General features: G+C 71.1%; 51 protein-coding genes and 1 pseudogene (2 of these 52 running past the window's edge). 23 read left to right on the top strand and 29 right to left on the bottom strand.

The window, feature by feature from the left end; genetic code table 11:
- Positions 1 to 638, bottom strand: the 5' portion of a protein-coding gene (locus AB0B57_RS20100; RefSeq protein WP_357071585.1) for a fumarylacetoacetate hydrolase family protein. 166 nt of this gene lie to the left of the window's left edge; the window shows 638 of its 804 coding nt (coding positions 1–638); the start codon lies at positions 636 to 638; the stop codon falls past the left edge of the window.
- A 414-nt stretch (positions 639 to 1052) separates the two neighbouring features.
- On the opposite strand from AB0B57_RS20100, the gene AB0B57_RS20095 reads away from it, so the two are divergent.
- Positions 1053 to 2483 (top strand): hypothetical protein, encoded by a 1431-nt coding sequence (locus AB0B57_RS20095; RefSeq protein WP_357071582.1) that lies wholly within the window; start codon positions 1053 to 1055, stop codon positions 2481 to 2483.
- A gap of 35 nt (positions 2484 to 2518) precedes the next feature.
- On the top strand, positions 2519 to 3385 hold the full coding sequence (locus tag AB0B57_RS20090; protein WP_357071579.1) for a 3-methyladenine DNA glycosylase: 867 nt from the start codon (positions 2519 to 2521) through the stop codon (positions 3383 to 3385).
- Between the two features lie 8 nt (positions 3386 to 3393).
- Here AB0B57_RS20090 and AB0B57_RS20085 read toward each other — a convergent pair whose 3' ends face one another.
- Positions 3394 to 3990, bottom strand: a complete 597-nt coding sequence (locus tag AB0B57_RS20085) for a TetR family transcriptional regulator (RefSeq protein WP_357071575.1) — start codon at positions 3988 to 3990, stop codon at positions 3394 to 3396.
- 73 nt (positions 3991 to 4063) lie between these two features.
- Positions 4064 to 5062 carry an aldo/keto reductase gene (locus AB0B57_RS20080; RefSeq protein ID WP_357071572.1) on the bottom strand — a complete coding sequence of 333 codons (999 nt, stop codon included), beginning with the start codon at positions 5060 to 5062 and terminating at the stop codon, positions 4064 to 4066.
- A 142-nt stretch (positions 5063 to 5204) separates the two neighbouring features.
- Between AB0B57_RS20080 and AB0B57_RS20075 the strand changes: the two genes are divergently transcribed.
- Positions 5205 to 6110 carry an RICIN domain-containing protein gene (locus AB0B57_RS20075; RefSeq protein ID WP_357071609.1) on the top strand — a complete coding sequence of 302 codons (906 nt, stop codon included), beginning with the start codon at positions 5205 to 5207 and terminating at the stop codon, positions 6108 to 6110.
- A 37-nt stretch (positions 6111 to 6147) separates the two neighbouring features.
- Here the strand turns inward: AB0B57_RS20075 and arfB are convergent, their stop codons facing one another.
- The 7 genes from arfB to AB0B57_RS20040 all read right to left on the bottom strand — a co-directional run bounded on the left by arfB (position 6148) and on the right by AB0B57_RS20040 (position 11981).
- Positions 6148 to 6573: an alternative ribosome rescue aminoacyl-tRNA hydrolase ArfB gene (gene arfB / locus AB0B57_RS20070; protein WP_099851126.1), complete on the bottom strand. Its 426-nt coding sequence runs from the start codon at positions 6571 to 6573 to the stop codon at positions 6148 to 6150.
- Between the two features lie 34 nt (positions 6574 to 6607).
- Positions 6608 to 6904, bottom strand: a complete 297-nt coding sequence (locus AB0B57_RS20065; RefSeq protein ID WP_357071569.1) for a hypothetical protein — start codon at positions 6902 to 6904, stop codon at positions 6608 to 6610.
- A gap of 99 nt (positions 6905 to 7003) precedes the next feature.
- Entirely contained in the window at positions 7004 to 7858 is an 855-nt protein-coding gene (locus tag AB0B57_RS20060; RefSeq protein WP_357071566.1) for a trypsin-like peptidase domain-containing protein, read from the bottom strand.
- A 38-nt stretch (positions 7859 to 7896) separates the two neighbouring features.
- Positions 7897 to 8856: a VWA domain-containing protein gene (locus AB0B57_RS20055; RefSeq protein ID WP_357071563.1), complete on the bottom strand. Its 960-nt coding sequence runs from the start codon at positions 8854 to 8856 to the stop codon at positions 7897 to 7899.
- Positions 8853 to 9863, bottom strand: coding sequence for a DUF58 domain-containing protein (locus AB0B57_RS20050; RefSeq protein ID WP_357071560.1), 1011 nt, complete (start codon positions 9861 to 9863; stop codon positions 8853 to 8855). Before AB0B57_RS20050 ends, AB0B57_RS20055 begins: the two co-directional genes overlap by 4 nt.
- A complete protein-coding gene (locus tag AB0B57_RS20045) occupies positions 9860 to 10909 on the bottom strand; it encodes a MoxR family ATPase (RefSeq protein WP_357071557.1) in 1050 nt (349 codons plus the stop codon). Before AB0B57_RS20045 ends, AB0B57_RS20050 begins: the two co-directional genes overlap by 4 nt.
- Positions 10910 to 11471: 562 nt before the next feature.
- Entirely contained in the window at positions 11472 to 11981 is a 510-nt protein-coding gene (locus AB0B57_RS20040; protein ID WP_357071554.1) for a hypothetical protein, read from the bottom strand.
- A 407-nt stretch (positions 11982 to 12388) separates the two neighbouring features.
- Here AB0B57_RS20040 and AB0B57_RS20035 point away from each other — a divergent pair, with 407 nt between their 5' ends.
- A complete protein-coding gene (locus AB0B57_RS20035) occupies positions 12389 to 13330 on the top strand; it encodes an endonuclease/exonuclease/phosphatase family protein (RefSeq protein ID WP_357071606.1) in 942 nt (313 codons plus the stop codon).
- Positions 13331 to 13421: 91 nt separating this feature from the next.
- Here AB0B57_RS20035 and cimA read toward each other — a convergent pair whose 3' ends face one another.
- Positions 13422 to 15005 carry a citramalate synthase gene (cimA, locus tag AB0B57_RS20030; protein ID WP_357071551.1) on the bottom strand — a complete coding sequence of 528 codons (1584 nt, stop codon included), beginning with the start codon at positions 15003 to 15005 and terminating at the stop codon, positions 13422 to 13424.
- Between the two features lie 403 nt (positions 15006 to 15408).
- Between cimA and AB0B57_RS20025 the strand changes: the two are divergent.
- The 4 genes and pseudogenes from AB0B57_RS20025 to AB0B57_RS20010 all read left to right on the top strand — a co-directional run.
- Positions 15409 to 15531 (top strand): annotated as a pseudogene (locus AB0B57_RS20025) (peroxiredoxin); the annotation flags it as partial.
- A gap of 2 nt (positions 15532 to 15533) precedes the next feature.
- Positions 15534 to 16064, top strand: coding sequence for a carboxymuconolactone decarboxylase family protein (locus AB0B57_RS20020; protein ID WP_357071548.1), 531 nt, complete (start codon positions 15534 to 15536; stop codon positions 16062 to 16064).
- Between the two features lie 233 nt (positions 16065 to 16297).
- A complete protein-coding gene (locus AB0B57_RS20015; RefSeq protein ID WP_357071545.1) occupies positions 16298 to 16756 on the top strand; it encodes a PRC-barrel domain containing protein in 459 nt (152 codons plus the stop codon).
- Between the two features lie 55 nt (positions 16757 to 16811).
- Complete coding sequence (locus tag AB0B57_RS20010) at positions 16812 to 17567, top strand: tyrosine-protein phosphatase (protein ID WP_357071542.1); 756 nt, start codon at positions 16812 to 16814, stop codon at positions 17565 to 17567.
- Positions 17568 to 17647: 80 nt separating this feature from the next.
- On the opposite strand, the gene AB0B57_RS20005 is transcribed toward AB0B57_RS20010, so the two are convergent.
- Complete coding sequence (locus tag AB0B57_RS20005) at positions 17648 to 18745, bottom strand: branched-chain amino acid aminotransferase (RefSeq protein WP_357071539.1); 1098 nt, start codon at positions 18743 to 18745, stop codon at positions 17648 to 17650.
- A gap of 141 nt (positions 18746 to 18886) precedes the next feature.
- Complete coding sequence (locus tag AB0B57_RS20000; protein ID WP_357071536.1) at positions 18887 to 19918, bottom strand: 3-isopropylmalate dehydrogenase; 1032 nt, start codon at positions 19916 to 19918, stop codon at positions 18887 to 18889.
- Between the two features lie 226 nt (positions 19919 to 20144).
- On the opposite strand from AB0B57_RS20000, the gene AB0B57_RS19995 reads away from it, so the two are divergent.
- Both AB0B57_RS19995 and AB0B57_RS19990 read left to right on the top strand, forming a co-directional pair.
- Positions 20145 to 20987 (top strand): FAD:protein FMN transferase, encoded by an 843-nt coding sequence (locus tag AB0B57_RS19995; RefSeq protein ID WP_357071533.1) that lies wholly within the window; start codon positions 20145 to 20147, stop codon positions 20985 to 20987.
- A gap of 443 nt (positions 20988 to 21430) precedes the next feature.
- A complete protein-coding gene (locus AB0B57_RS19990; protein WP_357071530.1) occupies positions 21431 to 21787 on the top strand; it encodes a hypothetical protein in 357 nt (118 codons plus the stop codon).
- Between the two features lie 148 nt (positions 21788 to 21935).
- On the opposite strand, the gene serA is transcribed toward AB0B57_RS19990, so the two are convergent.
- The 5 genes from serA to AB0B57_RS19965 form a co-directional block, all read right to left on the bottom strand.
- Positions 21936 to 23534: a phosphoglycerate dehydrogenase gene (serA, locus tag AB0B57_RS19985; RefSeq protein WP_357071527.1), complete on the bottom strand. Its 1599-nt coding sequence runs from the start codon at positions 23532 to 23534 to the stop codon at positions 21936 to 21938.
- A gap of 493 nt (positions 23535 to 24027) precedes the next feature.
- The gene (gene ilvC / locus AB0B57_RS19980) at positions 24028 to 25041 is read right to left on the bottom strand and encodes a ketol-acid reductoisomerase (protein ID WP_357071524.1); all 1014 of its coding nucleotides are present in this window, start codon (positions 25039 to 25041) and stop codon (positions 24028 to 24030) included.
- 92 nt (positions 25042 to 25133) lie between these two features.
- Entirely contained in the window at positions 25134 to 25649 is a 516-nt protein-coding gene (ilvN, locus tag AB0B57_RS19975; RefSeq protein ID WP_088946549.1) for an acetolactate synthase small subunit, read from the bottom strand.
- 69 nt (positions 25650 to 25718) lie between these two features.
- Entirely contained in the window at positions 25719 to 27602 is a 1884-nt protein-coding gene (locus AB0B57_RS19970; RefSeq protein WP_357071521.1) for an acetolactate synthase large subunit, read from the bottom strand.
- A gap of 188 nt (positions 27603 to 27790) precedes the next feature.
- Complete coding sequence (locus AB0B57_RS19965) at positions 27791 to 30160, bottom strand: bifunctional diguanylate cyclase/phosphodiesterase (RefSeq protein ID WP_357071518.1); 2370 nt, start codon at positions 30158 to 30160, stop codon at positions 27791 to 27793.
- 111 nt (positions 30161 to 30271) lie between these two features.
- On the opposite strand from AB0B57_RS19965, the gene ilvD reads away from it, so the two are divergent.
- On the top strand, positions 30272 to 32119 hold the full coding sequence (gene ilvD / locus AB0B57_RS19960; RefSeq protein WP_357071515.1) for a dihydroxy-acid dehydratase: 1848 nt from the start codon (positions 30272 to 30274) through the stop codon (positions 32117 to 32119).
- Between the two features lie 184 nt (positions 32120 to 32303).
- Positions 32304 to 33137: a hypothetical protein gene (locus AB0B57_RS19955; RefSeq protein WP_357071512.1), complete on the top strand. Its 834-nt coding sequence runs from the start codon at positions 32304 to 32306 to the stop codon at positions 33135 to 33137.
- 117 nt (positions 33138 to 33254) lie between these two features.
- On the opposite strand, the gene AB0B57_RS19950 is transcribed toward AB0B57_RS19955, so the two are convergent.
- From AB0B57_RS19950 to AB0B57_RS19925, 6 genes are all read right to left on the bottom strand, one after another.
- Positions 33255 to 35255: a DUF2075 domain-containing protein gene (locus tag AB0B57_RS19950; protein WP_357071509.1), complete on the bottom strand. Its 2001-nt coding sequence runs from the start codon at positions 35253 to 35255 to the stop codon at positions 33255 to 33257.
- 111 nt (positions 35256 to 35366) lie between these two features.
- On the bottom strand, positions 35367 to 37271 hold the full coding sequence (locus AB0B57_RS19945; RefSeq protein ID WP_357071506.1) for a DUF2075 domain-containing protein: 1905 nt from the start codon (positions 37269 to 37271) through the stop codon (positions 35367 to 35369).
- 116 nt (positions 37272 to 37387) lie between these two features.
- Positions 37388 to 37768, bottom strand: coding sequence for a nucleotide pyrophosphohydrolase (locus tag AB0B57_RS19940; RefSeq protein WP_357071503.1), 381 nt, complete (start codon positions 37766 to 37768; stop codon positions 37388 to 37390).
- A gap of 94 nt (positions 37769 to 37862) precedes the next feature.
- Positions 37863 to 38681 carry a DUF3152 domain-containing protein gene (locus AB0B57_RS19935; RefSeq protein WP_357071500.1) on the bottom strand — a complete coding sequence of 273 codons (819 nt, stop codon included), beginning with the start codon at positions 38679 to 38681 and terminating at the stop codon, positions 37863 to 37865.
- Between the two features lie 569 nt (positions 38682 to 39250).
- Positions 39251 to 41230 carry a hypothetical protein gene (locus AB0B57_RS19930; RefSeq protein ID WP_357071498.1) on the bottom strand — a complete coding sequence of 660 codons (1980 nt, stop codon included), beginning with the start codon at positions 41228 to 41230 and terminating at the stop codon, positions 39251 to 39253.
- A 38-nt stretch (positions 41231 to 41268) separates the two neighbouring features.
- On the bottom strand, positions 41269 to 41520 hold the full coding sequence (locus AB0B57_RS19925) for a hypothetical protein (protein WP_357071495.1): 252 nt from the start codon (positions 41518 to 41520) through the stop codon (positions 41269 to 41271).
- A 193-nt stretch (positions 41521 to 41713) separates the two neighbouring features.
- Here AB0B57_RS19925 and AB0B57_RS19920 point away from each other — a divergent pair, with 193 nt between their 5' ends.
- The 8 genes from AB0B57_RS19920 (at position 41714) to AB0B57_RS19885 (ending at position 46672) form a co-directional block, all read left to right on the top strand.
- On the top strand, positions 41714 to 42649 hold the full coding sequence (locus AB0B57_RS19920) for a helix-turn-helix transcriptional regulator (RefSeq protein ID WP_357071493.1): 936 nt from the start codon (positions 41714 to 41716) through the stop codon (positions 42647 to 42649).
- A complete protein-coding gene (locus tag AB0B57_RS19915; protein ID WP_357071490.1) occupies positions 42642 to 42836 on the top strand; it encodes a DUF397 domain-containing protein in 195 nt (64 codons plus the stop codon). The genes AB0B57_RS19920 and AB0B57_RS19915 overlap by 8 nt, the downstream gene beginning before the upstream one ends.
- An 87-nt stretch (positions 42837 to 42923) precedes the next feature.
- A complete protein-coding gene (locus AB0B57_RS19910) occupies positions 42924 to 43184 on the top strand; it encodes a hypothetical protein (RefSeq protein WP_357071487.1) in 261 nt (86 codons plus the stop codon).
- A complete protein-coding gene (locus tag AB0B57_RS19905) occupies positions 43181 to 43891 on the top strand; it encodes a hypothetical protein (RefSeq protein WP_357071484.1) in 711 nt (236 codons plus the stop codon). The genes AB0B57_RS19910 and AB0B57_RS19905 overlap by 4 nt, the downstream gene beginning before the upstream one ends.
- A complete protein-coding gene (locus AB0B57_RS19900; RefSeq protein WP_357071481.1) occupies positions 43839 to 44270 on the top strand; it encodes a hypothetical protein in 432 nt (143 codons plus the stop codon). The genes AB0B57_RS19905 and AB0B57_RS19900 overlap by 53 nt, the downstream gene beginning before the upstream one ends.
- A gap of 93 nt (positions 44271 to 44363) precedes the next feature.
- Complete coding sequence (locus tag AB0B57_RS19895) at positions 44364 to 44627, top strand: hypothetical protein (protein WP_357071478.1); 264 nt, start codon at positions 44364 to 44366, stop codon at positions 44625 to 44627.
- A 15-nt stretch (positions 44628 to 44642) separates the two neighbouring features.
- A complete protein-coding gene (locus AB0B57_RS19890; RefSeq protein ID WP_357071475.1) occupies positions 44643 to 44903 on the top strand; it encodes a hypothetical protein in 261 nt (86 codons plus the stop codon).
- Positions 44904 to 45274: 371 nt separating this feature from the next.
- Positions 45275 to 46672 carry a stress response protein gene (locus AB0B57_RS19885; RefSeq protein WP_357071472.1) on the top strand — a complete coding sequence of 466 codons (1398 nt, stop codon included), beginning with the start codon at positions 45275 to 45277 and terminating at the stop codon, positions 46670 to 46672.
- A gap of 169 nt (positions 46673 to 46841) precedes the next feature.
- Here AB0B57_RS19885 and AB0B57_RS19880 read toward each other — a convergent pair whose 3' ends face one another.
- The 3 genes from AB0B57_RS19880 to AB0B57_RS19870 form a co-directional block, all read right to left on the bottom strand.
- Positions 46842 to 48521, bottom strand: a complete 1680-nt coding sequence (locus AB0B57_RS19880; RefSeq protein WP_357071603.1) for a SulP family inorganic anion transporter — start codon at positions 48519 to 48521, stop codon at positions 46842 to 46844.
- Between the two features lie 8 nt (positions 48522 to 48529).
- Positions 48530 to 48868 (bottom strand): metalloregulator ArsR/SmtB family transcription factor, encoded by a 339-nt coding sequence (locus tag AB0B57_RS19875; RefSeq protein ID WP_357071469.1) that lies wholly within the window; start codon positions 48866 to 48868, stop codon positions 48530 to 48532.
- 94 nt (positions 48869 to 48962) lie between these two features.
- Positions 48963 to 51401, bottom strand: a complete 2439-nt coding sequence (locus AB0B57_RS19870; protein ID WP_357071466.1) for a glycoside hydrolase family 2 protein — start codon at positions 51399 to 51401, stop codon at positions 48963 to 48965.
- A 111-nt stretch (positions 51402 to 51512) separates the two neighbouring features.
- Here AB0B57_RS19870 and AB0B57_RS19865 point away from each other — a divergent pair, with 111 nt between their 5' ends.
- Positions 51513 to 52532: a LacI family DNA-binding transcriptional regulator gene (locus tag AB0B57_RS19865; protein WP_357071463.1), complete on the top strand. Its 1020-nt coding sequence runs from the start codon at positions 51513 to 51515 to the stop codon at positions 52530 to 52532.
- Positions 52533 to 52538: 6 nt separating this feature from the next.
- Here the strand turns inward: AB0B57_RS19865 and AB0B57_RS19860 are convergent, their stop codons facing one another.
- Positions 52539 to 54929: a GGDEF domain-containing phosphodiesterase gene (locus AB0B57_RS19860; protein ID WP_357071459.1), complete on the bottom strand. Its 2391-nt coding sequence runs from the start codon at positions 54927 to 54929 to the stop codon at positions 52539 to 52541.
- Between the two features lie 210 nt (positions 54930 to 55139).
- On the opposite strand from AB0B57_RS19860, the gene AB0B57_RS19855 reads away from it, so the two are divergent.
- Positions 55140 to 55514 carry a PH domain-containing protein gene (locus AB0B57_RS19855; protein WP_357071456.1) on the top strand — a complete coding sequence of 125 codons (375 nt, stop codon included), beginning with the start codon at positions 55140 to 55142 and terminating at the stop codon, positions 55512 to 55514.
- A 19-nt stretch (positions 55515 to 55533) separates the two neighbouring features.
- Here the strand turns inward: AB0B57_RS19855 and AB0B57_RS19850 are convergent, their stop codons facing one another.
- Complete coding sequence (locus AB0B57_RS19850; RefSeq protein WP_357071453.1) at positions 55534 to 56460, bottom strand: 2-hydroxyacid dehydrogenase; 927 nt, start codon at positions 56458 to 56460, stop codon at positions 55534 to 55536.
- Positions 56461 to 56646: 186 nt separating this feature from the next.
- On the opposite strand from AB0B57_RS19850, the gene AB0B57_RS19845 reads away from it, so the two are divergent.
- A protein-coding gene (locus AB0B57_RS19845) for a SpoIIE family protein phosphatase (RefSeq protein ID WP_357071450.1) crosses the window boundary here: on the top strand, positions 56647 to 57671 show its 5' portion. 793 nt of this gene lie beyond the right edge of the window; 1025 of the gene's 1818 nt are visible here — the first part of the coding sequence; its start codon is at positions 56647 to 56649; its stop codon lies beyond the right edge, outside the window.

Below are 57671 nucleotides of genomic sequence, written 5' to 3'. Positions count from 1 at the left end.
ACGTCGAAGACCATGTCCTTCGTGCGGCCGAGCTGGCGTACCTCCATCTCCTCCGGGTTGCGACCCACCTCACAGCGGATCTCCAGGTCGGAGACGTCCAGACCGGTGGTGATCCACGGGCCGATCGGGCAGAACGAGTCGAAGCCCTTGGCCCGGGTCCACTGCCCGTCGGAGCGCTGGAGGTCCCGAGCGGTGACGTCGTTGGCGCAGGTGTAGCCGAAGATGGCGCGTTCGGCGGCGGCCCGGTCGGCGCGGCGCGCGCCCGGCGCCCCGATCACGACCGCCAGCTCCGCCTCGTGTTCGACCTGCTTGGAGAAGATCGGCAGGCGGATGGCGTCCCGGGGGCCGATCACCGAGGTGGACGGCTTGAGGAAGAGCAGCGGCTCCTTGGGCACATCGTTGCCGAGCTCGGCGGCGTGGTCGGCGTAGTTGCGACCGACACAGACCACCTTGCTGGGCAGGATCGGCGAGAGCAGCCGAACGTCGGAGAGGGCCCACCGGGCCCCGCTGAAGGAGAGTTTGCCGAACGGGTGGCCCTCGATCTCGGCGATGGTCAGGCCCTCCGGCCCGGCCCCCGCTTCACCTTCGACGGCACCGAACGACATTCCCTTGGCATGGGCGAAACGAGCGATACGCACCCGGCCAATCTAGCCCCGCCGACACCTCCACCGGCCAGGACCGGCCGTGGGGTGTGCTCAACCCGTCAGCGGGCGGCAGCCTACCGGCGCGGGAGGTGACCCGGGCGGGCTTCCCGACTTCGTACCCGCACGGAGGCGACTCGCCCCTAGCGTCGGCTCCGGAGGTTCGTTCGTATGCCTGCATCGACACGACACCACAGAGCCCTCGCAGTGTTCGTCCACTGCCTCGGCATCCTCGCCGCCGTGCCGGCCCTGCCGGCGGTGGCCCCGGAGGCGCCGCCCGCGCACGCACCACCGGCCGCGCCGAGACCACCGGCCGCGCCACCACCATCTGCCTCGCCAATACCATCCGCCTCGCCAATACCAGTGGCCGCGCGAGCACCATCCGCCGCGCAGGCGCCACTCGCCGCGCAAATGCCAGCGGCCACGCAGGTGCCACCGGCCACGCAGGTGCCACCGGCCACGCAGGTGCCACCGGCCACGCAGGTGCCACCGGCCACGCAGGTGCCACCGGCCACGCAGGTGCCACCACCGGGCGTCGCGACCCGACCGAGCGCCGTGCCGACCGGGGTGCCGACCGCCGTGGCGACCGGGGCGACGGCCACGCCGGTGACGACCACGCGGCCACCGGTCGCGGTGCTCGCGCGGTTGGCCGTCGAGCCCACCCCGCCGTCGGCGCCACCGGCGATGGGGCCGCCGTCGCGGGCACCGGCGTCGGCGCCCCCGCAGCAGGTCACGGTGGCGGTCGCGCCGGAGACCAGCCCCGCACCGAGGTACCGGATCCAGGTGCGCAACGTGGGCAACGCACCGGTGGACACCACGGTGCGCCAGGAGTTGCCGGCCGGGTCGTCGCCGACCGCGATCAGCGCCGGCGGCCGGTCCACCCGGGCCGGCGGGTCGACCACCGAGGTGACCTGGCGGTTGAGGCTGCCGGCGCACAGCAGCACCACGCTGGGCACCGCGCTCGCCGCGACCGCGCCCGGCCAGCCGCTGACCGCGCCGGCCTGCGCGTTCACCAGTGACGGCACCCGGCCGTACGACTGCGCCACGGCCACCTGGCAGGCGGCGGCGGCACCGGCGGCCGAGGTCACCGAGGCACCGCCCTGGCGTCGGTACCCGGTGTTGCTCGCCGGCCTGGCGGTCCTGCTGCTGATCAGCGCCGCCCTGGCCTGGGTGTGGCGACGTCGGCGCGCGGGCCGGGTCACGGCTGCCGCACTGGCCAGCGGGGGCGGGCCCGACGGTGGTCGCGGGACGATCTATCCGCGCCCGGCGGCCCCGAGTGCGCCGCGGCGTCGGCGTACCCCGCCGGTCTGGTTGGTGGTGGGTGCGGCCGTGGTGGTCCTCGCTGGCGTCGTCGGCACCGCGGGTTGGACGGCGACCCGGCGGGTCTCGGCGATCGACACGCAGAAGCAGCCCACCAGCGGCGCGTGGATGGGCAGCGGGGTCACCGGGCCGGTGGGTGTGCCACTTCGCGAGTCGGCGTTCGAGTTCACCGTCTACCGGATGTCCTGCGGCTCACCCGGGAAGGCCGACGGCGGCGGTGCCGCGCCGGCCAACGGCCGACGCTGTCAGGCCACCGTGGGGGTGCGTAACGTCACCGGTGACCACCAGCCCTGGCACGGCCAGCTGCAACGGGCGTACCTGCCCGGTGGACGCTGGGTGAGCACCGACGAGTCGGCCACCCGGGCGGCCAACCTGGGTCGGGACATCTTCGCCGACCCGATGGCCGCGGGCAGCCGGATGGTGCTGCCGCTGGTGTTCACGGTCGACGGACGGGACCCGCCCCAGCAGCTGGAGCTGCGCAGCGGGGTGTTCTCCGCCGGCGTGCGGGTGCACATGCCCTGACCGGGTGCGCGGGCGGCGGTCGTACCCTGGGGTGCGTGACCGCCGCCCTCGCCCCCGCCGTGCTCGACGCGGCGGCGTGGCAGGCCCGCCGGCGTGCCCACGAGGAGCGGGTGGACGTCTGGCTGACCCCGCACCTGGCCCGCCGGCGGCGCGGTGAGCGGCATCCGGTGGCCGACTTCCTGTTCACCTACTACTCGCACCGCCCGGCCCAGCTCCGTCGCTGGCATCCGGGCGCCGGGGTCGAGCTGCGCGATGCCGATCCGGCCGAGTTCGGCCGGGACTACCGCGCCACCACCGCCGGGGTCACCCTCGACACCGATGGGGTACGCGCGCGGCGCGGCGAGTCGATCGCCTGGATCCGATCCCTGCTGGCGGCCACCGCCGGGCGGGCGCCGCACTTCGGCTGCTTCGGGATGCACGAGTGGGCGATGGTCTACCGGCAGACCCACGAGGAGGTGCGGCACAACGCCTGGCCGTTGCGGCTGACCCCGGAACGGACCGCCGTGGTGGTGGAGGAGCGGGGCGTGCGGTGCAGCCACTTCGACGCGTTCCGGTTCTTCACGCCGCCGGCCCGTTCGTTGAATCTGCTCACCCCGACCCGGGAGACGCAGCACGCACTCGACCAGCCGGGCTGCCTGCACGCCAACATGGATCTGTACAAGTGGGCGTACAAGTTGTCGCCGCTGGTGCCGTCCGAGCTGGTCGCGGACTGCTTCGAGCTGGCTCGGGAGATCCGTACCCTGGACATGCGGGCCAGCCCGTACGACCTGGCGGCGCTGGGTTATCCCGCGGTGCGGGTGGAGACCGCCGACGGGCGGGCGGAGTACGCCGCCGCGCAGCGCGGGTTCGCCGAGCGGGCCGCCGTGCTGCGCGACCGACTGCTCACCGCCGTCCCGCTCTGATCGATAGCTCAGCCGACCGTGCGGGTACGCAGGCCGTCGACAAGCAGGTCGACCACTGCGGTCAGGTCGTCGTCGAGCCCGGGCTCGGTCCACTCGGTGCGGTGTGCCGGGTGGTGGAAACGGGCGGTGGCCTGCAGCAGCGCCCGGCCGGCCACCGCCGCGTCGGGCACGCTGAACTCTCCGGCCGCCACCCCGTCCGCGACGATCAGGCTGAGCTGACCGGCGAGCACCTCCAGGTGGTTGGCGACGGCACCCTCGGAGAGCGTGGCGAGCTGGTGGAAGTTGTCGAACAGCTCCGGGTCCTCCCGGGCCATCCGGCGTTTGGTGCCGCTCAGCTCGGCCAGCCACCGACGCAGCCGTTGCGCGGCCGGCTCGGGGCCGGTGCCCACCTCGATCAGGGGGGTGGAGACCCGGGCCAGCCAGCGTTCGGCGACCGCCTCGCGCAGGGCGGCCTTGCTGGCGAAGTGCCGGTAGACGCTGCCGTGGCTGACGCCCAGCGCACGTGCGACGTCCAGCACTGTCGCCTTCGCCGGCCCGTACCGGCGCAGCACCTCCTCGGCGGTGTCGAGGATGCGGTCGGCGGTCAGGGCGGTGGCGTCGCTCATCAGGCCAGCCTCCCTGACCGCGCCGGCAACCGTGGCGCGACCCCCGGACCGGCGGTCACGCCACGGCCCGCGGTCATGCGCGCTCGCTGTCCAGGAAGGCCATCTGCGCTTCGTCGTAACGGGTTCCGGCCGCCGCGCCGGCCGGGACGGCGGCTTCGATGGCGGCCAGGTCCGCCTCGGTCAGGGTGACAGTCGTGGCGCCCAGCGCCTCGGTGAGCCGCTCCCGGGTGCGGGCGCCGATCACCGGGACGATTGTCGCGCCGCGCGACAGCACCCAGGCGATGGCGATCTGCGCCACGGTCACGCCGCGCGCCTCGGCGATGGCGCGCAGCGCGTCCACCAGGGCGAGGTTGCGGTCCAGGTTCGCGCCGGCGAACCGGGGCAGGTGGCTGCGGAAGTCCGTACCCGTGGTCTGCTGCCCGGGCTGCCAGTGGCCACTGATCAGGCCACGGGAGAGCACCCCGTACGCGGTGATGCCCACGCCCAGCTCGCGGGCCGTCGGCAGGATCGCGGCCTCCGGGTCGCGGGAGATCAGGGAGTACTCGATCTGGAGGTCGCTGATCGGGTGCACGGCGTGTGCCCGGCGCAGCGTCTCCGCGCTCACCTCGGACAGGCCGATGTGCCGGACGTGGCCGGCCTTGACCAGCTCGGCCAGGGTGCCCACCATCTCCTCCACCGGGACGTCGGGGGAGAGTCGGGCGGGTCGGTAGACGTCCACGTGGTCGGTGCCGAGCCGACGCAGTGTGTACGCCAGGAAGTTCTTGATCGCGACCGGCCGGACGTCGTTGCCGTTCCAACCGCCCTCGGCGTCGCGAAGCGCACCGAACTTGACGCTGATCACCGCGTTGTCCCGGTTGCGGCCGCGCAGCGCGTCGCGCAGCAGCATCTCGTTGTGGCCCATGCCGTAGAAGTCGCCGGTGTCCAGCAGGGTGATGCCGGCGTCCAGGGCGGCGTGGATGGTGGCGATGCTCTCGGCCTCGTCGGCGGTGCCGTAGAAGTCGGACATGCCCATCAGGCCGAGCCCGAGGGCGGAGACGGTGGGTCCGGTGGCGCCGAGGGAGCGGGTGTCCATGGGGGTGTCCTCTCATCGTGGGTACCCGATGACCGTACATCATCCGGCTGACAGATTCCAGTTTTTGTCAGTCGGAGAGGCCCTGAGGCGATCGTCGCGTTGTCCCATCGGCGGCGCGACTCATCGTGTTAGCTTGATTTTCATGATTACCGGTGCAAGTTCACTGATGTTCCTTGCCGGTCTTCTGACGATCGGCATAACGGCGTCCGAAACTGCGTCCGTGAGTGCGGCGAGCGGCGGCGGCACAACGTTCGAGAAACCCGCGGTTCGTGGCGCGGCGGCCGCGTTTGGGCCATTCGGCCCGTCCACCTGCACTGCGGGAAACGTGTGGCGGGAAGCCCGGCCGGACGATCACGTCTGCGTGGACCCGAAGACCCGACAATTCGTGAAACTGGACAACCGGAACCCCAACCAGTTCCGCAACCCGGCCGACCGGACCTACGGGCCCGACACCTGCCAGCAGGGGTTCGTGTGGCGGGAGGCCACGCCCAAGGACCACCTCTGCGTCGCACCCCAGGTGCGTGAAACACACAAGAGGTTCAACGAAAGCGCGTCCAACCGGTGGGTGGCCACCGTTTCGAAGCGCGGCGAGACAACATCGGTGCCATTCGTCCTGTTCGACTACACCGGGCGGCTGCACAGCGCCTACAGCGGCCGGGACAATCTGGCCGTCGACGGGGCGGACATGAAAGTGCAACCGGATATGAATCGACCGACACAGCGGTTCCAATTTCTGCGTCGAGGCGGACGGGTCGCCTACCAGAACGCCTTCCAGCTCAGGGACGCCGCCAGCAGACGATGCCTCAGCGTCCGCGACGCCTCGACCGGGAACGGGGCAGGGCTGGGGTTGGAGAGCTGCCGCTGGCGCCCGAACCAGACCTGGCACCTTCAGCGCCGCGCAGACGACAAGTGGGAGCTGCGGGCCGGCCACAGCGACAAGTGCCTCGACGCGGCCAACTCCGCCCTGACGGCACCGGCGCCCGGTGCCTTCGTGCAGCAGTGGGAGTGCATCGGCGGCCAGAACCAGGCCTGGTCCCTCACCGGCTGACTCCCGCGCCGCTCGGGGACGTCGGAGGCGCGGCCGATCAGTCGTCGTCGGCGCGGCGGTCCCGCTTGCGCTGGGACTGACGCTTCTTCTCGGCCAGCCGGCGCTCCTTGGCGCCACGGGACGGGCGGGTCGCCCGGCGAGCCGGCGGTGGGGGTGCGGCGGCCTCCCGCAGCAGTGCGGTCATCCGCTCGCGGGCCGCCTCCCGATTGGCCAACTGGGCCCGGTGCTCGCTGGCGGCGATCGTCAGCACCCCGTCGACCAGACGGTTGGCCAGCCGGGCCAGCGCCCGGGACCGCAGCCACTCGGGCACGGCCGGCGAGTTGGCCAGGTCGTAACTCAACTCGACCCGGGAGTCGGCGGTGTTCACACCCTGCCCACCCGGCCCCGACGAGCGGGAGAAGCGCTCCCGTAGCTCCCCGGCGGGGACGACCCACCGATCGGTCACCCGCAGTCCGTCGTCCACGCCCCGAGGCTAACCCGCGACGACTCGCCAGGGGTCATCGGCGTGGGGTCTCACTCTGCGTCGGGGACTGGCCGGGCGCCGGCCCCGCGGTCTCCTCGTCGGAGCCGACCGCCGCGTACGCCACCGCGCCGAAGAGCAGCAGCGCGATCACGCCGGCCTTCACGGCGACCCCGCGGATCAGCGACCAGGCGCCTCGACGGGCGCCCGGCACCGATTTCCGGACGGTCTGGTAGTCGTTCCACCCGCGTCGTGCCCGGGCGTACGCCGACCCCACCGCACATCCGATGACCAGGCCCACCAGCAGGAGGACCGCGAGAAGAGGACGCTCCACCTCCGCCAGTATCCATACCGACAGTAATATTTCCATGGCCCGATGCCGTCGCGCCGGATATCTGACACTGGCAGCGCGCCGCCAGGCTGTCTGGGCAGGTCAGCCGCCCTTGCCGATGATCGTGTCGGCGGTCTGCTGCACCTGGTCGATCGGGATGGCGAACCCGATGCCGATCGAACCGTTCCCGTCGATTGTCGCGATGGCGGTGTTCACTCCGACCACCTCCCCCCGGGCGTTGACCAGGGGCCCACCCGAATTGCCGGGGTTGATGGACGCGTCGGTCTGCACCGCGCGGTGCCGGTTGTTGCCCAGCCGCACCTGGCGGTCCAGGGCGCTGACGATGCCCGCGGTGACTGTTCCGGCCAGGCCGAGTGGTGAGCCCACCGCGAGCACCGGCTCGCCGACCCGGGTCGCGCCCGGCTTGGCCAGGGGCAGTGGGGTGAGACCGGCCGCGGCCGGCACCTTCAGCACCGCCAGGTCGCTGCGTGGTTCCCGCCCGACCACGTCGGCGGCGAACCGGCGGCCGTCGGGCAGCTCCACGGTCACCGGCCCGCCACCGCCCTTGGCCAGGATGTGATCGTTGGTGATCAGATGCTGCTGGTCGTCCACCGCGAAGCCCGAGCCGGTCGCCGACCCGGCCGACGTACCGCCGGCCAACACCGACACCACCCCGGGCACGGTCCGCTCGGCCGCGGTGACCAGCTCGGCCGACACCGGGGCGGCGGACGCCGCAGCCGGGCCGCCAGCCCCGTCCCGGGCGGCCACCACGCCACCGGCGACGGCCCCCGAGATGGCGGAGAGCGCCACCACGGCCAGCGCGGCGAGCAGTCGTCGCGGCCTTCGTTCGCCCGGGTCACGCTCGGGCGTGTCCCACCACCCGCGCCCGTCCGGGTCGAGGTGCGGTGAGATGAACCAGGGACCGCGCGGTTCGCCCAGTCCGGTCTGTACTGCCATGCGTACTCCTCACGGTCGACGACTGTGGTGGGCGGCGGTCAGGGCAGGCGGGAGAACCAGCGCATCGAGCCGGCGGCGGCACCCATCGCGAACACCAGTCCGATGCCGATGAACCGGGCCGAGACGTCCTGCCGCTCGGTGCGGTAGCCGACCGAGCTGCCGATGTCGTCGTAGACGGCCTTCAGCTCGTCGGTGGTGCTGGCCTCGTGGAACATCCCGCCGGTCTCCTCGGCGACCGCCTTGAGGGTCTGCCCGTCGACCGGCACCTGGATGGGTCGTCCACCTCGGTCGACGAACCCCGACGGCGTCCCGAAGGAGATCGAGTGCACCGGCACCTCCGCCGTCACCGCCTCGGCCGCCGCCTCCATCGGGTCCATCCCGGAGGTGTTGGCGCCGTCGGAGAGCAGGATGATCCGGGCCGGTGGCGTCTCCTTCGCGGCCGCGCTGTCCAGGCTCTTGACCGCGCCGAGGGAGGTGTTGATGGCCTCGCCGATCGCGGTGCCCTGCACGCCGGTGATGCCCTCGGCGAGCCGGTCGATCCCCTCGTCGAGGGCGTCCCGGTCGGTGCCGGGTGGCACCAGCACGGCCGCGCTGCCGGCGAACGCGACAAGACCCACGTTGAACTCGTCGGGCAGGCCCTCGACGAACCGTCGGGCGGCCTGCTTCGCCGCGGCCAACCGGTCCGGGTCCACGTCGGTGGCGAGCATCGACGTGGACACGTCCACCGCCACCATCACCGTGGCCCGCTCCCGGGGCACCCGGACCTCGGCGCTGGGGCGGGCGAACCCGACGACCAGCAGGGCCAGCATCGCCAGGAAGAGCCCGGCCGGCACGTGCCGACGCCAGGCGGGCCGCTCCGGCGCCACCCGGTCCAGCAGTCGCAGGTTGGTGAAGCGGACCGCGTACCGGCTGCGCCCGCGTTGCATCAGCAGGTACACGCCGACGAGGGCGAGTACGCCGAGCAGCAGCCAGAGTCGCAGCGGCGACTGCCAGGTCACGCGACACCTCCCCGTGCCGGGCCGACCGGCGCGGCGGCCAGCCGACGCTGGGCCCGCACGTGCCGGACGATGTCCGCGCACCAGTCCCCGTCGGTGCGCAGGGGCAGGTGGGTGGCCCCGCTGCGGCGCAACGACCCGTGGATCTGGTCGCGCTGGGCGGCGGCGGCCTGGGCGTACCGCTCGCGCAGCCGCCGGTCCGATGTGCACACCTCGCGGCGACGACCGGTCTCCGGGTCCATCAGCGTGATCAGGCCGACGTCCGGTAACTCCAGCTCACGTGGGTCGGTGACCTCGATCGCCAGCACCTGGTGTCGGGCGGCGAGCCGGCGCAGGGTCCGTTCCCAGGGCGCCGGCTGGCCAGGGTCGTCGGGCAGGCCGTCGAGGAAGTCGGAGACCACCACGACCAGACCACGCCGGTTGGCGATCCGGTGCAACGCGTCGAGCCCGTCGGCCAGGTCCGGCGGCCCCGCCGCCCCCCACCCCGGCCGGTCGCCGGGCGCGGTGGGTCGCGGGGCGGCGAGCAGCGTGCGCAGCAGCGCGAGCAGATGGGTACGCCCGCTGCGGGCCTCGAAGCGGCGTACCCCGTCGGCCCGCAGCACCTGGGCGCCGAGGCGGTTGCCGACGCCCGCGGTCAGGAAACCGACCGCCGCGACCGCGGCCACGGCCAACTCCCGCTTGTCCAGCTCGGCGGTGCCGAACTCCATGCTGGCGCTGCCGTCGACGAGCAGCCAGGTGGTCAGTTCCCGGTCGGCGTCGACCTGCCGGACGTGCGGCACGGCGGTGCGGGCCGTCACCGCCCAGTCCATCCGGCGGACCTCGTCCTCGCCCGGCCGGTACTCGCGGCTGCCCGAGGGTTCACTGCCCGGTCCGGGCAGCAGGCCGCGGTACTGGCCATGCAGCAGGCCGTTCAGTCGGCGCGTGACGGTCAGCTCCAGGCGACGTACCCGCTGATCCGGGGCCAACTCGGCCAGGCCCGGGCCGGCCGGCGCCACGATCGCTCGTCTCATGCCGCCGCCAGATCCGGCGTCTGCTGTGGGTGGCCGGTGGCCAACCGGGGCGGTGGCACCGCCTCGACCAACCGTCGTACCACGCTCTCGGCCGACACCCCGTCGGCCACCGCGTCGAAGGAGAGCACCAGCCGGTGGGCGAGGACGTCGACGGCCAGGTCACGCACGTCCTCGGGCAGCACGTACTCCCGGCCCCGCAGCAGCGCCTGGGCCCGAGCGGCCGCGACCAGTCCGAGGGTGGCCCGGGGGCTGGCACCGTACGCCAACAGCGGGGCGATCTCCGGCAGCCCGAACCGGCCGGGGTCACGGGTGGCGAGGATCAGCCGCACCACGTACTCGGCCAACGCGTGGTGGACGAAGACCCGCTCGGCGTGGGCCTGGAGGGCCCGCAGTCGTTGCGCGTCGAGCACCGGACGCGGGCTCGGCCGGTCGGTGCTCATCCGGTAGAGGATGGCCAGTTCGTCGGCGTCGCTGGGGTAGTCGACCACCACCTTCATCAGGAACCGGTCCCGCTGCGCCTCCGGGAGCTGGTAGACCCCCTCGGACTCGATCGGGTTCTGGGTGGCCAGCACCAGGAACGGTTGCGGGACCGGCCAGCTGCGCCCGCCGATGGAGACCTGCCGTTCCGCCATCGCCTCCAACAGCGCCGACTGCACCTTGGCCGGGGCGCGGTTGATCTCGTCGGCCAGCACCAGGTTGGCCATGATCGGGCCCAGTTCGATGTCGAAGGTCTCCTTCGAGGCCCGGTAGATCCGGGTACCGACGATGTCGGAGGGGACCAGGTCCGGGGTGAACTGGATCCGGGAGAAGGTGCCGCCGACGACGGTGGCGAGGGTCTGCGCGGCCAGGGTCTTGGCCACGCCGGGCACGCCCTCCAGGAGACAGTGCCCATTAGCGATCAGTGCGGTGAGCAGGCGTTGGACGAGCCGATCCTGCCCGACGATCACGCGTTTGACCTCGAAGAGGGTCTGTTCCAGCTCGACGCCCGTCGGCTCGGGATCGACCGAGCTGGGCATGCTGGCCAGGGTGTCCGAGATGTCCGTCACGGTGCTTGCTTCCCTGGCCGAGGGCCCGGCAAACGTCGGATTGTGCGGCCCGGACGGGCCCGGAGTGGCCGGAACAGGGACAAGTCGCACGGAAGCGCGACGATCGACACGAGCCCCCCGAGGACCCCTCAACCGTGCCGCCCCCGGGACCGGGACCAGGACCACGACGAGGCCTAGGACCGGGACCGGGACCGGGACCAGGGGCGGGACCGGGACCAGGGGCGGGACCGGGACCAGGGGCGGAACCGGGACCAGGGGCGGGACCGGGACCAGGGGCGGGACCGGGACCAGGGGCGGGGCCTGGGCCTCGACCAAGAAGGCGCGAAAGGCCTTTGCGAGCCCCGGCCATGGCCGCGCCCAATGATCGACTCGACTTCCTGAAAATCGGTGCATCAGACCGAAGCCGACACCACGCCTTTCAGAAAACCGAGTCGATCACGGGCCGCCGACGGCCCACGGCAGCGCGCGGGCAACGCCCGGCAGCGCGCGAGCAACGCCCGGCAGCGCGCGAGCGGCGAGCGGCCCCCGCGCAGGAAGCGCGGGGGCCGGGTTGCCGATCCGGTCAGGGTGTGTGGGTGAGCAGGGTGAAGCCGCGGTCGGTCGGGACTCCCGCCGAGTTGCGGGTCTCGATGTAGACCCCGTTGGGCGTGCTCAGTCGCGGGGCTACCCCGACCTCACCACCCGGAGGGATGCAGCAGGAGTCGTGTCGGGAGATGGTGGCCAGGAAGGCACCCGCCGACACGTTGTAGCCGAACTGCACCTCGTACTGGCCGGGGCCGTACTTGATCACAGTGCCGGTGCCACGCGCCTTGGTGCCGTTGGCGTTGACGACGGTGAACCAGGTGGCGGCCGCCATCGTGGTGACCCCGCCCGCCTTCAGCGCGGCCTTCGCCGAGCGTGCGGACTCGGCGGTGACCGGCGGCTGGGTGTTGGTTTCACGGACCGTCGGCTTGACGGCCGCCTGCGGCGCCTTCGCCGACGGCTGGGCGATGGCGATCCCCCCACCAGCCAGGGTGAGCGCCAGGACAGCGAACGTGACCGCTGCCGCCTTACGTCGGAAGGATTTTTCCATGACAGGTCCCCCTTGTATGACCGTGCGAATTCGACCGACCCGCGGGGCGGGACGGATGACTGCCCATAAATAGGCGGACGACGACATTGGGGTGCGGAAAACCTAGCCCACTGGCAACCGGTGAGGTTGATTTCTGAACGTTCTACATCCCATCTGAGCTGCGATTACTACTCAGAGTGGCGTCGCTTGAACCAGATGGAACGTAGCACCGCAAAAAGCCAGCCGTCAATAGTTGATCTCACTTTATTGAGCTGTCGACCAGCCGTCAGACAAACTGTGAAATGTGAAGGCGTTACCATTCACGAATTGCATTCGGAGCGCCCACTAGGATCACCGTCATGATCGTCGACGGCCCGACCAGGCCCACCCCCGCGCCGAGGTGGTACCGCAGTGCACGACTCGGCACGGTGCTCTGCTGGCTGACGATCGCGCCGACAGCCCTCTGGGCCGCCGTCCGACTGCTCGGCCTCGACCGGGGTCCACTGGTGCAGGCGCTCGCCTTCACGCCGTACATCGCAGGTGTCAGCGTGCTGGCCCTGGCCCTCGCACTCGCCCTGCGGCGATGGTGGCCGGCGGCGGTCGCGGCCCTGGCGGCGGTGGCGCTGCTCGGCGTCGTCGCACCCCGGGCGTTGGCCGCTCCGCAGCCCGCGGCGGCCGGGCCGACCGTGCGGCTACTCACCGCCAACCTGCTCGCCGGGACGGGCGACGCGCGGACGTTGGTCGAGCTGGTCCGGCGGCACGAGGTGGACGTGCTCACCGTGCAGGAGTTCACGCCGGACGCGCGGACCGCCCTGGATCAGCTCGGCCTCGACCGGCTGCTGCCGCACCGCCAACTCAACCCGGAGGTCGGCACTCCCGGCTCCGGGCTCTACTCGCGGTGGCCGCTCACCGACGTCGGCCTTCGGCGCAACCTCAACGGCTGGGGCTTCACCCAGGCGTACGGGACGGTGACGATCCCCGGCGCACCCCCGGTGCGGGTCGAGTCGGCGCACCCCTCCGCGCCGTACGCGCTCGACCAGGTTGGTCCCTGGCGTGCCGACCTGACCGCGCAGCCACCGGCCACTCCGGACGGCGGCCTGCAGATCCTCGCCGGGGACTTCAACGCGACCCTCGACCACGGCCCGCTGCGAGCCCTGCTGCGCACCGGTTACGTCGACGCCGCCGACGCCGCTGGCGAGGGCCTGGTCGGCACCTGGGGCCCGTACGACGGTGACCTCATCCCACCGGTCACCATCGACCACGTGCTGGTCGACCGGCGCATCGCGGTCCGCTCGGTGCGGGTGCTCGCCCTCCCCGGCAGCGACCACCGCCCCGTCCTCGCGACCCTCACCCTCCCCAGCCCACCGTGATCTTGCACTTTCTGCCCTCAGACAGCGGACCAAGAGCCGCGAACGGGCGACACGAAGTGCAAGATCGCGGGGGTGGGGTGGGGTGAGATGGTTAGACCGTGGTGGGGGCCAGGCCGTAGGTGAGGGCGTCGATCAGGGCGTGCCAGCTGGCCTCGACGACGTTGGGGTGTACGCCTACCGTCGTCCAGTCGCGGCCGGTGCCGTCGGCGGTCTCCAGCAGCACCCGGGTCACCGCGCCGGTGCCGTGACTGCCCTCGAGGATGCGGACCTTGTAGTCGGCCAGCTCGAAGGCGCGCAGCTGTGGGTAGTGCCGGGCGAGCCCCACCCGCAGCGCCTCGTCGAGCGCGTTGACCGGGCCGTTGCCCTCGGCGGTGGCGATCACCCGCTCCCCACGTACCCGGATCTTGACGGTCGCCTCGGAGACCACCGAACCGTCCTCACGGTGCTCGACGAGCACCCGGTACGACTCCAGGGTGAACGGTCGGGCCGGGCCGCCCTCCGGCAGCTCGGAGCGGACCAGCAGCTCGAAGGAGGCGTCCGCGGCCTCGAAGGACCACCCGCCGGCCTCCAACTCCTTGACCCGCTTGGTGACCCGGGTCAGCGCCTCCGGACTGGCGGCCAGGTCCAGACCGAGCTCGCGGCTCTTGAGCTCGACGCTGGCCCGGCCGGCCATCTCGGTGATCAGGATCCGCATGTCGTTGCCCACCACCGACGGGTCCACGTGGTTGTAGAGCAACGGGTCGACCTTGATCGCGCTCGCGTGCAGCCCCGCCTTGTGGGCGAAGGCGGCGGCCCCGGCGTACGCCTGGTGGGTGTCGGGGGCGATGTTGGCGATCTCGGCGATGGCGTGCGAGACCCGCACCATCTGCGCCAGGCAGCCCTCCGGTAGGACCGGCATGCCGAGCTTGAGTTGGAGGTTGGCGGCGACCGCGAAGATGTCGGCGTTGCCGGGGCGTTCGCCGTACCCGTTGGCGGTGCCCTGGACGTGGCGGACGCCCGCCTCGACGGCAGCGATCGTGTTGGCCACCGCGCAGGAGGTGTCGTTCTGGGCGTGCATGCCGAGCAGCGCGGGGTCGATCCCCAGCCGGTCGGTCAGATCGGCGATGACGGCGCTCACCTGGGACGGCAGCATGCCGCCGTTGGTGTCGCAGAGCACCATCCGCTCGGCGCCGGCGGCCAACGCGGTCTGCACCACGGCCGCGCCGTACGCGGGGTCGTGCCGGTAGCCGTCGAAGAAGTGTTCGCCGTCGACGAAGACCCGTCGGCCCTCGCGGACGAGGTGGCCGACGGTGTCGTGGATCATCGCCAGGTTCTCCGCGCCGGTGGTGCGCAGCGCGCGTTCGACGTGTCGGGTGTCGGCCTTGGCGACAAGCGTCACCGCCGGGGTCTGCGCGTCCAACAGGGCGCGCACCTGGGGGTCTTCGGCGACCGCGACACCGGCCTTGCGGGTGGAGCCGAACGCGACGAGCACGGCGTGCCGCAGGTCCAGCTCGGTGCGCGCCCGGCGGAAGAACTCGGTGTCCTTGGGCACCGCACCCGGCCAGCCGCCCTCGATGAAGCCGACGCCGAACTCGTCGAGCAGCCGGGCCACCGCCAGCTTGTCGATCACCGAGTAGGTGAGCCCCTCGCGCTGGGCGCCGTCGCGCAAGGTCGTGTCGTAGACCTGGAACGTCATCAGGATCCTTTCTCTGAGCAACAAAAAGACCTCCCGCGGGTACGGGAGGTCTGCGCGCTCGGCGGAGGGGAGAGCCGGCGCGCTAGGTCGCAATAATCAGGGAGGTGTTGCTCACGGTCACCACTGTGCCACTCGCCCCCGAATGTGGGAAGGACAATCCACATACCGAGATGACTACGGAGGGTGCACTCGGCCTGGGGGCGGCCCGGAGCCCGCCATCGGTGCTCGGCTTCAGCAGCCCCTAGGCTGCCAACCGGCGAAAACAGCCATGCGGAAATATCTGGAAAAGATCCAGTTACAGCCACCGTGCCGCCCAAAAGGAGGACCTGTGCTCACTGTCGGTGACCGCTTCCCCGAGTACGAACTCACCGCCCGCGTGTCTCTGGACGCCAACGAGGCGTTCAACGTCTCCGAGGTGCTGCGGGTGCTCGACGCGCTGCAGACCGACGAGCTGTGCCCGGGCAACTGGAACAGGGGCGGCGACACCCTCGACGCCAACGCCCTCCTCGCCGGCGCCGGGGTCTGACCATGGGCCTGGACGCGATCAAGGCGGCCCTGCCGGAGTACGCCAGGGACATCAAGCTCAACCTGGGCTCCACGGTCGGCACCTCGACGCTGACCCCGACGCAGACCTGGGGCACCGCGCTGGCCTGTGCGGTCGCCGCCCGCAACCCCGTGGTGCTGCGGGAGATCGCGGCCGAGGCGCTCGGGCACCTCGGGCCGGAGGGTGTCGAGGCGGCCAAGGGCGCCGCCGCGATCATGGCGATGAACAACATCTACTACCGGGCCAAGCACCTCATCGGCGACGACCAGTACGCCTCGATGCCGGCCCGGCTGCGGATGCGGATCATCGCGCGGCCCGGCGTGGACAAGGGCGACTTCGAATTCTGGTGCCTCGCCGTGTCGGCGATCACCGGCTGCGGCGTGTGCCTGGAGTTGCACGAGAAGAAGCTGCGGGCCAGCGGCTTCACCCGGGAGCAGGTGCACGAGGCGCTGCGGATCTCCGCCGTGGTGCACGCCGCGGCGGTCACCCTGGACGCCGAGGCCGCCCTCGCCTGAGCAGGTACGCCCCGACGGGCCGACACCGCACCTCGCGGCGTCGGCCCGTCGCCACACCTCGCGGCCCGCGAACCGCCGCCGCGGCCTCGACCCGTCGCCGCACCCACGGCCCTCGGCCCGCCGCCGAGCCCTTGGTCGCTCGCCGTTTCCGGCCCCCGACGGCCGGGTAGCTCCTGCGGGGACGACGTACCCGCCTACGCCGAGACGATCGGCGACAGTCAGGAGTGAACGGCATGGACAGCATCGATCCGCACGCCACCCACGCCGGGCCGGACCCGCTGCGCGGCGGCGACCAGGGTGCCGTGCCCGGCGGCGCGCCGGCCGGCACGTTCGACCCCTGGCGGTACCGGGACCAGGCCGGGGTGGCCGACGCCGACCTGGTCGGCTACAAGGTCGAGGCCAGTGACGGCGGAGTCGGCAAGATCGACAGTGCCAGCCACGAGGTGGGCGGCAGCTACCTGGTGGTGGACACCGGCCCCTGGATCTTCGGCAAGAAGGTGATGCTGCCGGCCGGCACCGTCAACCAGGTCGACCACGACCAGCGCACCGTTTCCGTCGACCGGACCCGGGACCAGATCAAGGCCGCCCCGGAGTACGACGAGAGCAGCCACAGCGACCCGAGCTACCGGGATCAGTTGGGCGGCTACTACGACGAGACGTACGGCGCCCTCCCGCCGGGCACCGCCCGATAACTGTTCGACCCGACGGCCGGTGGGGTGCGGCCCCGCCGGCCGTTACCGTGTGCACGTGGACGCCATCGACGACAGCCGCCAGATCTCGTTGCCCGCCACCTTCAACTTCCGGGAGGTCGGTGGCTACCTCGGCCACGGCGACCGACCCGTACGCCGGGGCCGGCTCTTCCGTTCCGACTCGCTGCACCGCCTCACCGAGCAGGACCAGGACGCGTTCGCCGCGATCGGGATCCGCACCGTCATCGACCTGCGCCGCCCCAGCGAGGTGCAACGGGACGGCCGGGTGCCGGCGTACCAGGGGCTGACCTACCGGAACATCCACCCGGAGCACGAGGACTGGGCGGGCACACCGCACGAGGAGGGTGCCAGCCTGGCCCGTTACCTCGCGGACCGGTACGCCGACCTGGCCCAGACCGGCACCGCCGGGCTGGCCGAGGCGGTCGGGCTGATCGCCGACTCCGCGAACGCCCCGGTGGTGGTGCACTGCGTCGCCGGCAAGGACCGCACCGGCATCGTCTGTGCGCTGACCCTCGCCGTGCTCGGTGTCGACGACGCGGACATCACGGCGGACTACGCGCTCAGCACCGAGGCGTCGGCCCGGTTCAGTGCCTGGCTGAAGACCACCAGCCCGACCAGCGTGAACGTGCCAGCGCCGTTCCTGGCCTCGCCCGCCGAGGCGATGCAGATCTTCCTCGACGAACTACGCGAGGGGTACGGCTCGATCGAGGCGTACCTGCGCCATGCCGGGGTGACCGACGAGCAGCTCGCCGCGCTCCGCGACCACCTGCTCGACGAGCCGACCGAGGCGTAACCCGCCGAGGCCCAGCCGACCGAGGCGCAGCCGACTGCGCCGGCCCGTCCGGTGGGGACGGGCCGGCGCGGTCGCGTCGGTCAGAGGACCCGCTGCACCCAGCCGTACTCGTCGGCGGTCTTGCCCCGCTGGATGTCCATCAACTGCTCACGGAGGGTCATGGTGACCCGGCCGGGCTCGCCGCCGCCGACCAGGAACTCACCGTCCGGGAAGCGGACCTGACCGATCGGGGTGACCACCGCGGCGGTGCCGCAGGCGAACACCTCCTTCAGGCGACCGCTGGCCGCGTCGGCCTGCCAGTCGGCGAAGCTGACCGGCCGCTCCTCGACCCGGTGCCCGGCTGCCCCGGCCAGCGTGAGGACCGCGTCGCGGGTGATGCCCGGCAGGATCGTGCCGGTCAGCGGCGGGGTGACGATCGAGTTGTCGTCGTAGACGAAGAAGACGTTCATGCCGCCCAACTCGTCCACGAACCGGCGCTCCACCGCGTCCAGGAAGACGACCTGGTCGCAGCCGGCCTCGATCGCCTCGGCCTGGGCGGCCAGCGACGCGGCGTAGTTGCCGCCGCACTTGGCCGCGCCGGTGCCACCGGGTGCGGCCCGGGTGTAGTCGGGTGAGACCCAGACGGTGACCGGCTTGACGCCACCGCTGAAGTACGACTCGACCGGCGAGGCGATCACCATGTAGAGGTATTCGTTGGCCGGGCGGACGCCGAGGAAGACCTCGCTGGCGAACATGAACGGCCGCAGGTAGAGGCTGCCGTCCGCGCCGGTGGGGATCCAGTCCCGGTCGATCTCGATGAGCTTGTGCAGCGAGTCGACGAACACCTCGGGCGGCAGCACCGGCATCGCCATCCGCTGCGCCGAGGTGACGAAGCGGGCGGCGTTGGCATCCGGCCGGAACATCGTCACGCCACCGTCGGCCGTCCGGTACGCCTTCAACCCCTCGAAGATCTCCTGCGCGTAGTGCAGCACCGCGCTGGCCGGGTCCATCGGAATCGGGCCGCGCGCCTCCACCCGGGCGTCGTACCAACCCTTACCCTCGGCGTAACGCACGGTGACCATGTGGTCGGTGAAGACGCGGCCGAACCCGGGGTTGGCCAGCAGGGCGGCCCGATCGGCGGCCGATACCGGCGCGGGATTCGGACGGATCTCGAAGTCGAGCATGTCACCACCGCTCATCGCGCTGACCTCCCTGCGGGACAACGGCATGCGGGACCGCACACCGTGTGGGCTGTGCCAGAAACTTACCCCGAACGGTCGTTCAGCGGGTAACGCCACTCGGGCTGGAAAGGGTGCCCGGCCAGGCCGGTGCCGGGCCGGTCAGGCTACGGCGTGGGCGGCGAGCCGGTCGCCGACCTCTTCGGTACGCAGCGTCACACCCGGAGTACGGCTGGCCAGCTCGGCGGCGACCGCGGCGTTGACCCGGGCGGCGGACTCGCTGTGCCCGAGCTGCTCCAGCAGGAGCGCGGCGGAGAGCACGGCGGCGACCGGGTCGGCGATGCCCTGCCCGGCGATGTCCGGCGCGGAGCCGTGCACCGGCTCGAACATCGAGGGGTACGCGCCCTCGGGGTTGATGCAGCCACTGGCCGCCAGCCCGATCCCACCGGTGACGGCGGCGGCGATGTCGGTGAGGATGTCGCCGAACAGGTTGTCGGTGACCACCACGTCGTAGCGCTGCGGCTGGGTGACCAGGAACATGGCGGCGGCGTCGACGTGCTGGTACTCGGTGGCGATGTCCGGGTGCTCGGCGGCGACCGCGTCGAAGGTGCGCGACCAGAGCGACCCGGCGTGGGTGAGCACGTTGGTCTTGTGCACAAGGGTCACCTTGCGCCGCTCGCGGCGGCCGGCGCGGGCGAACGCGTCGCGGATCACCCGCTCCACGCCGTGCCGGGTGTTCAGGCTCTCCTCCGTGGCGACCTCGGCGGGGGTGTCCCGGTGCAGCGTTCCACCGGCCCCGGCGTAGAGGCCCTCGGTGCCCTCGCGCACCACCACGAGGTCGACCTCGCCCGGCTTGACGTTGCCGAGCGGGCCGGCGACCCCGGGCCAGAGGCGGGAGGGGCGCAGGTTGACGTACTGGTCGAAGGCGAACCGGAGCTTGAGCAGCAGCCCCCGCTCGAGCACACCCGGCGGGACCGTCGGGTCGCCGACCGCGCCGAGCAGGATCGCGTCGTGCCCGGCCAGCTCGGTCAGCACCGAGTCGGGCAGGACCTCTCCGGTACGGTGCCAGCGGGCCGCGCCGAGGTCGTACTCGGTGGCCTGCACGTCGGGCAGCACCGCGTCGAGGACCTTGCGGGCCTGCGCGACCACCTCGGGCCCGATGCCGTCCCCGGCCACCACCGCGATCCGCGCCACGACCGCACTCCTCTGCTCAACGGTTCCGTACCGGGCAACGGTACGTCGCCGTCCCGCCTCCCGGTACGCGACGTCCAAAATCTGGGATAACCTAATGCACAGCAGCCTCTCAGCTGGGATTCATGAGGCGATCATGTGCGCTGCCTACCCTGGTGGTCGGCGGGTCGCGGGGCCCGTCCACCACTGGCCGCGACGACGCGGCGCCGAGTGCGAGGGGGCAGATGCGATGCGCATCGACGAGCAGCCGCGGACCCGCTGGCCGGACCCGTCGGCCTTCCGCAGCCGCCGGCCCGACCTCCGCCTCGGCAGCCGCCGGCACCGCATCGACCCGGCCGGCGCCACCGAGGGCCGGATCGCGGTGCAGCACACCGTCCGCACCGCGACCGCCGAATACACCCTGCTCCTCAACGCCCCCGAGTGGCTCGGCCGCCGGGGCGTGGGCGAGGCCCTGCGGGACAGCGTCGCGGAGTTGCGCGCCATCGACCTCACCTACGGCCCCAACCGGCCGGAGAGCCTGGTCTCCCGACTGCGTCGGGGCGAGATCAGCCCTGACTCGTACCCCCCGCTCGCCGACCTGGTGGACCGCTGCGCGGCCATGCGCGCGGCCACCGACGGATGGTTCGACGCCTGGGCGGTGCCCGGCGGCTTCGACCCGGGTGGCCTGCTCGGTGGCTGGGCGGTGGAACGCGTCGCGCAGAGGCTTCGGGCCGCCGGCATCCACGACTACGCCGTCGTCACCGGGGCCGACCTTGTCGTGCGTGGCCACGCACCGCACGGCGGACCCTGGCGGGTCGCCGTGCACCACCCGACCGCACCCGAGCGCGCGCCACTGGTGCTGGAGATGACCGCCGGCGCGGTCGGCACCTCCGGGGTGAGTGGGCGGCAGGGGCACGTGGTGGACCCGCACACCGGCGAGCCGGCCGACCAACTCGTCGCCGCCACCGTCGTGGGCCCCGACCTGACGATCGCCGACGGCTACGCCACCGCGCTCTACGCCGCCGGCCCCACCGGCCTGGCGTGGTTCCGCGGCAACTCCGACTATCGCGCGCTCTTCGCACACCGTCGCTGAGCACACCAGCGCGGAGCCGACCAGCGCTGAACACACCAGCGCTGGGCACACCAGCGCCGCATCGAGCCCGTCTCACCGCGGCGCTCCGGCCCGATTCGCACCTCGGTCGCCCGCTGCCGGCGGACACACCGCCTCGGTGGTCGACGACCGGTCGGGCTTGCGATCGGCCCCCACGCTCTCGGCAACGACCGTGGGGGCCGATCAGCGACGAGTGCGCGTGGCTCGCACAATCGAGGGGTGCGGACCGGTCGGGTCGGACGTCGACCGCGTCACCCGAAGACGGGCCGGCGCCTCGCACTCGGCCAGTAACCGCAGTACGTACGCTAGCGAATCGACGCAACTCGACGCAAGAGTCTCTACACCGGACCGTCGTGACGGGAGACCGCGGGACCGGCGGTGAGGCAGTTTCGACATGGTGAACGGCGGATGGCACGCTATCCGCCGTGAGTTTCGATCTGAGCGTGTGGGCCCTGGAGGACGGGGCGACGCCCGAGGACGTACGGACAGCGGTCGACGGTTGCCGACAGGGGCGACACGTGGACCGTTACCCGGACCCGCGGGTGGTCGGCTTCTACCGGGCGATCACCGCCTCCTATCCGGACCGTCACCCCGGCGCGGACAGCCCGTGGGCGGTGGCTCCACTGCACGCCGCCCACGACCATGTCGAGCTGAACCTGCACCCGACCTGCGCGGACCAGGTGCTACTGGACATCGAGCGGCTGGCCGGCGAGCACGGGCTGATGCTCTTCGACCCGCAGGACGGCTCGGTCTACCCGCCCCCGGCCCGACTGCCCGGCTGATCGATCCGACCGACCAGCCGCCCAGGTGGCCGGCTGATCGGCTGCCCGGCGGGCCGGCTGATCCGACCCGGTGCGGGTTCGACCCCCACCCCGGGGTACGACAAAGGGGCCCAGCGGATCGCCGGGCCCCCATGCCGCGTGCCGTGGACTACTCGTCGCGAAGGTCGGCGGCGCTGGCCGCGGTGGCGCCGATCGAGTCGGCGGCCGAGGTGAGCAGGTCGGCACCGAGCGCCTGGTCGACGGTGAGCGTCATCAGCGTCTCGCCGCCCGCCTCACGCCGAGCCACCTGCATGGCGGCGATGTTGATGCCCGACTCGCCGAGCAGGGTGCCGACCGTGCCGACGACACCGGGCCGGTCCGCGTAGCGCAGGAAGAGCAGGATGCCCTCGGCGCCGATCTCCACGTCGAAGCCGTCCACCTCGGTCAGCTTGAGCACGTCACGAGCACCCGAGTGGGTGACCGTGCCGGAGACACTTACCGTCCGGCCGTCCGGCAGGGCGCCGCGTACGGTGACCAGGGTGGGCTGCTCGGCCGTCTCGGCCAGGGTCGTCAGGGTGACCTCGACGCCACGCTCGGCGGCCAGGTGCGGGGCGTTGACGTAGGTGACCTGCTCCTCGACGACCGAGCTGAACAGGCCCTTCGTCGCGGCGAGCTTGAGCACCGACACGTCGTGCGCGACGATATCGCCACGGACCTCGACCGTGACGCTCGCGGCGATGCCGCCGGCGACCGCGGTGAACGCCCGGCCGAGCTTCTCGGCCAGCGGCAGCAGCGGGCGCACGTCCTCGGCGACCACGCCGCCGGCCTGCACGTTTACCGCGTCCGGCACGAACTCGCCCTGCAACGCGAGCTTGACGCTCTTGGCCACGGCGAGACCGGCCTTGTCCTGCGCCTCGTTGGTGGAGGCGCCCAGGTGCGGGGTGGCCACCACGTTGTCGAAGGCGAACAGCGGCGAGGAGGTGCACGGCTCCTTGCTGTACACGTCGATGCCGGCACCGGCGACCCGACCCTCGGCGATGGCGTTCGCGAGGGCCTGCTCGTCGACGAGGCCACCACGGGCGGCGTTGACGATGCGGACGCCGGGCTTGACGATCGCCAGCTCCTTCTCACCGATCAGGCCCACCGTCTCCGGGGTCTTGGGCAGGTGGATGGAGATGAAGTCGCTCTCCCGCAGCAGCTCCTCCAGCCCGACCAGGCGGACGCCGAGCTGCGCCGCACGGGCCGGCTGGATGTACGGGTCGTACGCGATCAGCCGGGTGCCGAACGCGGCGATGCGCTGTGCGAAGAGCACGCCGATGCGACCGAGCCCGACCACGCCGACGGTCTTGCCCTGCACCTCGACGCCTGTGTACTTCGACCGCTTCCACTCCCCCGCCTTGAGCGCGGCACTGGCGCTCGCGGTGTTGCGGGCGACGGCGAGCAGCAGCGCGACGGCCTGCTCGGCGGCGGAGACGATGTTGGAGGTGGGCGCGTTGACGACCATCACGCCCCGCGCGGTGGCGGCCGGCACCTCGACGTTGTCCAGCCCGACACCCGCCCGGGCGACCACCTTGAGCCGCGGCGCGGCGGCGACGGCCTCCGCGTCGATCTGGGTCGCGCTGCGCACGATGACGGCGTGGGCCTCGGAGAGCGCCGAGAGCAGGGCCGGACGGTCGGTGCCGTCGACGTGACGGACGTCGAAGTCGTGGGCGAGCACCTCGATGGCGGCGGGGGCGAGTTCTTCGGCGATCAGTACGACAGGATTCATCGGTCCTCGTAGAGGTCGTGTTTGCGATCGGCGCGGTGGCGGGGCGCCGCACTGCGCCCTGCGCTGATCCGTGCCGTGGCCGTCAGGTGCCGGCTGCTGCACCTACAGGCGATCGTAGGGGCCGGGCCGGGCGGCGTGTTCTGGTCTGTGGGGTGAGTGCCCTCACACGCCCGGTCGAGCGACGGACATCGACCGTTCACCTCACCGAAACGGTCACGCCCGCAAGACGCCGACCGCTGACGCCGCACGTGGTTGCGCACGGGAGCGTCGACCGCCCGCGGGCCCACAACGCCAAGATGCGCGCAAGATCAGGGAAATAGCTGCCTCCTGAGGCCCCGAGGGGCCACCATCCCTGATGTTGCGCGGATCTTGGCGCGGGCGCGGTGCTCGGGCGCACGGGGCGCCTGGGCGCAGCGGGGAGAGAGCCGCCGGCCCGGGCGCGGCGCTGGGGAGAGCGCCGGCCCGGGTCCGGTAGGAGTTGTCGTCCGGACCGTCAGGCGGTCTCGGTGATCGGGCGGTCGACCCAGCTCATCATGCCGCGCAGCTTCTTACCGGTCTCCTCGATCGGGTGCGCCGCACCCTCGGCCTGCCACTTGGTGAAGTTGGGCCGGCCGGCCTCGTCCTCGGCGACCCACTCGCGGGCGAACTCGCCGGACTGGATCTCACCCAGGATCTTGCGCATCTCGTCCTTGACCCGGGAGTCGATGATGCGGTGGCCGCGGGAGAGGTCGCCGTACTCGGCGGTGTCGGAGATGCTGTAGCGCATCTTCGCAATGCCGCCCTCGTACATGAGGTCGACGATCAGCTTCAGCTCGTGCAGGCACTCGAAGTAGGCGACCTCCGGGGCGTAGCCCGCCTCGGTGAGCACCTCGAACCCGGTCTGCACCAGCGCCGAGGCGCCGCCGCAGAGCACCGCCTGCTCGCCGAAGAGGTCGGTCTCGGTCTCCTCGGTGAAGGTGGTCTTGATCGCGCCGGCGCGGGTGCCGCCGATCCCCTTGGCGTACGCGAGGGCGAGGGCGAACGCGTTGCCGCTGGCGTCCTGCTCGACGGCGACGAGGCAGGGCACGCCCTTGCCGTCGGCGTACTGGCGGCGGACCAGGTGGCCGGGGCCCTTCGGCGCGACCATCGCCACGTCCACGTCGGCCGGCGGCTTGATCAGGTCGTACCGGATGTTGAAGCCGTGGCCGAAGAAGAGGGCCTTGCCCGCGGCGAGGTTCGGGGCGATCGACTCCGTGTAGATGGAACGCTGCGCGGTGTCCGGTGCGAGCACCATGATCACGTCGGCCTCGGCGGAGGCCTGTGCCGGCGTGAGAACCCGGAAGCCCTGCTCCTCGGCCTTGGGACGGCTCTTCGAGCCCTCCGGCAGACCGATCACCACGTCGACGCCCGAGTCACGCAGCGACAGCGCGTGGGCGTGACCCTGGCTGCCGTAGCCGATCACCGCGACCTTCCTGGCCTGGATCAGGCCGAGGTCGGCATCGTCGTCGTAGTACACCTCAACGCTCATGAGAACTTCCCTTTCGTACGACGGCCGGGGCGGCCCGTCGTGGTCTGTGCGGATGGGTTCGGTCACGGCCCAGCGGGGCCGACCGGTGGCGGTCAGGCGGCCCGCAGCGCGGGACCGGCGGTGATCGAACGCGAGCCGCGCCCGATCGCCACCAACCCGGACTGGACCATTTCCTTGATGCCGAAGGCTTCGAGATCGCGCAGCAGCGCGTCGAGCTTGTCCGGGGTGCCGGTGGCCTCGATGGTCAGCGTGTCCGGTGCGACGTCGACGACCCGGGCGCGGAACAGGTTGACGGTCTCCAGCACCTGGGACCGGGCGGACCGGTCGGCGCGGACCTTGACCAGCAGCAACTCCCGGGCGACCGAGACCTGCGGGTCCAGCTCGACGATCTTGAGCACGTTGACCAGCTTGTTGAGCTGCTTGGTGACCTGCTCCAGCGGCGACGACTCGGCGTTGACCACGATGGTGATCCGCGAGACGTCCGGGTTCTCGGTCTCGCCGACGGCGAGACTGTCGATGTTGAACCCGCGCCGGGAGAACAGGCCGGAGACCCGGGCGAGCACGCCGGGCTTGTTCTCCACCAGGACGGAGAGGGTGTGCATGGTCATGCCGGGGCCTCGCTTCGCTCGGTGGTGCCACGACCCTGGGCAAGGATTCGTTCGCTGTGCTCACTCATGTCAGATGTCATCCTCGTCGAAGGTCGGGCGGACGTCGCGGGCGAACATGATCTCGTCGTTGCTGGTGCCGGCGGCGACCATCGGCCAGACCATCGCGTCCTTGCCGACCACGAAGTCGATCACCACCGGGGCGTCGTTGATCTCCATGGCGGCGGCGATGGTCTTGTCCACGTCGTCCGCGTTCTCGCAGCGCAGACCGACGCAGCCCAGCGCCTCCGCGAGCTTGACGAAGTCGGGGATGCGGTGCTTGTGGGTGCCGAGCTCGGTGTTGGAGTAGCGCTCGTTGTAGAACAGCGTCTGCCACTGCCGGACCATGCCGAGGTTGCCGTTGTTGATGACGGCGATCTTGACCGGGATGCCCTCCAACGCACAGGTGGCCAACTCCTGGTTGGTCATCTGGAAGCAGCCGTCACCGTCGACCGCCCAGACCACCGTGTCCGGCTTGCCGACCTTGGCGCCCATCGCCGCCGGCACCGCGTAACCCATCGTGCCGAGACCACCGGAATTCAACCAGGTGTACGGCTTCTCGTAGGAGATGAACTGGGACGCCCACATCTGGTGCTGGCCCACCCCGGCCACGAAGATCGCATCCGGGCCGACGATCTCGCCCAGCCGCTTGATCACGTACTGCGGGGAGAGCGTGCCGTCCGACGGCTCCTCATAGCCGAGCGGGTAGCGGTTGCGCAGGTCGTCCAGCTGCGTCCACCAGTCACCCAGATCGGTGGTACGCCCCGCTGACCGCTCGACGGTCACCGCGGCGATCAGCTCGTCGATGACGTGCTTGGCGTCCCCGACGATCGGCACGTCCACGTGCCGGTTCTTGCCGATCTCGGCAGGGTCGATGTCCGCGTGGACCACCGTCGCGTCCGGGGCGAACGAGTCCAACTTGCCGGTGACCCGGTCGTCGAAGCGCGCGCCGAGCGCGACGATCAGATCCGACTTCTGCAGGCCGTAGACCGCGGCGACCGTGCCGTGCATGCCGGGCATGCCCAGGTGCTGCTGATGCGAGTCGGGGAACGCGCCGAGCGCCATGAGCGTGGTGATGACCGGGATGCCGGTCAGCTCGGCCAACTGGCGCAGCCCGTCCGTGGCACCGGCCTTGAGCACCCCGCCACCGACGTAGAGCACCGGCCGGCGGGCGGCGGCCATCAGCCGGGCCGCCTCCCGGATCTGCTTGCCGTGCGGGTGCAGGGTGGGCCGGTAGCCGGGCAGGCCCAGGGTGGGCGGCCAGGTGAAGGTGGTCGGCGCCTGGAGCACGTCCTTGGGGATGTCGACGAGCACCGGGCCGGGCCGGCCGCTGCTGGCCAGGTGGAACGCCTCGGCCAGCACCTGCGGGATCTCCTCGGCGGTCTGGACGAGGAAGTTGTGCTTCGTGATCGGCAGGGTGATGCCCTGGATGTCCGCCTCCTGGAAGGCGTCGGTGCCGATCATCGGTCGGGCCACCTGGCCGGTGATCGCCACCATCGCCACCGAGTCCATGTACGCGTCGGCGATCGGGGTGACCAGGTTCGTCGCGCCCGGCCCGGAGGTGGCGATACACACGCCGACCTTGCCGGTGGCCTGCGCGTACCCGGTCGCCGCGTGCCCCGCGCCCTGCTCGTGCCGGACCAGGATGTGCCGGACGGAGGAGTCGTAGAGCGGGTCGTACGCCGGCAGGATCGCGCCGCCGGGAATGCCGAAGACGACGTCGACGTCGAGCGCCTCGAGGGACCGCACGAGCGAGCCGGCCCCGGAGACCTGGGCCGGAGCGGATGACCGTACCGCCGGGGCGGCCGGGGTGGCCGCGGGACGCGCGGCGGCCGGGTCGACGTCGACTGTCGGGTCGGCGGCCGCGCGGGCCCGGCGGGCGGAGTGGGCGAGGGTCTCGGGCGTGGGTCTCGTCATGGCGGTTCTGGCCTTCGGCTGGAGTGGCTGGTGGCTAGTCAAGCGATGCGACACGGGCGGGGCCCGCCTCGCCAGGTTCCGATGGCAATAAAAACGGCCCTCGTGCAGATGCACGGGGCCAGCGCACTCTCAATGAGGGAGAGTGCGCTCAGGTAAGTACTCGCAGCGACCGGTACGACGACATGCGGCTAAGCCTGACGCATCTCACGCGATGAGTCAACTGCTCCCACATGTTGGTCAACGGACGTCGGCGCGTCGCCCGACGACGCGCCATCGGCAGGCGGCGTGACCTGTGCGTACCCACCCGGGACCCGGCGTGGCGCGGGCGGTGGCGCGGACCGCGCGCCCGGTGACGTGGCCGCCTCCAGCATCGCTTCCAGGTGCTCGGCCGGCACTCCCCAGCCGAAGAGCGCGCCCTGGCCGAACCGGCAACCGGCGGCCACCACCGCGGCCAACTCGGTCGGCGCGGTCACCCCCTCGGCGATCACTTCCAGCCCCAACTGGTGGCCCAACCGCATCACGATGTCGACCATCGGGGCGAAGGCCGGGCCGTCCCGGTCGACCGGCCGGACCGGCTCGTGCTCGGCCACCAGGCTGTGGTCGATCTTCAGGATGTCGATCGGCAGCCGGCGCAACTGCCCCAGCGACGAGTAGCCGGCCCCGAAGTCGTCGAGCGCGATCCGCACGCCGGTCAACCGCAGCGCGGTCAGCCGCCGGATCAGCTCGTCCAGGTCGGTGGCGACCGCGTGCTCGGTGACCTCCAACACCAGCCGCTGCGGCGGCACGTGGTGGGCGCGCAGCGCCTCGGCGACCTGGACCACGTACGCCGGGGCGTGCAACTCGTGCGGGGAGACGTTCACCGACACCCAGACGTCGTGGCCGTCCGCCAGCCACCGGGAGAGCTGGTAGCAGGCCTGGTGCAGCACCCAGGCCCCCAGCGGGGCGATCATGCCGCACTCCTCGGCGAGCGGGATGAACTCGTCCGGACCGACGTTGCCCAGCTCGGGGTGGTGCCAGCGCAGCAGCGCCTCCGCGCCGACCGGCCGCACCGACGGCAGCGACGCCACCGGCTGGAAGGCCAACCGCAGCTCGTCACGATCGATGGCGCCACGCAGCTCGTGCTCCACCGTCGTGCGTCGGCGCAGCAACTTGTCGTACGCGGCGTCGTAGCGTTCGATCCGGTTCTTGCCGCGCTGCTTGGCGTAGCGCAGTGCCAGGTCGGCGTGGCGCAGCAGCAGCTCCACGTCCGGCTCGCCGGCCCACCCGGCCACCCCGATGCTCACCGACAGGAAGACCGGCCCCTCCGGCTCGTCGTACGGCCGGTTGAGCACCCCGAGCAGCCGCTCGGCGACGCGGTCCGCCTCGGCCGGCTGACCCTGCATGAGGACGGCGAACTCGTCGCCGCCCAGTCGGGCGGCCACGTCGCCGGGGCGCAGGTTGCTCCGGAGCCGCCGGCCCACCTCGGCCAGCACGGCGTCGCCCACGTCGTGGCCATGCATGTCGTTGACGTTCTTGAAGCCGTCCAGGTCGAGACCGAGCAGCACGCACGGAGTGCCCGCCGCGGCGGCGGCGTGCAGTGCGCGCAGCAGCCCGCGCCGGTTGGCCAGCGCGGTCAGCGGGTCGGTGTGCGCCAGCTCGCGAAAGTGCGCCTCCCGCTCGACCAGGCGGCCCGCGTACTCCCGGACGTCGCGAAGAGTCAGGTATTGCCGCGCCACCAGGGCGAAGCCCTCCACGCTGGCGGCCACGACGCCCGGCGCGGTGAAGCGACCGTCCTGGGCGAGGTGGTGTAGCGCCGAGGCGGTCATCGCGATCATCGGGGCGATCCCGTACTCGCCGTCCCGATCCATCAGGTCGACCTCGGCCCGCCCCGGCCGGTCGGCCCAGTGCGCGGCGAGCGCGACGGCCAGCAGACCGGCGGCGAGCACCGCCGCGCCGGTCAGCGCCATGGTCGGCCCGGCCTGGCAGAGCCCGGCGCTGAGCCCCATCCCGCCGCAGGTGACCGCGCTGATGCCGAGGCCCAGTGCGGTCAGTCGCCGGCGTAGCGCGGCCCGGAAGATGACTGTCGCCGCGAGGCCGGCTCCGAGCGCGGCACTCACCGTGGCCACCAGGATCGCCGGGCAGGCCATCGGGGTGGCCATGCCGAGCAACCGGGTGGGCTCGGAGAAGAGCACCCAGCCGACGAACCACAGCGCCGCCGCCACGACCAACCCGTCCAGTGCGAGCCGGGCCCGGCCCGCCGCGGTGGCGGCCACGCCCGGCAACCAGAGCAGGCCGGCGGCGAAGGCCAGCCCACTCACCGTCGTGCCGATCGCCACAGCGGTCGCCCAGCCCGTGCGCTGCCCCTGCTCGGCGGCCCAGTGGTGGTGGGCGCTGAGCGCGGCGACCACCCCGGCCAGCAGGCTGAGCAGGGCGACCCCGGCGGCCACCGCGAGCAGCACGTGTGCCGGCCGACGTGGCCCCACCCGCCGCCCGGCGATCACGGTCAGCAGCACGGCGGCGGCAGCGGCGACGAGCCCGCTGAGCGCCGCGACAGCGACCATGCCCGGGGGGATATGCACGCCTCCAAGAGTGCCGGATCGGCGCGCGCCTTGGGGGGCTGGGTGTGCATCTGTTGGGACACGGCGCATACGCGGGAGGGTTGGCGCGGCGATGGTGTCATGCTGGTGGGTATGCCTGAGCTGCGATCGAGGACTTCCACACACGGTCGGACGATGGCCGGCGCCCGGGCCCTCTGGCGGGCCACCGGGATGACCGACGACGATTTCGGCAAGCCGATCGTCGCCATCGCCAACAGTTTCACCCAGTTCGTGCCCGGTCACGTCCACCTCAAGGACATGGGTGGCCTGGTCGCCGACGCGGTCGCCGAGGCCGGCGGGGTGGGGCGGGAGTTCAACACCATCGCGGTCGACGACGGCATCGCGATGGGCCACGGCGGCATGCTCTACTCGCTGCCCAGCCGCGAACTGATCGCCGACGCGGTGGAATACATGGTCAACGCGCACTGCGCGGACGCCCTGGTCTGCATCTCCAACTGCGACAAGATCACCCCCGGGATGCTGCTGGCCGCGTTGCGGCTCAACATCCCGACCGTCTTCGTCTCCGGTGGCCCCATGGAGGCCGGCAAGACGATGGCGATCGAGGGCGTCGTGCACAGCAAGATCGACCTGATCGACGCGATGATCGCCTCCTCGAACGAGTCGGTCACCGACGAGCAGCTCGGTGAGATCGAGCGCTCCGCCTGCCCGACCTGCGGCTCGTGCTCCGGCATGTTCACCGCCAACTCGATGAACTGCCTCACCGAGGCGATCGGGCTGGCGCTGCCCGGCAACGGTTCGACGTTGGCCACCCACGCCGCGCGCCGGTCGCTCTTCGTCGAGGCCGGCCGCACCGTCGTGGAGATTTCCAAGCGGTGGTACGACGGCGACGACGACTCGGTGCTGCCCCGCACGGTCGCCTCCAAGGCCGCCTTCGAGAACGCGGTCGCCCTGGACGTGGCGATGGGCGGCTCCACCAACACGGTGCTGCACCTGCTCGCCGCGGCCCGCGAGGCGGAGATGGACTTCGGGGTCGCCGACATCGACGCCATCTCCCGGCGGGTGCCCTGCCTGGCCAAGGTCGCGCCGAACTCCCCCAATTACCACATGGAGGACGTGCACCGGGCCGGCGGCATTCCGGCGATCCTCGGCGAGCTGGACCGGGCCGGGCAGCTCAACCGGGACGTGCACGCCGTGCACTCCCCCTCGCTGGCCCAGTGGCTGTCCGACTGGGACGTGCGCGGCGGCTCGCCGACCCCGACGGCCGTCGAGCTGTTCCACGCCGCACCGGGCGGCGTGCGTACCGTCGAGCCGTTCTCCACCACCAACCGCTGGTCGTCGCTGGACACCGACGCGGCCGGCGGCTGCATCCGGGACCTGGAGCACGCCTACTCGGCCGACGGCGGGCTGGCCATCCTGCACGGCAACCTGGCACCGGAGGGCAGCGTGGTGAAGACCGCCGGCGTGCCGGACGACTGCCTGACCTTCCGCGGCCCGGCGAAGGTCTACGAGTCGCAGGACGACGCGGTGACCGCGATCCTCGCCAAGCAGGTCGTCGCGGGGGACGTGGTGGTGATCCGTTACGAGGGGCCCAAGGGCGGCCCCGGCATGCAGGAGATGCTCTACCCCACCTCGTTCCTCAAGGGACGTGGGCTGGGCCGGTCCTGTGCGCTGCTCACCGACGGCCGCTTCTCCGGCGGCACCTCCGGCCTCTCCATCGGGCACGTCTCCCCCGAGGCGGCCTCCGGCGGGCTGATCGCCCTGGTCCGCGACGGCGACGAGGTCGTCATCGACATCCCGAGCCGGTCGATCGAGCTGAACGTGTCCGCCGAGGAGCTGGAGGCGCGACGGGTGGCCGAGGAGAAGCGCGACAAGCCGTACACCCCGACCGACCGGCAGCGCCCGGTGTCGGCGGCGCTGCGCGCGTACGCCTCGATGGCCACCTCGGCCAGCGACGGCGCCTACCGCCGCGTCCCGGAGTAGTCACCGTCGATATCGGGGTGTCCGCGTCCACAGGACACCCCGATATCAACGATCTCTGTGCGCCCGGCGATAAGGCGGTCCCTCCATGTCGGCCACGTGGGCTAGCGTGTCGTCGATCTATCCGGGGAGAGCCCCGGATTTCGACGGGGGAAGAGGCGTGTACGTGTCATTGTGGAAGAAGTCCGTGACGGTTGCGGTCTCGGCGCTCACCGCGCTCGCTGTCTCCGCGTGCGGCACGACAACCGGCGGATCCGAGTCGCCGAAACAGCCCAGCGTCCTGGAGCTGCTGGCAAGTGACCTGAAGGGGTCGCTGCAGAAGACCGCCGAGGCCACCGACAAGAGCGACTCGGTGACCGTGACGATGTCAGGCACGGCGGGCGGCGAGAAGGTCTCGATGAAGGGCGTCCTGGACCTCGGCGACCCGGTCAAGGCCGAGATGACGACGACGGACGCGAAGGGCGACGCGACGATCGTCCGGATGGTCGGCGCGGTCATCTACGTCGAGATTCCGGCGGAGGACCGCGCGGAGATGGACGGCAAGCGCTGGATGAAGATGGACCTGAGCGCCGCCGGCAAGCAGGCCGGGATGAACCTCGGCAAGCAGTTCGAGGACATCGATCCGACCAAGCAGGTCAAGACACTGCTCGCCACCGAGGGCACAAAGGTGGTCGGGCAGGAGACGGTCAACGGGGCGGCCACCGTCCACTACACCGTCACCACCCCGATGGCGACCTACCTTCAGCAGATCGACGCGAAGCTGCGGGCGGGCGTCGAGCAGCAGATGACCAAGATGGGCGTCAAGGACATCACCACCGACCTGTGGGTCGACGAGCAGTACCGGCCCCGCCGGGCGGCCCTGAAGATGGGCCCGCTGGGTGACCTGGTGATGGACTACACCGACTACGGCAAGGCGGTGACCATCGAGACGCCGCCGACGGCGGAGACCCTCGACTTCGCCGAGATGCTCAAGGGTCTGAAGGACCTGCAGGGTCTGGAGGGTACGACCAGCGGCACCTGACCGGACCATCGTGGCTGCCCGGCCGGCGCGAAGGTCCGCGCGGGCCGGGCAGCGCCGTCTCCACAGCCGGCCAAACCACTTAGCGCCGGCTTGGGTCGGCGGCCAGGATCGCGTTTTTCAGAGCCCGGAAACCGGACCGGTCTCCGAGCGTTCGGCAGGGGTGGCCGCAGTGCCCACGTGAGGGTCCATCGGGCTGTCGGCTCTGACCGAATCGACCCGCCGTACGCCAGGGGCAATCGGTCGACCGGGCCTGTGCGGTGCAGGGATAAGCTGCGACAGGAAAGTCTGGGTCTCCGGATCATCCGAGAACAGAAGCGTGCCTCGAAGCCCTCTGGTGAGTAGAACCTTGTACGTGTTTCGGATCAGCCGGTCCGCGTTCCTGGCGATGATCCTGCCCTCACGATTCACGATCGCCGGGTCGCACGACTTTGCCGGATCGGAGACGAATCGGCCATCGCGCACCACGAGGTCCTTGCCGATGATCACGCCCGACCAGTCGTACTCGAACCCCTGGGCGGTGTAGATGCAGCCTATCTGCCCGAACCCGCGCGGATCCGTGGCCCAGTAGGCGCTGGTCGGAATACCTTTGGGCGGATAGTCGTCGTACGCGTTCCACGGCCTTGCCCAGGACTCGATGCGGACGTCGGTCACGAGCCGGCCGTTCTGCGCCCGATGGGTCCACGGCCAGCAGAACCCGGCCGAGATCCTCGCCGTCTCCCCCCGATCTTGGCATCCCCGCAGGATCGTCTCCATCTCCTCGGGAGAATCCACCAGGGCGAGCCGGAACCGTTCGTCGCCCTTCCAGCGGTACGGAGCCGCGCGGGCCAATCCCAACAGGTGCAGCACCCACCTTTCGTAGCGTGGGCTACCGCCGCAGCGGAACTGCGCGCCCAACTCGATCCGGTCGACCTCCAGATCCAACTGACCTGCCGCCTCCGTGATCGTGTCTACGCTGCCCACCTCGTCGGGGCGTACGACCTGGTTGTCATCGAGCAGGAAGACCGGCACCTTGGCGGCCTCGATCAGCTCCTGCACCTGGGGCTTGCTGCCCTGCCGCGACCCCTTGGTCGACCGTGCACGAATCCGGTGCGCCTCGTCGCAGATGAGCACGTCGAGCTTGTCAGGAGTGGCATCCATGAAGTCCATGAAGTAGCTGAACAACGGTCTGGTGCGCTGCGCAGGATCCTTCGGTTGACGCCGCGCGTACTGCTGGAGGGTCCGGGTGAATGCCCGCGAACCCGTGGCGTGGGCAATCTGCCGTTCCTTGCGGGCCAGTTCGGCAAGCAGGTTGAGCCCGATCGCGCTCTTGCCGCTGCCCGGTCCTCCCGAAATGATCACGACTCGCTTGCCACGCCCATCCTCGGCCCAACGCACCCCTCGCAGCACCAGCTCGTATGCCGCGCGCTGCTCGTCCAGCAGGGGGAAAACCGCCCGGTTGGTCACCTCATCCGCCGCGAGGGACAGCAGTTGCCTGCTCTGCCGAATTGGGCTGCTCAGCAGCCGATACGCAGCCTGTGGATGCCGCACTCGATGGAACTTACGCTCGAGATAGGCAGAGAACTGCTCAGCCTTGTCCGGGGTCCACACCATGCTCTGGTAGCTGCGCTCACGCACCAGGTCCGGGATTTGGTCGCGCTTGGCGTTGTGCAGGTAGGCCATGCCGTGCACGGCGTTAGGCCACTCCCTTACCTTCTCGACATAGTCAAGGAGGTACGCGCAGTACGCCTGCACCTGCAGGGCGGGATGCAGTTGCGGTTGTTCAAGGTGTTTGACGCGCAGAACGCTCCCGTCGTCGTCGTACCGCGAAGCCTCGCTCCACTGCTTCAGTTCCACCACGAGGTACGTCGCCCGCATCGTCAAGGGTTCGGCTCCGGCGAGGATGACGTCGATCCGCCGGCTACTGCGAGGAAGTTGGTACTCCACGAGCGCGTCGAGATTGCCGTATCCCAGCGCACACAAATGCCGGGCAAAGACTGGCAGGCTGTTACGCCAGGAGCGCCGCTCGGGCTCGTTCACCTTGTATCCGGAGGCGGTGAGATAGGCCGCCAACTCGTCGTCCAGTCGTTTGTCGTCATGCAGCGCGACGATCTGAGCTGGTGTGGTCTGGAACGCCAGCACTCACAGGCCCCCGAGGCACGAAGATCTCGTGCGGTGGGGGCGTGTCCTGCTCGGGAAGCCCGTCGATCCGCTGAACTGGCAGTCACAGTATCGACGTGGCGAGACTTCCCGCTACCCGGCTTCGGCGTCGAACCTGATCTCCGGGGCCCGCCGGACTCGCACCAGCCCACGCAGGTACTCCCGCGTTTCCGGGTCGGTCGCGTACAGCACCGTGCCGCGCATGCCCCGGGTCAGCAACACCTTGTAGGTGTTGCGGATCAGACGGTCCACTTCCCCGTCACCAACGGATTTGCGGCTACGGATCGCCGAGTCCTTCGACTCCTCGCGGCGGGTCACCAAACGACCGTCCCTTGCCACCAGATCGGGGCCGATGATGACCCCCGACCAGTCGTACTCGAAGCCCTGGGCGGTGTAGACGCAGCCAACCTGGCCGAAGCCGTTCGGATCGGTGGCCCAGAATGCGCTCCCCGGCGCCTCTCCGACACTGCGTTCGCTCCGGACGTTCCACGGTCGCGCCCAGTCACCGATCGTCACGTCCGGCACCAACGTGCCGTCAGGTCTCGGATCACTCCAGGGCCAGCAGTAACCGGCCGACATCCTGGCCGTGCCACCCAGTGCCTGCCGCTCGGCGAGGTACGTCTCCATCTCCTCCGGCGATTCAGCGACCCGTACGTCGAACCGGCCGTCGCCGGCCCAGACGGACGGCTCGCCGCCGTCGAGGCCGAGCAGATCAAGAACCCACTCCTCGTACGCCTCGCTGCCGCCGCAGCGGAACTGGTCGTGCAGGGAGACCATTTCGACCTCCACACCGAGCTTCTCCGCGAAGGCGGAGATGACCTCAACGCTGCCCAGCTCACCCGGCTTCACCACCTGATGCTCGTCGAGCAGGAAGACCGGCACCCGGGCGAGTGAGATGAGTTCTTCCAACTGCGGGCGGGCGACATCCCGGCGGGCCTTCGGTGTGTAGCGGTTGACCGACGTCTCCCGTACCCGGTGCGCCTCGTCGCAGATCAGCACCTCGATGTCGTTCGGGTCTGCGTCCATGAAGCTGTTGAAGTACTTGAAGAGGCTCTGCAGCCGGGTCGATCCCCGGCCGGCATAGCGTCGCAGTGTCTGGGTGAAGGACCGCGAGCCGGTGGCGTGCAGCACCGGTCGACCCCGTCGGGCCAGCTCCCCGAGGAGCGCGAGGGCGATGACGCTCTTGCCGCTACCCGGCCCGCCTGCCACCACCACGGCACGCTTGTGGTTCGCCGTCCGGGCCCGCTCGATCGTGTGCATCACCAGCTCGTACGCCACATGCTGCTCATCGAGCAGAGTGAAGTGCGAGCGCTCCTTCAGCTCGGCGGCGGCATATGCCAGCAGATGCCGGCTGGGGCGCACGGTGCTGGTCAGGAATCGGTCCGCCGGGCCGGCTCCCGAGGCGGGTGCGAATCGGCTGCGCAGGTAATCGAGCCACTGTCCGCGACGCTGCCCGGTGAAGATCCGGCTCTGCTCGCTGGACGCTCGGTCGAGCAGGTCGGCAACGTCACGATCCACCGCATTGTGCAGGTAGGCGGCACCCCTCAACAGCTTCTGATCGCGGCCGAGTACGCCCAGGAAGTCGTTGAGGTAGCGACAGTAGTCCTCCACCTGAATACCCGGATGCAGGCGTGGACCATGGACCTGCTCAACAGCGACGAGAGTTTCGGAATCCTCGAAGGCCGTGGCATAGGACCACTGTTTGAGTTCGATGACGAGGTAGGAGTCGTCTCCGGTACGTGCATCCACACCGGCGAGCACCGCGTCGACGCGTCGGCTGGTCAACGGCAGTTGATACTCGACCAGTACCTCGACCTCGGCCAAGCCCGCGTCGGCGAGATCCTGAGCGAGCACCGGGAGACTACGTGCCCAGGACCGCTTCTCGGCGGGACTGACTCCGTGACCTCCGTGGCGGGCCCGCTCGGTCAGCACCTCGACGAGGGTGCCTTCGGTGGCGAGACGCAACAGACCAGCAGCAGACGTACGGTATGCCGACATCGACAGGTGCCCCCGGGCAGCACGAAATGATCGTGCGGATGGGGGGCATATCCGTGCACCGGAAGCCCGTCGGACCGCCTTACTGCCACGACTTTAACGGGAAGATCAACCAACTGCTACGACCGTGGCGCCTTCGCCGCGGAGCCTCTGGCGATTTCCACCGGGTAGCGCCGGGCAGAGTCCGCCAGTTTGTCAATCGCCGCTTCCACCAGGTCGATATCGAGGACGTCGGCGAGCCGGACGAGATAGATCATGACATCGCCGATCTCGGCGCGCACCCGTGCGCCAGCCTGCGGGTCCGCCATCACCTGGGCAGCCTGCTCCGGCGTCAGCCACTGCAGCTCTGCCAGCAGTTCGCCGACCTCGCCGGAGAGCGCCATCGCCAGATTCTTCGGTGTGTGGAACTGCTGCCAGTCGCGTTCCTCGGCGAAATGCCTAAGTTGATCGGTGAGCCGGGCGACACCTGCCGCGGATCCTGCATCCGATTGGCTGCCCATAGCTGAGATCCTCACTTGGCAGGGTTCGATCTTCTCGTCATTGTCGCCCACACCGAGCGAGGCCAAAACCGAGGGCAGGGCGGGGGTCGCCGGCTCAGGAGGGCGCCCACGGGCCGCTGATGAACTGGCCGTTCTCGTTGAACGGGCTGACGTTGGGCAGGCAGCCGCCCAGGTCGATCGTCTGGGTCATCATGACCGGGCCGGGCTTGCCGGGTCCGCCGCACTTCATGTGCGCGAAGCCGAGAAAGTGGCCGAACTCGTGGTTGATCACGCCCGCGTGGTACTCGTCGATGGTGACCGGGTATCCCGGCGAGCCCTGGAGCCAACGCCGCAGATTGATCATGATCGTCTTGCCGTACTTGCAGGAGTAGACCCCCTCGGTGTCGACGCCGCTCGCACCGCACAGCCGGTCCACCGTCCTTGGTGTGGCGAGGCGGACATCGACGTCGACGCGGGAGGTGCTGACCCGCTGGAAGGACCACGACGCCCGGCTCAGATTCACCGCGTCGTTGGTGACCGGGTACTGTGCGGAGCTGGCCCACCCGTTCGGCGCCGCCAGCACCTGCTCGATGCTCTCGGCGAACTGGGTCGGCTTCCAGGCGGGGATGTCACCCCAGGCGATCCCCTTCTCCACCGAGACGCTGTAGCGCACCCGTTTCTTGCCCTTGCCGATCACGCGACCGGTGCCGGAGGCGGTGGTGAAGGTGCCGGCAGCCCTGATGGGAATCTCCGCGTCGGTCGGGATCCGCGGAGTCGGGCTGGAGCTCGGCGTATCGCTGGGGCGCGGCTCACTCCAATCTGCGCGCCCGGTTTCGGCACCCCCGGACGCCGGCGCTGACGCCAGACCACAGGCCGCGGTCGCCATCACCACCGCCAACGAGGTCGGCACGAGCAGCCGTCCGTTGATCCGCACGTGGCAACCTCCAGAAATCGATCACGGTCAGGTGGGCAACCGGAAGGCTACGTCACTGGAGGTAAGGAAAAGGTCAGGATGATCGGCATCGATACCCGGCCACACCTCGGCAGAGCGGACACCATCTCCCGTTCCGCAACTACTTTCCGTGGCCGTCACCTGACACCGGGACGGTTCGCCGACACCGATCGGAATGGCGGCCACGACGAGTGCCTCTGCCGTGCCGCTGAATCCCCACCCCTGCCGATGTCTTCGAGGCGGCCGGGGGGGTGAGAGGTGGTCGGGCGTCCTTTGCTCTGCACCCGCGGGTGCGACGGCTACTGTCCGCGACCGGTGCTTATTGGGGTGCAGAGCAAAGGAGGGCGACCTGTGCACCGCCACCGGGGCAAGACGACGGCCGGCGATCAAAGTCTTGCCTGGCCGGCCGGCGCGCTGACGCGACGGCGTTGACTTCCTGATCAGACGCGATCCTGGGGCATCAGTGGATGTCGTTGACGCAACGCAGCACCGGGCCGGTGGTCAAGGGGTCCAACGCTCCGGACGGCCGGCGCTCGATCAGCAATGAAGCCCTATCGCAGACCGCTCAGGTCGCGGGTTCGAGCGAGGAGGCGTACCCCGTCGTCGTCGTGCCGGTGCACGGCGCAGCCGGCGCGGGTGAAGCGCACGGTGAGTGCCTGCCCGGCGTGCCGGGCGGCAAGCCGCAGCAGATCCGGTTCGGGGTCGGCGACGATGCCGCACGCCCTCGACCAGGGCAAGGGAATGGGTGTCGCCGGGTCGATCGGGGCGGCCCCGGCGACGGCGTCGCTCAGACATTCCCGGCACCAGGCGAGGGCGGCAGCCAGACTGGGCCGGTAGGGCAGGTCGTCGGGGAGGACGGCTGCGTCGCGCGGCTTCACCTCGACCGACCAGCGCAGGCCGTCGGCCAGCAACGGGTCACCGGTGTGGTGCCGCAGGTCGCAGACGGCCACCACGAGGGCCAGGTCGAGGCCGACGGCGAGCCGCAGCAACTCGGGCAGCGGCGGCGCATCGGGAGGTGCCGCCACCACGATCAGGCGACCCGCTGCGCTGCCCCGTCCGACGCTGCGCACGTGCTCCCTCACCGGGTCGGCGCCGGCCCAGGGCAGGGTGACGTACCCGTCGCGCAGGTTCCGGTCGAGGTCGTGCCCGCCGTCGGCGTCGCGGAGGTCCTCGGGTCGCGCGCCGAGGACAGCAGCCCAGGAGCCGAGCCGGTAGGGGTCGGGGAGCTGGACGACGGGCCGACCGTTGGGCTGAGTGGCGACAAGTGGGGCAACCTCGGGCGTGCCGGCCTGCCAGGTCAGGTGCACCACCCGGTGCCGCAGGTCGGTGACGGTGACCAGCACGGCCCAGTGCAGGCGGTGGGTGTCGCCGCAGGTGAAGCAGCGCAGCGCCGACGGGCGCAGGCCGGCACCACTGCAGTGCGGGCAGTCGGTGTCGGCGGGGCGACCGCCGAGCCGGCAGTCGCAGGCACGCAGCCGGTTGTGCGGTCGGCAGTCCGGGCAGGGCCGCCATTCGACGGGTCCGCCCAGCCAGGACGGACCGGGCGGTTCGTAGCCGCGGCTCAACGGCACCCGAACCCGACGGACCACCTGACCGGTGGGCTGCTCCGCGAGGATCTCCACCGGCGCGCCGGGGCGCAGGGTGGTGTGCCACCAACGGCCGTCCCGCCAGAGGGCCTGCGCGCCGGGCAGCTCGTCTCCGCGGGCCGGGTCGACGCAGTCGGCGAGGACGCGGCGTTCAAGCTGGTCGACGTCCACGGTCGGGGCGGCGGGTGGGCGCGGCGAGTCGGGGCGCAGCAGGCGGGCGGGGACGGCCAGACCGCGCTCGGCGAGGCCGGTGAGCGCGTCGCCGACGTCGGTGTGGGTCAGCGCTTCCGGCAGGTCTTGCGACCGGCCCGGCGACCTGGACGGCACCGGGGAGCCGGGCACCTCGTACCGGACGGCCCACCCGAACCCGACGCCCTGCCGGCGGGCCTCGACGACCAGGTCGAGCAGCAACAGGTCCGCCAGCGCGCAGAGCCGAGCCAGCCGTGCGGCCGGATCGACGGTGGGCGTGGCGGCGGATCGGCCGAGCACCAGTCGCCAGGGGGCGTAATCAGCCCGCAGGATGGCGTGGGCCTCCAGTTCGTGCCGGCGTGCTGCGGGTAGGTCGGGTCGCCACTGCCGGTCCAGCCACAGTGAAGGCGCGTCGGTGTCGGTCACGACGGCGTCGACGTTGGCGGCGAGTTCGCGTACCCGGGGAGCAAGATCGACCACCCAGTGGCCCGCCGGGTCGCGGTGGGGGTCAAGGCCGCCGGGCACGATCTGCTGGGACGCGACCGCGCCGGTGTCCAGGTTGGCGACGGTGACCACGAGCTGCGCCCGCCGCCGGCTGCGCCGCTCGCAGCGATAACAGGGGTACGCGACGGTGCCCGCGCCCCGACACTGCTCGCAACCCCGGTACGCCTCCCGTGGCGGACCGGGGACGTCGGCGTCGGCGAGAAAGCGGTCGCCGTAGGTGGTGCACCGGCACGGGTCCAGCGTGAAGGTCATCCCGTCGCAGTCGGGGCAGGTGACGACGGGCGCGCCAGTCACCGGGACCGCCGGGTCGTGCAGTCACCGTCGTGCTCGATGCGACGCACACACCGCCGACCGCCGTCGAGCGGCAGGTCACAGAAGACCCGATGGTGTACGCCCTGAGCGTCCTCGGCGGACACCGTGGTCTCACCCGAGTCCACCTCGGACAGGAAACTCAGGGAGCGGGCCAGGGTGCCGGCGAACTGCTGGGCAGCCGGCAGATCGGCGGCGGTGAACGGCAGGTGCGCCACCCAACGAGGGCTCATTGGACGGCCGTCGGCTCAGCTCGAAGAAACGCGCACATACCTTCTCCTCACTGACGGATTAGTTGAACTATCGGGCGACAGACGGGAATTGCGCGGTCATCGCCTTTGTCGGACCCATCTTGTAAGGTCAGAGGCACTATCGCAATGAATGTCGACTCACCCTGTTCCGTTATTTGTAGGCAACATTCCCCTGTTGCAGAACGGCCGTCGGGATGTTGCAAAATTCAACAGGAAGGAGAGCCGCGTGACCGACGACATGGGCTCGACGGTGCCCCGACGGCAGCTCGGCAGAGCGCTACGTGACCTGCGCACGGAGTCGGGGGCGACCCTGGACGCGGTCGCCGAGGCGCTGGAGTGCAGCCGACAGAAGGTGTGGCGGATCGAGAGCGGGCTGGGCTCGGTGCGCGGCGTCGACGTCCGGGCGATGTGCGAGCTGTACGGGGCGACCGGCGAGCTGACCCGGGCACTGACCTCGCTGGCCGGCGAAACCCGGGCCAAGGGCTGGTGGCATGCGTACGGCGACGCCGTCCCCGAATGGTTCGAGCTGTACGTCGGCCTCGAATCCGCCGCGTCGAGACTTCGGTTCTTCAAGAACACTCTCGTGCCGGGCATTCTGCAGAGCCGCGACTACGCCCGAGGCATCTACCGCATCGACCAGCCCGGCATGAGCGAGGACGACCGGGAGCGTGCCGTCGAGCTTCGCCTGCAACGGCAGTCCCTGCTGACCCGCCGCCTGCCCCGAGCACCGCAGGTGCAGGTGGTGCTCTGCGAATCGGTCCTCCTTCGGCCGGTGGGCGACTCGGCAACCATGGCGGGGCAACTGCACCACCTGCTGGCGATGACCCGGCTGCAAAACGTGTCGATTCGCGTGCTGCCCCTCATCGCTGGACCGCACCACGGGACCGTCGCTGGAGAGTTCGTGCTCCTTGACTTTCCGCCTGGAAACCGGACCACGCCCGAGCCACCGGTGGTCTACAGCGAGGCGATCACCGGCGCTCTCTATCTGGACCGCCCCAACGAGTTCGCGGCCTATGAAAAGGTCTGGTCGAGCCTGCTGTCACTCGCCCTTGATGAGGGACAATCGTTCCAACTGATCAACAAGATCATCGGGGAGGTCCACCGTGGTTGACCTAACGGGCGCATCTTGGCGCAAGAGCACCCGCAGCGCGGGTAACGGCGGCGAGTGTGTCGAGGTTGCCGACAACCTGCCCGGCATCGTCGCCGTACGCGACAGCAAGGACCCGCAGGGCCCGGCCCTCACTTTTACCCCAACCGCCTGGGCCAGCTTCGTACAAGCGAGCCGCACCTCACGCTGAGGCTTCGGTGGGTGTCTCGGGCCCGGCCTGGGCACCCACCCAACGCGAGGGCTGCGCCCGACGGCCGGGGTCGGCTAACGTGCGGCAGTGACCATCGGCGATGTCAAGGTGACGATCCGGACGGGCGATCAAGCGCTCGACAACGCTCGGATGAGCATCGAGAAGGCCAGCGCCAGGCTCGCCGATGCGTCGGCACTGGCAATCGCCACCCTGCATGACAGTGAACGCGGCGAGGCGCAGGAGTCCCGCAAAGCTCTCCGCGAGGCTGCGAACGAGGTGGAGTTGGCGCTTCGCCTAATCAGGGCGGCTAAGGATCACGCTGCCGCATACCTCGCCATCATCGGATGAGCGGAAGCCTCGGCGATGTCGTCGCCCAGCTACGAAGCGCCATCGACACCCTGCAAAGCGCCGCCGTTGTCGCGCATCGCGCTCAGTCCGACGCGGAAGAAGCCAACGCGCACTACGCCCAGGCAGCGCGGGGCACCAGGCACCCCGAACTCACCGGCGCCGTGACCGAGAGCAAGACCGCTGGCGAGAAGGCCGGCAAGCTCGCCCGCCTGATCAGTGAGGCGGCCGATCGCATCGGTGACTACTCCAACGTGATCGCTCCCGGCTCTGCCCCGGCTACACAGCCTTCTGACTCGGCCACACCGTCCGGTGAGGATTTGCTCGCCGAGACCGTCGAGCGCGAATCCGCTCGGAAGAACGTCGCCTCCTTCCTGAGTACGATGACCAGGAAGGTCGAGGACGTCCAGGACAACACCCAGAAGTCGGTGGCGGCGGCCAGGGAAGCTTTCACGATTATCCGAGGCCCGCAGGGCCCGTCAGGGGCTCACCAGCCCGGCACCACGACCCCGACGGTCAGCCCTCCGGTCGGGCAACGTCTCCTCAACGAAGCACCTGATGCGGCGGGGCACCTCGTCGTGGTTGGGCTGGTGGCGAGCATCGCCGTCCACCGCTCTGTTCAGTCGATCCGCAAGGGAATAGCGAGGTTACGAGATCGTGAGCGTACGGACCGAGTTCGGCGACCTGATCCGCGCGATGGCACGGCGTGACTGGGGAACGGTGGACCAACTCCTGGACGGGTTGGAGACCTCCGGCTGGCACGGCGGAAACCAGGTGATCGGTGCCGCGTTCGCCATCGCGGTCAACGACCGCTTGGCCGCCGGGCACTCCCCCACCGACGTCGCCCGCTTCGTCGCCGAGACGCGCACCCAGTTTCCAGGCGCGGAGTCACTGCCCGCCCTGGAGATGGAAGGCCTGGTCCGCGCGGCCCTCGGTGAGGTTGGACTGATCGACAATCTCAGCCCTGAGATTGCCCTCCAGATGCAGATCGTGTTCCTCGGCAAGCTGTTACAGGATCGCGATCTCACCGAGACGCAGCTTGAAGAGTTCATCGCCGACGTAGAGCGTACGGCCGCTGACTACCTGTAGCCGGCAGGGCTGCGTACCGCCATCATCTCCGATAGTGTCCGCTCGACCACGCAAACGTGAACTCGTTGGCGCGATCGACAGACGGAGGGCGGCATGGCCAGCATCGAGGAAGTCAAGGCCGCGCTGATGCAGGCCGCCGAGCAGGGCAACGCCACGATCAGCCAGATCCGGGCCGCCGCCGACAACACCGAACAGATGCTGACCCGGCTACGCGCCATCTCCGCGGGCACCGGGCACCCGACGATCGCCGAGGCCATCGCCCGCGGTGAGCAGAGCAAGCAGCGCCTGGCCGAGGCCATGGCCCTCGTGCAGGGCAGCTCGGAGGCGGCACGCCGCTACATCAGCGTCCTCGGCTGAGCCCCGACCACCACGATGAGCGTTGGTGAGGTCAAGGCGTCTCTTCGCAACGCCATCGAGGCGGTTCACCAGGGACGGCGGGTGTTCGACCAGGCCGCCTCTGACGCGGAGGCAGCGACCCACACGGCGAACGCACTCCTGCACGGCAGCCAGCACGCGGATGTGACAGCAGCCCGCCAGGCCCTCGCCGCCGCCAGAGCAGAGGTCGAACCGACCCGCCGCCGGTTCGACAGCACCTCCGAACACGCAGCGGACTACCTGACCCGGCTCGGATGACCGGCAGCATCGCCGAGTTGGTCGCGCAACTCCTCGCCGTACGCGGAAAGCTCGACACGGCCGCTGTCACGGCTGCGCGCCCGGACGGCCGCCAGGGAGTCCCTGACAATTTTGTGCGATGTCGGAACCCGGCCCTTTGATCACCTGATCCGCCTGCAAACTCGCTCGCAGTCAGCTAGCGGACACAACCGCAGACAGAGACCAAACTGCCGACGCCGACGTCTCCGACCGGCGAGCGGATTCGGCCGGGTGGATCGCCCGGCATCCCTTTGGGTAACTCTTTCCGTGCGCACGCTCTAACGGTCGCGCCGCTTTCCGACCCAGTTCGCGAGTAACTTCTCGTACCACCGCCTGCACGAGGAGTGACTTGCATGTCTGAGGAGACCTGGCTTGCTGCCCGACTGATCCCCACATCCGGCATCAATGGATCGGACGAACAAGAACGTCGGGCTACCTCCGCCCTACTGGCGGTAATGAGCGCGGTGCGGGAGTTCGGGCGGGCCCTGACCCAGTCCCTCGGCGCACCGGCCGGATCGGTGCAGACTTTCATCGAGGTTCCGTTCAAGCTCGGCAACCAGCAGCTCTTTCCAGACGGCCTGATCCGCGTCACGCGAGGGCAGCGGCAGTGGACCGCTCTGGTAGAGGTGAAGACTGGCAGCAACGCGTTGAAGACCGAGCAGTTGGAGGCGTACCTGGACATCGCCCGGGAGCAGGGCTTCGACGCCCTCATCACGATCTCCAACGAGATCGCCCCCGTCCCGGGTCAGCATCCGACCGCGATCGATCGCCGGAAACTGCGCAAGGTGGCCCTGTACCACCTGCCCTGGACGGAGATCCTGACCCAGGCGGTGATTCAGAAGGAATACCGCGGCATCGCCGATCCGGACCAGGCATGGATCCTGGGCGAGCTGATCAGGTATCTCGAGCATCCTCGCTCAGGTGCACTGGAGTTCAGCGACATGGGGCCGGCGTGGGTGCAGGTGCGCGAGGGAGTGTCAGCAGGAACGCTACGTGCAGCTGACAGCGGCGCGGCGGAGGTGGCCGGCCGCTTCGACGCCCTGATCCGCTACGCATGTCTGCGTCTCGGCAGGCAGCTGGGTACCGATGTCACCCCCGCGCTGAGCCGCCGCGATCTCACCGATCCAGCCGCCCGTACCCAGTCGCTGGTCACCCAACTCTCCACCACGGGGACTCTGACCGGCAGCATCAGGATTCCCGGCGCAGTCGCCCCTCTCCACGTCACCGCCGATCTGCGGGCCGGGCAAATCGTCTGCCACATCGATGTCGAGGCCCCTCGCACCGGCAGACCGACCACCAGGGTCAACTGGCTGATTCGCCAGCTGAAAGACGCGCCGGACACCGTCCGGATCGAAGCGTTCGCCATGCACGCACGAGGCGGTGGAGCAACCGATCTGCTACGCCAGGTCCGAGCCGAGCCCACCACGTTGATCAGCGATCCCGCACGTGAACTGCGAGCATTCCGGGTCGCGCAGAGCACGGCGGCCGGAACCAAGCGCGGCAGCGGACGGGGCGCGTTCATCGATTCCGTATTGCACGCGATCGACGACTTCTACGAGCAAATCATCCAGAACCTGAAACCGTGGATGCCCACGCCGCCGCGCCTGCGTACGCCCGAAGACGTCGCGCCCGTGCAGCCGGTCGCGGCCAGCCTCGTCTCCACTGCCATCTCGTCCCAGGACAGCCCGGAGTTCGATACGTCGACGGGGAGGGACAGCAGCTCCGCAGTTGGCAGCCAGTTGGAGGAGTGATCCGAACCCGGTGCGCCCTGCACGTGATGCCTCACAGTCATCAAGATGACTGTGAGGCATCACGCTCACCGCAGTCTCCGCCCGGTGCCCGCCTGGCCGGTGACGAGGTTGATGGCCACGCCGATCGGGATCGATGCGGCCAGGCCCGCGACCGGTCGGCCGGCACTGCTCAGTCGGCGGGTACGACCGTCGGGTGGCCCACCGCGGGGAGCGCGACCGCGCGGGCGTACCGGATGGCGGTGGGGGTGTCCGGGAAGACCAGTTCCTCGCGGCGCAGGTCGTCGGCCACGCCGAGGGTGGTGAGCACCTGGTCGTGGGCGGGGGTGATGCCGGAGAGCAGAACGGTGATCCCGCGTCCGCGTAGCCGTCGGATCGCGTCGCCGAGGACGTGCGCGCCGGTGGCGTCCATGGTGGTCACGCGGGACATCCGCAGGATGACCACGCGAACGTCGGCGACCTCGGAGAGCTCGAGCAGGAAGGTGTGCGCCGCGGCGAAGAAGAGCGGCCCGTCCAGCCGGTACGCGACGATGTGTTCGGTGAGCAGCGCGTACTCCTCGGCGCTGTGTTCACCGGGGTCGAGGGGCACCTGTTCCAGTCGGGCGCTGCGGGCCACCGCGCGCAGGGCGAGCACCACGGCCACGCCGACGCCGACCGCCACGGCGGTGACGAGGTCCCAGATCACCGTGACGGCGAAGGTGAGTACCAGCACGACCGCGTCGCCCCGGGTGGAGCGGGCCAGCGCCCACAACGCACCGGCCTCCACCATGCGGACCGTGGTGGCCAGCAGTACGCCGGCCAGGGCGGCGAGCGGGATCCGGCCGACCAACGGGGCTGCGGCCAGCACGATGGCGGCGAGGGCGACGGCGTGGGTGAGGGCCGCCAGCTTCGAGGCCGCTCCGGCGCGGACGTTCACCGCGGTGCGGGCGATGGCGGCGGTCGCCGGAATGCCACCGAAGAGCGGGACGGCGAGGTTGGCGAGCCCCTGACCGAAGAGTTCCCGATCCGGGTCGTGCCGCTCGCCGACGGTCATGCCGTCGGCGACGGTGGCGGACAGCAGACTCTCCAGGGCTGCGAGCGCGGCGACCGCGAGCGCGCTGGGCAGCAGCACTCCGAGCGCGCCGAGGTCGAGGAAGCTGAGCGACGGAACGGGTAGGCCCTGCGGCAACGCGCCGATCCGGACCAGCTCGACCGGGACCAGCTCGGCGAGGACAGTGGCGGCACCCACGCCGAGCAGCGAGAACGGCAGGCCGGGCCGCCACCGGGCGCCCAACAGCATCAGCGCCGCGACGGCGACGGCCACCGCCAGCGCGGCCGGTTTCGGGTGTACGACGAAGCGGGCGACCGCGTCGGCGGCGACGGCCCAGACCTTCTCCCCGTGCGCGTCGGTGACGCCGAGCGCGGCGGGTACCTGTTGCAGGGCGATGACCACGGCGATGCCGGCGGTGAAACCCTCCAGCACCGGGGTGGGCAGGTAGCGGACGTACCGGCCCAGGCGGGCCACGGCGAGCGCGATCAGCACCAGGCCAGCCATCGCGCCGACCATGAGCACGCCGGTGGCTCCGAACTGCTGCACCACCGGCACCAGCACCACGGTCATCGCCCCGGTCGGCCCCGAGACCTGAAGGTTGGAGCCGCCGAATACGGCGGCGACCGCGCCGGCGATCACCGCGGTGATCAGCCCGGCCTGGGCGCCCAACCCGGAGGTGACGCCGAACGCCAGGGCCAGTGGGAGCGCCACCACCGCCACGGTGAGCCCGGCCAGCAGGTCGCGGCGCGGTGAGCGGTGGACGGCCACCCAGTCGGCCCGGCCGGGCAGCAGCCCGAGGATCCGCTCGCTGGCCGCCCGCATGGCGGCGCTCACCGGTCGCCGCTCGTGGCGCGCAACTCGTCGAGGAGGGCGCCCCGGTCGGTCAGGACAGCGCCGAGGATCCGTCGACCGGCGGCCAGCAGGTCGGCCACATCGGGGGTGCTGAGCGCGTACATGACGAGGGGGCCGTCGCGGTGTGAGGTGACCATTCCGGCGCGGCGCAGCACGGCGAGCTGCTGGGAAAGGTTCGACGCTTCGACGTCGATCGTGGCGAGCAGGTCGCGGACTGGCTTCGGACCGTCCTGGAGCAGCTCCAGCACCCGGATGCGCACCGGATGCCCGAGGGTGCGGAAAAGCTCGGCCTTGGCCTGGTACAGCGGCACCGACATGAACACCCTTCCGGTCGACACGAAGACTTTAGCACTTGAAGAAGTCTTCAACCGGGTCGCCCGGGTGGAGCGCCGTGTGCGTGATCATGGGAGTTCAGCCCAGGTCGTTGACGCAGCGCAGCACCGGGCGGGCGACGAGGGCCGCAGCATCCAGCGGCCCGGTCGCGCTCACCGTGAAGGTCGTCGACTCGCCTGGCAGCAGGGTGAGCAGGGCCTTGTCGACGGACGCGGACGCGTCCAGTCGGTCCGGGAAGAGGATCAGGTCGCGCAGCACCGTGCGGGCGGTGACCCGGACCCGCTGCCCGCCGTCGACCGGCTCGACAGTCGCGTCCCAGGCCGCCGCCGGCCAGTAGACGTCCCGGTCCTCGGCGAAGAACCACAGCGCCCGATCGGCGCCCGCCTCGGCCACGAGCAGCTCGCGCCGGGCCTCGTCCGGCCGGGCCAGGTCCGCCGGCAGAGCCAGCGTCACCACGGAGTACGCGGGCACCTCCAGCTCCATCGTCGTCTTCGCGCGGGGCTCACCGGCGAGGGTCAGTCGGGTGACCGTGGCAGGCGCGGTCCACACCTCGCCGGTCTCGTTGACCGCGACGAGGGCCAGGCCGCCGTCGCGGGGCTGCACGGTGAGGAGCCGATCGGCGTACGCGTGGCGCAGCGCGTACCACAGGGGTTTGCGACGGCCGTCGCCGTCGACGGCGGACCAGGAGGTGACCGGCCAGCAGTCGTTGAGCTGCCAGACGATGGTGCCCGCGCAGATGCCCCGGTGGGAGCGGAAGTGCTCCACCCCGAGTTGGATGGCTCGGGCCTGGTTGAGCTGCGTCAGGTAGTGCCAGTCGTCGAAGTCGGCCGGTGCGGGCAGGTGGGCGTCCAGGCCCCGCTGCAACTTCACGTCACCGTTGGCGGCCTTCTGGTGGTGCGCCATGCCGGGTGAGTCGTGCGCGAGGGGTTCGTCGCTGAGCGCCCGGCGCAGGGTCGCGTACGCGGGTGGGGCCTGGTAGCCGAACTCGGCGACGAAGCGCGGCACGTACTCGCGGTATTTGGTGTAGTCGTCGGTGTTCCACACGCCCCAGATGTGGGTGGTGCCGTGCGCTGGGTCGTTGGGGTGGATCGCCTCGGTGCCCGACCAGGGGCTGCCCGGCCAGTACGGGCGGGTCGGGTCCAGCTCGGCGACGATCCGGGGCAGCACGTCGAGGTAGTAGCCGCGCCCCCAGGTACGCCCGGCCAGCGCCGGCTGCCAGTCCCAGTCGTGCCAGCCCCAGATGTTCTCGTTGTTGCCGGTCCAGAGCACCAGCGACGGGTGCGGCGTCAGGCGGGTCACCTGCTCGACGGCCTCGGCGGCCACCTCGCTGGCGAACGGCTCCTCCTCCGGGTACGCGGCGCAGGCGAAGAGGAAGTCCTGCTGGACGAGCAGGCCACGCTCGTCGGCGAGGTCGTAGAAGTCCGCCGACTCGTACCGGCCGCCGCCCCAGACGCGCAGCAGGTTGACGTTGGCCTCGACGGCCTGGTCGAACCGCTCGGCCAGCCGCTCCCGGGTGATCCGGGTGGGGAACGTGTCGTCCGGGATCCAGTTGACCCCGCGGACGAAGACCGGGACGTCGTTGACCGACAGGGCGAACGGGGTGCCGTGCTCGTCGGGCGTGGTGTCCAGCCGCACCGAGCGGAAGCCGATCCGGTGCGACCAGGTGTCAAGTGTTTCGCCGGACGGGGCGTGCAGGGTTACCTCGATCGGGTGGCGCGCCTGTGCGCCGTACCCCCGGGGCCACCAGAGCGCGGGCTCGCGGACGGTGAGGGTCAGCACGGCCGTGCGTTGCCCGGCCGGAATGTTCACGTCGGCGCGGGTGCCGGCGACGGTGGCCCGGACGGTCAGCGGGACGTCCGCGACCCGCTCGACCTCGACGTGCAGTTCGACGCGGCCGTCCCGGCCGTCCATGGTGACAAGTGGACGGACGGTGGCCAGTCGCGCGGTGGACCAGGCGTGCAGGCTGATGTCCTGCCAGATGCCGGCGGTGACCAGGGTCGGCCCCCAGTCCCAGCCGAAGTTGCAGGCCATCTTGCGGATGAACTGGAACGGCTCCGGGTAGGCGTTGGGCCGGTCGCCGAGCCGCTCCCGCTGTGCCTCGGCGTAGCGGTACGCGGAGTCGAACGTGACGACCAGGTCGTTGTCGTCGTCGCCCAGCAGCGACCCGACGTCGAACCGGTAGCCACGGTGCATGTTCTCGGTGCGGCCGAGGGCGACACCGTTGACGGTGAGCGTGGCGACGGTGTCCAGGCCGGCGCAGACCAGGTCGACCCGGTCGTGGTCGCCGGCCGGGCGCCGGAAGCTCGTCCGGTAGTGCCAGTCGGTACGCCCGATCCAGGCCAGGGCCAGCTCGTTGTCGTCCCGGTAGGGGTCGTCGATCAGCCCGGCGTCGAGCAGGTCGGTGTGCACGCAACCGGGCACGGTCGCCGGCACGGCCCGCCCGGCGATGTCGGCGGGTACCTGCGTTCCCCGTGCCGCCCGCAGGGTCCAACCGTCGTAGAGTGCCTCTCGGCTCACGGCTTCACCGCACCTTCTGCATCGAAAGACGTGGACTGAACCGGATAAGCTGAGCCACCGTATGGTGCACGATCCGGACTGTCAACGGCCCGAGCCCGAAGGAGCCCGCCGGTGAAGCGGCCGACCATCGCCGATGTCGCCCGGCAAGCCGGGGTGTCCAAGGGTGCCGTCTCGTACGCGCTGAACGGGCAGCCCGGGGTCTCCGACGCCACCCGGCAGCGCATCCTGGCCATCGCCACGGAGATCGGGTTCAGCCCGAGCAGCGCCGCCCGCGCCCTCTCCGCCGCCACCGCCGGTGCGATCGGCCTGGCGCTGTGCCGACCAGCCCGGATCCTCGGCGTCGAGCCGTTCTTCATGGCGCTGATCAGTGGCGTCGAGGCCGAACTCTCCGCCCGCTCGTACGCGCTGACCCTCCAGGTGGTGGCCGACCAGGACGCCGAGATCGCGGTCTACCGACGCTGGTGGGGCGAGCGGCGGGTGGACGGGGTGCTCGTCTGCGACCTGCGCACCGACGACCGCCGCATCCCCGCACTCGAACAGCTCCAACTGCCCGCGGTGGTGATCGGCGGCCCCGGTGGCACCGGCGAGTTGGCCAGCCTCTGGTCCGACGACGCGGCGGCGTTGACCGAGACGGTGGAATACCTGGTCGCGCTCGGGCACCGGCGCATCGCCCGGGTCGCCGGCCTGCCCGACCTGCGGCACACCGAGATCCGCACCGACGCGTTCACGGCGGTCTGCCAGCGGCTCGGCCTGGTCGACGCGGTGACCGTCTGGTCCGACTACAGCGGTGAGGAGGGCGGGCGGGCCACCCGCCGGCTGCTCAGCTCGGCCCAGCGGCCCACCGCGGTCATCTACGACAACGACGTGATGGCCATCGCCGGGCTCTCCGTCGCGCAGGAGATGGGGCTCAGCGTTCCCGCCGATCTGTCCATCGTGGCCTGGGACGACTCGCCGTTGTGCCGGCTGGTGCACCCACCGCTGACCGCGCTGGGCCGGGACATTCCGGCGTACGGCGCGCACGCCGCCCGGCAACTGCTCGCCGTCGTCGCCGGCCAGCCGGCCAGCCGGGTGCAGGACGAGACAGCCCGCCTCACACCGCGCGGGAGCACCGCAGGACCACGCGCGAGATGAACCGGTTCAGCGGGACGCGGAGGGAAACTCCTCGAAGTACGCCTCCACCCGCTCGGCCGTCGCCGGCCGGGCCAACGCGAAGCCCTGCCCGTACCGGCAACCGCCCCGGCGCGCACCCTCGACCTGGGTCGACGACTCCAGCTCCTCGGCGACGATCTCCACGCCCAGCCGCTCGCCGACGGTGACCACCACGTCGATCAGCGGCGGCTGCCCATCGGGCCGCGCGCCCACCAACTCCGGGCCCACCTTGAGCAGGTCGATCGGCAGGCGGCGAAGCTGCGCCAGCGAGGCGTGCTCGGCCCGGAAGTCGTCCAACGCGGTGCGGACGCCCAGCGACCGCAACCCGGCCAGCCGGGCCACCACGGTCGGCAGGTCGCCGGCCACCCGCGGCTCGCTCACCTCCACCACCAGCCGCTCCGGCGGCACCCCGTACGCGGCCAACACGGCGGCGGTCCGCTGCACGAAGTCGGGCGTCGTCAACTCCCGGGTCGTGACGTTGACCGCCATCCACAGCTCCCGGACGCCCACCGACCAGTCGGACAACTGCCGGCAGGCCCGATCCAACACCCACCACTCCAACTCACCGACCAGGTCCAGATCCTCGGCGACCGGCAGCAACTCGGCCGGAAGCACGGTGCCGAGCACCGGGCTCCGCCAGCGCAGCAGCGCCTCCGCACCCACCGGCTGCCCGTCGGCCAGGTCGACCACCGGCTGGTAGACGAGATCCAACTCGCCACGGGCCACCGCACCGGGCAGCTCGCGTTCCAGATCGAGCCGGCGCACCAGCTGCTCCTCCAGGAACGCGTCATACCACTCGACCCGGTCCCGGCCCAGCTGCACAGCCCGTCGGCGGGCCAACTCGGCCTGGCGGAGCACGTCCGCCGGGCGGTCACCGCTCACCTCGGCCAGCCCGATGCTGGTCTGCACCCGCACCACCGAACCGGCCACCTCGAAGGGTGGGGCGAGCGCGGCCAGCAGCCGGGTGCCCAGCGCGTACGCCAGCATCGGGCCGGCGGGGGTGACCACGGCGAAGCCGGCAGCCGTACAGCCGGTGACCAGGTCGTCGGGAGCGATGACGGCGCGGACCCGGTGCACCGCCTCGGCCAGCACGTCCTCCCGAGCGGTCGGACCGGCCCCGTCGGTGCCGTGCAGGTCCACCAACAGCAGGGCGCCGGACGGCGCCGGCACGTCACCGATCGCGGCGAGGGCGTCCAGCAGGGCCGCCCGGTCGCCCGGTGGACCGCCTCCCGCCGGAAGCGGTCGCCGGGTCAGCGCCGACCAGCCGGCGCCGTCCTCCGGCGACCAGGCCGAGCCGGGAGCGCTCGCGGTGGCCCGGCCGCCGCCCACGGCATCGGCGCGGTCGGGCCGGTGCTGCGCGGTCGGGAGGTCACCCAGCCACTGTGGCTGGGCCGCGTGGCGGTGCCGCACCGGGCTGCCGGCGGGCCGGCGATGTGCGGCGCGTCGTGGCGAGGTGGGTGCGTCGCCCGCACGCAGCAGCTCGCGCAGCACCAGCGGTGGCACCGCCGCCAGGGCCAGCAACACGCTCGTCCGGTCCGGCGCGTGGCCGGAGCCCAGGTGCAGGCCCGTCGCCAGCAGCAGCACCGCGGCGGGGAGCACCGACCGGGGCCAGGCCGAGGCGATCGGCTCCGGCGGCTCGCTGTCGCCGGTGTCCGCCGCGTCGGCCGCACCGACCGCGACGAGCAGCATTCCGAACACCAGCGGGGGTACGGCAAGCAGGGCCACCCGCCCGGTCGGCGCGGACGGCAGCGTGGCCAGCAGCACCAACCCGCCCAGGGTGAGCAGGACTCCACCCCGGCAGACCGCCGTCGCGGCGCGTCGGCGCGGCCCGGCGAACGCGTTGAGCGCGGCCATGCCCAGCGCACCGAGCGCCAACGCGGCCACCAGCCGGGCCGGAATCGGCAGGCCGTCGTGGGGCAACAGGAGCCAGCCGGCGAGGGCCAACCCGACGGCCGGGCCGGTCGACTCGACAAGCCACCGCAGCCGGAGCCCGCTGGTCGGCCGCGTCCGGCCGGGGAGCTGGCCCAGCCCGGCCACGGCCAGGGCCGCCACGACCAGTGCCCCGACCAGCACGGCACCTGTGTGCCCGCCACCGGCCAGGGGCAGCGCGACGGCGGTGAGACCGGCCGTCACCACCGCCGCGTCGAGCAGCGCGCCTGCCGCACGTGGTGACGGGTCGACGTGGCGCCGGGTGGCCAGCCGGGAGAGCCGCACCCCGGCGAGGGTGGCACCGGCGCCGGCCGCCAACGCGATCACCACCGGAGTCGGGACCAGGTCGAGAGCACCGGCGGCGAGAAGCAGCGCCACCGCCGTGGACGTGGCGGTTTCCGGTGCCGATCGGCGGAGGACGAGGACGCGGAACGGGTACGCGAGGAGCACGGCGGTCGCCTTCGTGAGGGGGCACGGGGCGGTACGACGGTGCGGGAGCAACGGCTGGTCCGCTGCCCAACAAATGAGAACGATCGGTGGCCGAATTGGTTACGTGTCGGTCACCCAGAGGTGACAACGACCTGTGTCACTCTACGACGTACCGCACCCTTGACACCGCCCGCCGCCAGTCGGATCGGCCGGGAATGGGATCATCGGAGGGTGAGTAAGCCCGACACGGTCCGCTTCCGGTACAACCAAGCCATCCTGGTCGCCGCGGTCATCGCCTTCATCGGTGCGCTGCCGCTGGCCGACGCCCGGGCCTACCTGCTGCCGGTGCTGCTGGTGCCACTCGCCGTCGGGGTGTGGGCCTGGCGGGCCGGCACCGATGCCGACGCACGTGAGCTGCGCGTACGGGCGTTGGTCGGGCAACGCCGCATCGGCTGGGACCGCGTCCTCGAGTTGACCACCGACCACCGCGGCCGAGCGGTCGCCCGGCTCGACGACGGCCAGCAGATCGCCCTGCCGGCCGTCCGCAGCGTGGACCTGCCCCGGCTGGTCTCGGCCACCGGCCAGACGCTGCCGCACGCCGGCTGAGGCGCCCCGGGGCTGGGTGTCAGTAGCCGTCGACGACCGCGTTGATCAGCGGCTGCCCGGCGGCGAACCGGCGTACCTGATCACCGACCAGCGCGTACGCCCGCGGCAGCAGGCCCCGCACCGACCCGGCCACGTGCGGGGTGAGTAGCACGTTCGGCATCGCCCAGAGCGGCGAGTCAGCGGGCAGCGGCTCCGGGTCGGTGACGTCCAGCGCGGCCGAGATCCGACCGGTGCCCAGCTCGGCGACGAGTGCCTCGGTGTGTGCCACCGGCCCACGGGCGGCGTTGACCAGCAGCGCCCCGTCCGGCATCGCGGCCAGGAAGTCCTTGTCGACCAGGCCACGCGTCTGGTCGGTGAGCGGCACCAGCACCACCACCACGTCCGCCTCGGGCAGCAGCCGGGGCAGCTCCTCGACGGCGTGCACCCCCTGCTCCGGGCGGGCCGTCCTGGCGACCAGGGTGAAGCTCACCCCGAAGGGGGCGAGCCGGTCGCGCACCGCGGTGCCGATCGAACCGGCCCCGATGATGAGCACCCGCTTGCCGGACAGCTCGTCGGTCGGGGTGTTCCCCGCGTACGCCCAGCGCCGCTCGGTCTGGGCACGGACGAACGCCGGGAACGCCCGCAACTGGGCGAGGATCGCGGTGACCACCCACTCGGCGGTGGACGGGTCGTGCACGCCCCGCGCGTCGCAGAGGGTGACGCCCGGCGGTGTACGGCCGGCCCAGGCATCCGCCCCGGCGGAGAGCAACTGCACCACGGCCAGGTCGGGCAGCTCACGCAGCAGCGCCGTCGCGTCGCCGCCGGTCAGGAACGGTGGCACCCAGACGCGGACGTCGGCCACCGACGAGGGCAGTCGGTCGACGTGCTCCAGGACCTCCACCGTCACGTCCGGGGGCAGCTCGCCCATCAGGTTGAGGCCGGCCTGGTTCGGGATCCATACCTTCACGTCAGCCGACGATAGTCCCCGTCGCCGCGGCGGGGGTGGGCGCGGGCGCGAACCGGCGTCGCGGGGGATGGCGCGCGGGGCCGGGGCGGGCGAGACTCAGCACACCGATGTTCGACCCGGGCCTGGACGAGGTATAACGAAGGGTCGGTGGGCCGGTCGGCCTCCGTCCCAGCAGACAGGTGCTCGATGACCGACGGCTCCTCCGCCACCCCCGGGCGTTCGATCGTCGCACCGGCGGCGCTCGGCGACCCGGCGCGGCTGCGCGCACTCGCCGACACCGGGCTCGACGCCACCCCGGACGAGGCGTTCGACAGGTTCGCCCGGCTGGTCAGCGACCTGCTGGACGTGCCGGTCGCGCTGGTTTCCCTGGTCTCCGCCGACCGGCAGTTCTTTCCGGGCGCGTTCGGGTTGCCGGAGCCCTGGTCGGAGCGCCGGCAGACCCCGTTGAGTCACTCCTTCTGCCAGCACGTGGTGGACGTGGGGGTGCCGATGGTGCTGCCGGACGCCCGGCTCTCCCCCCGCGTTCGGGACAATCTGGCCATCGACGACCTCGGCGTGGTCGCGTACGCCGGGATGCCGCTGACCGACCTCTCCGGTCGGGTGCTCGGTTCGCTCTGCGCCATCGACAGCAAACCCCGCGCGTGGACCGCCGCGCAGCTGCGGACACTCGCCGACCTGGCCGCCGCCTGCTCGTCGGAGCTGCGCCTGCGTATCGCACTGGACGGCGCACAGGAGGCGCGGCGGCGGGTCGTGCAGGCGAACGAGCGGCTGGAGCTGCTGGCCGGGGTGAGCGAGACACTCGCCGGCACGCTGGACGTGGGCACCGCGCTGCGCCGGCTCGCCGCCGCCATGGTGCCGCTGCTCGCCGACTGGTGCCTGCTCACCCTGATCGGCCCGACCGGGCTGCCCCGCGAGGTGGTCTCGGTGCACCGCGATCCGGCCCGGGCGGCCGACATCGACCGCTTCGGTGAGTTGCTGCGCACCGGGCTGGGCCCAGACTCGATCATCCGGACGGTGCTGCGCACCGGCCAGCCCCGGCTCGGCGGCGTCGCGTCCCTGGCCGACGTGGCGAGGGGCACCACCGACCCGGAGATGGCGTCGATCGCCGCCCGCCTGGGCATCGCGTCCTACCTGAGTGTGCCGGTGCGGGGCGTCGGCGGCACCGTGCTGGGCGCGATCACCCTGGTCAACGACCCCAACCGGCAGCAGTT

This window comes from Micromonospora sp. NPDC049101, from assembly GCF_040648675.1.
Lineage (GTDB): Bacteria > Actinomycetota > Actinomycetes > Mycobacteriales > Micromonosporaceae > Micromonospora.
This window is presented reverse-complemented; position numbering and strand designations above follow the sequence as displayed.

Coding starts and splice junctions, on each gene's coding strand:
- AB0B57_RS20095 (WP_357071582.1), top strand. CDS start 1,053: ATGCCAGCGGCCACGCAGGTGCCACCGGCCACGCAGGTGCCACCGGCC.
- AB0B57_RS20085 (WP_357071575.1), bottom strand. CDS start 3,990: ATGAGCGACGCCACCGCCCTGACCGCCGACCGCATCCTCGACACCGCC.
- AB0B57_RS20080 (WP_357071572.1), bottom strand. CDS start 5,062: ATGGACACCCGCTCCCTCGGCGCCACCGGACCCACCGTCTCCGCCCTC.
- AB0B57_RS20075 (WP_357071609.1), top strand. CDS start 5,205: ATGATTACCGGTGCAAGTTCACTGATGTTCCTTGCCGGTCTTCTGACG.
- AB0B57_RS20060 (WP_357071566.1), bottom strand. CDS start 7,858: ATGGCAGTACAGACCGGACTGGGCGAACCGCGCGGTCCCTGGTTCATC.
- AB0B57_RS20050 (WP_357071560.1), bottom strand. CDS start 9,863: ATGAGACGAGCGATCGTGGCGCCGGCCGGCCCGGGCCTGGCCGAGTTG.
- AB0B57_RS20040 (WP_357071554.1), bottom strand. CDS start 11,981: ATGGAAAAATCCTTCCGACGTAAGGCGGCAGCGGTCACGTTCGCTGTC.
- cimA (WP_357071551.1), bottom strand. CDS start 15,005: ATGACGTTCCAGGTCTACGACACGACCTTGCGCGACGGCGCCCAGCGC.
- AB0B57_RS20020 (WP_357071548.1), top strand. CDS start 15,534: ATGGGCCTGGACGCGATCAAGGCGGCCCTGCCGGAGTACGCCAGGGAC.
- AB0B57_RS20015 (WP_357071545.1), top strand. CDS start 16,298: ATGGACAGCATCGATCCGCACGCCACCCACGCCGGGCCGGACCCGCTG.
- AB0B57_RS20005 (WP_357071539.1), bottom strand. CDS start 18,745: ATGAGCGGTGGTGACATGCTCGACTTCGAGATCCGTCCGAATCCCGCG.
- AB0B57_RS19995 (WP_357071533.1), top strand. CDS start 20,145: ATGCGCATCGACGAGCAGCCGCGGACCCGCTGGCCGGACCCGTCGGCC.
- serA (WP_357071527.1), bottom strand. CDS start 23,534: ATGAATCCTGTCGTACTGATCGCCGAAGAACTCGCCCCCGCCGCCATC.
- ilvC (WP_357071524.1), bottom strand. CDS start 25,041: ATGAGCGTTGAGGTGTACTACGACGACGATGCCGACCTCGGCCTGATC.
- ilvN (WP_088946549.1), bottom strand. CDS start 25,649: ATGACCATGCACACCCTCTCCGTCCTGGTGGAGAACAAGCCCGGCGTG.
- AB0B57_RS19970 (WP_357071521.1), bottom strand. CDS start 27,602: ATGACGAGACCCACGCCCGAGACCCTCGCCCACTCCGCCCGCCGGGCC.
- ilvD (WP_357071515.1), top strand. CDS start 30,272: ATGCCTGAGCTGCGATCGAGGACTTCCACACACGGTCGGACGATGGCC.
- AB0B57_RS19945 (WP_357071506.1), bottom strand. CDS start 37,271: ATGTCGGCATACCGTACGTCTGCTGCTGGTCTGTTGCGTCTCGCCACC.
- AB0B57_RS19940 (WP_357071503.1), bottom strand. CDS start 37,768: ATGGGCAGCCAATCGGATGCAGGATCCGCGGCAGGTGTCGCCCGGCTC.
- AB0B57_RS19930 (WP_357071498.1), bottom strand. CDS start 41,230: ATGACCTTCACGCTGGACCCGTGCCGGTGCACCACCTACGGCGACCGC.
- AB0B57_RS19925 (WP_357071495.1), bottom strand. CDS start 41,520: ATGAGCCCTCGTTGGGTGGCGCACCTGCCGTTCACCGCCGCCGATCTG.
- AB0B57_RS19905 (WP_357071484.1), top strand. CDS start 43,181: ATGAGCGGAAGCCTCGGCGATGTCGTCGCCCAGCTACGAAGCGCCATC.
- AB0B57_RS19895 (WP_357071478.1), top strand. CDS start 44,364: ATGGCCAGCATCGAGGAAGTCAAGGCCGCGCTGATGCAGGCCGCCGAG.
- AB0B57_RS19890 (WP_357071475.1), top strand. CDS start 44,643: ATGAGCGTTGGTGAGGTCAAGGCGTCTCTTCGCAACGCCATCGAGGCG.
- AB0B57_RS19885 (WP_357071472.1), top strand. CDS start 45,275: ATGTCTGAGGAGACCTGGCTTGCTGCCCGACTGATCCCCACATCCGGC.
- AB0B57_RS19880 (WP_357071603.1), bottom strand. CDS start 48,521: ATGCGGGCGGCCAGCGAGCGGATCCTCGGGCTGCTGCCCGGCCGGGCC.
- AB0B57_RS19875 (WP_357071469.1), bottom strand. CDS start 48,868: ATGTCGGTGCCGCTGTACCAGGCCAAGGCCGAGCTTTTCCGCACCCTC.